This is a genomic window from Mesorhizobium album, assembly GCF_033977205.1.
GTDB lineage: Bacteria > Pseudomonadota > Alphaproteobacteria > Rhizobiales > Rhizobiaceae > Mesorhizobium > Mesorhizobium album.
This window is the reverse complement of record NZ_JAVIIW010000024.1, coordinates 57,672-99,814: the sequence shown is the minus strand read 5'-3', so window position 1 is coordinate 99,814 and position 42,143 is coordinate 57,672. Positions and strand designations below refer to the sequence as shown.

Annotated in this window: 30 protein-coding genes and 8 pseudogenes (1 of these 38 only partly in view); 17 read left to right on the top strand and 21 right to left on the bottom strand. The window is 59.1% G+C overall.

Features of this window, described 5'->3' with window-relative positions:
- Nucleotides 1-725 precede the first annotated feature (725 nt).
- On the bottom strand, nucleotides 726-896 hold the full coding sequence (locus RFN28_RS20590; RefSeq protein WP_320256487.1) for a hypothetical protein: 171 nt from the start codon (nucleotides 894-896) through the stop codon (nucleotides 726-728).
- A 46-nt stretch (nucleotides 897-942) separates the two neighbouring features.
- Complete coding sequence (locus RFN28_RS20585; protein ID WP_320252958.1) at nucleotides 943-2,595, bottom strand: MFS transporter; 1,653 nt, start codon at nucleotides 2,593-2,595, stop codon at nucleotides 943-945.
- 212 nt (nucleotides 2,596-2,807) lie between these two features.
- On the opposite strand from RFN28_RS20585, the gene RFN28_RS20580 reads away from it, so the two are divergent.
- Complete coding sequence (locus tag RFN28_RS20580) at nucleotides 2,808-3,269, top strand: Ros/MucR family transcriptional regulator (RefSeq protein ID WP_320224044.1); 462 nt, start codon at nucleotides 2,808-2,810, stop codon at nucleotides 3,267-3,269.
- Nucleotides 3,270-3,454: 185 nt separating this feature from the next.
- Here RFN28_RS20580 and RFN28_RS20575 read toward each other — a convergent pair whose 3' ends face one another.
- A complete protein-coding gene (locus RFN28_RS20575) occupies nucleotides 3,455-3,667 on the bottom strand; it encodes a cold-shock protein (RefSeq protein ID WP_320224045.1) in 213 nt (70 codons plus the stop codon).
- 1,371 nt (nucleotides 3,668-5,038) lie between these two features.
- On the opposite strand from RFN28_RS20575, the gene RFN28_RS20570 reads away from it, so the two are divergent.
- On the top strand, nucleotides 5,039-6,199 hold the full coding sequence (locus RFN28_RS20570) for an MFS transporter (protein ID WP_320289115.1): 1,161 nt from the start codon (nucleotides 5,039-5,041) through the stop codon (nucleotides 6,197-6,199).
- A 17-nt stretch (nucleotides 6,200-6,216) separates the two neighbouring features.
- Here the strand turns inward: RFN28_RS20570 and RFN28_RS20565 are convergent, their stop codons facing one another.
- Nucleotides 6,217-7,332 (bottom strand): Fic family protein, encoded by a 1,116-nt coding sequence (locus RFN28_RS20565; protein ID WP_320289114.1) that lies wholly within the window; start codon nucleotides 7,330-7,332, stop codon nucleotides 6,217-6,219.
- A gap of 467 nt (nucleotides 7,333-7,799) precedes the next feature.
- On the opposite strand from RFN28_RS20565, the gene RFN28_RS20560 reads away from it, so the two are divergent.
- On the top strand, nucleotides 7,800-8,141 hold the full coding sequence (locus RFN28_RS20560) for a hypothetical protein (RefSeq protein ID WP_320223105.1): 342 nt from the start codon (nucleotides 7,800-7,802) through the stop codon (nucleotides 8,139-8,141).
- A gap of 222 nt (nucleotides 8,142-8,363) precedes the next feature.
- On the opposite strand, the pseudogene RFN28_RS20555 reads toward RFN28_RS20560, so the two are convergent.
- Together RFN28_RS20555 and RFN28_RS20550 are read right to left on the bottom strand one after the other, a co-directional pair.
- Nucleotides 8,364-8,581 (bottom strand): annotated as a pseudogene (locus tag RFN28_RS20555) (IS5/IS1182 family transposase); the annotation flags it as partial.
- Between the two features lie 300 nt (nucleotides 8,582-8,881).
- Nucleotides 8,882-9,013 (bottom strand): annotated as a pseudogene (locus tag RFN28_RS20550) (ATP-binding protein); the annotation flags it as partial.
- Nucleotides 9,014-9,015: 2 nt separating this feature from the next.
- Between RFN28_RS20550 and RFN28_RS20545 the strand changes: the two are divergent.
- Nucleotides 9,016-9,300, top strand: a pseudogene (locus tag RFN28_RS20545) (IS630 family transposase); the annotation flags it as partial.
- Nucleotides 9,301-9,325: 25 nt separating this feature from the next.
- On the opposite strand, the gene RFN28_RS20540 reads toward RFN28_RS20545, so the two are convergent.
- The 3 genes and pseudogenes from RFN28_RS20540 to RFN28_RS20530 form a co-directional block, all read right to left on the bottom strand.
- Nucleotides 9,326-11,992, bottom strand: a complete 2,667-nt coding sequence (locus tag RFN28_RS20540) for a Ulp1 family isopeptidase (protein WP_320289113.1) — start codon at nucleotides 11,990-11,992, stop codon at nucleotides 9,326-9,328.
- A 1,256-nt stretch (nucleotides 11,993-13,248) separates the two neighbouring features.
- Nucleotides 13,249-13,487 (bottom strand): annotated as a pseudogene (locus tag RFN28_RS20535) (transposase); the annotation flags it as partial.
- A gap of 70 nt (nucleotides 13,488-13,557) precedes the next feature.
- Nucleotides 13,558-14,019, bottom strand: a complete 462-nt coding sequence (locus RFN28_RS20530; RefSeq protein WP_320289112.1) for a hypothetical protein — start codon at nucleotides 14,017-14,019, stop codon at nucleotides 13,558-13,560.
- A gap of 203 nt (nucleotides 14,020-14,222) precedes the next feature.
- On the opposite strand from RFN28_RS20530, the gene RFN28_RS20525 reads away from it, so the two are divergent.
- Genes RFN28_RS20525 through RFN28_RS20510 form a run of 4 tightly spaced genes read left to right on the top strand, consistent with a single transcriptional unit; the run spans nucleotide 14,223 to nucleotide 18,201 of the window.
- Nucleotides 14,223-15,719: a GMC oxidoreductase gene (locus RFN28_RS20525; RefSeq protein WP_320289111.1), complete on the top strand. Its 1,497-nt coding sequence runs from the start codon at nucleotides 14,223-14,225 to the stop codon at nucleotides 15,717-15,719.
- Nucleotides 15,720-15,971 (top strand): hypothetical protein, encoded by a 252-nt coding sequence (locus RFN28_RS20520; RefSeq protein ID WP_320235997.1) that lies wholly within the window; start codon nucleotides 15,720-15,722, stop codon nucleotides 15,969-15,971.
- Nucleotides 15,968-16,732 (top strand): HAD-IA family hydrolase, encoded by a 765-nt coding sequence (locus tag RFN28_RS20515; RefSeq protein WP_320289110.1) that lies wholly within the window; start codon nucleotides 15,968-15,970, stop codon nucleotides 16,730-16,732. The genes RFN28_RS20520 and RFN28_RS20515 overlap by 4 nt, the downstream gene beginning before the upstream one ends.
- A 38-nt stretch (nucleotides 16,733-16,770) precedes the next feature.
- On the top strand, nucleotides 16,771-18,201 hold the full coding sequence (locus RFN28_RS20510) for a glycosyltransferase (protein ID WP_320289109.1): 1,431 nt from the start codon (nucleotides 16,771-16,773) through the stop codon (nucleotides 18,199-18,201).
- Nucleotides 18,202-18,779: 578 nt separating this feature from the next.
- On the opposite strand, the pseudogene RFN28_RS20505 reads toward RFN28_RS20510, so the two are convergent.
- Nucleotides 18,780-19,091, bottom strand: a pseudogene (locus RFN28_RS20505) (transposase); the annotation flags it as partial.
- Nucleotides 19,092-19,380: 289 nt separating this feature from the next.
- Here RFN28_RS20505 and RFN28_RS20500 point away from each other — a divergent pair.
- Genes RFN28_RS20500 through RFN28_RS20490 form a run of 3 tightly spaced genes read left to right on the top strand, consistent with a single transcriptional unit; the run spans nucleotide 19,381 to nucleotide 23,605 of the window.
- Nucleotides 19,381-19,857, top strand: a complete 477-nt coding sequence (locus tag RFN28_RS20500; protein ID WP_320252945.1) for a hypothetical protein — start codon at nucleotides 19,381-19,383, stop codon at nucleotides 19,855-19,857.
- The gene (locus RFN28_RS20495) at nucleotides 19,854-22,952 is read left to right on the top strand and encodes an HsdM family class I SAM-dependent methyltransferase (RefSeq protein WP_320252944.1); all 3,099 of its coding nucleotides are present in this window, start codon (nucleotides 19,854-19,856) and stop codon (nucleotides 22,950-22,952) included. The genes RFN28_RS20500 and RFN28_RS20495 overlap by 4 nt, the downstream gene beginning before the upstream one ends.
- A complete protein-coding gene (locus RFN28_RS20490) occupies nucleotides 22,952-23,605 on the top strand; it encodes a hypothetical protein (RefSeq protein WP_320252943.1) in 654 nt (217 codons plus the stop codon). Before RFN28_RS20495 ends, RFN28_RS20490 begins: the two co-directional genes overlap by 1 nt.
- A 43-nt stretch (nucleotides 23,606-23,648) precedes the next feature.
- Here the strand turns inward: RFN28_RS20490 and RFN28_RS20485 are convergent, their stop codons facing one another.
- From RFN28_RS20485 to RFN28_RS20475, 3 genes and pseudogenes are all read right to left on the bottom strand, one after another.
- A complete protein-coding gene (locus tag RFN28_RS20485; protein WP_320289108.1) occupies nucleotides 23,649-26,552 on the bottom strand; it encodes an SEC-C metal-binding domain-containing protein in 2,904 nt (967 codons plus the stop codon).
- A 2-nt stretch (nucleotides 26,553-26,554) separates the two neighbouring features.
- A complete protein-coding gene (locus tag RFN28_RS20480) occupies nucleotides 26,555-27,805 on the bottom strand; it encodes a YiiX/YebB-like N1pC/P60 family cysteine hydrolase (protein ID WP_320289120.1) in 1,251 nt (416 codons plus the stop codon).
- Between the two features lie 368 nt (nucleotides 27,806-28,173).
- Nucleotides 28,174-28,498, bottom strand: a pseudogene (locus RFN28_RS20475) (IS3 family transposase); the annotation flags it as partial.
- Nucleotides 28,499-28,563: 65 nt separating this feature from the next.
- Here RFN28_RS20475 and RFN28_RS20470 point away from each other — a divergent pair.
- On the top strand, nucleotides 28,564-29,616 hold the full coding sequence (locus tag RFN28_RS20470; protein WP_320252940.1) for an IS110 family RNA-guided transposase: 1,053 nt from the start codon (nucleotides 28,564-28,566) through the stop codon (nucleotides 29,614-29,616).
- 229 nt (nucleotides 29,617-29,845) lie between these two features.
- Here RFN28_RS20470 and RFN28_RS20465 read toward each other — a convergent pair.
- The 3 genes and pseudogenes from RFN28_RS20465 to RFN28_RS20455 all read right to left on the bottom strand — a co-directional run.
- Nucleotides 29,846-30,118, bottom strand: a pseudogene (locus tag RFN28_RS20465) (transposase); the annotation flags it as partial.
- Nucleotides 30,119-30,220: 102 nt separating this feature from the next.
- A pseudogene (locus RFN28_RS34900) lies at nucleotides 30,221-30,993 on the bottom strand (DUF2958 domain-containing protein).
- A gap of 78 nt (nucleotides 30,994-31,071) precedes the next feature.
- A complete protein-coding gene (locus tag RFN28_RS20455; RefSeq protein ID WP_320252939.1) occupies nucleotides 31,072-31,836 on the bottom strand; it encodes a Crp/Fnr family transcriptional regulator in 765 nt (254 codons plus the stop codon).
- A 169-nt stretch (nucleotides 31,837-32,005) separates the two neighbouring features.
- Between RFN28_RS20455 and hemN the strand changes: the two genes are divergently transcribed.
- Nucleotides 32,006-33,355, top strand: coding sequence for an oxygen-independent coproporphyrinogen III oxidase (gene hemN / locus RFN28_RS20450; protein WP_320289107.1), 1,350 nt, complete (start codon nucleotides 32,006-32,008; stop codon nucleotides 33,353-33,355).
- Nucleotides 33,356-33,854: 499 nt separating this feature from the next.
- Here hemN and queE read toward each other — a convergent pair whose 3' ends face one another.
- The 3 genes from queE to queC are packed head-to-tail and all read right to left on the bottom strand — an operon-like array spanning nucleotide 33,855 to nucleotide 35,631.
- Complete coding sequence (queE, locus tag RFN28_RS20445; protein ID WP_320223080.1) at nucleotides 33,855-34,589, bottom strand: 7-carboxy-7-deazaguanine synthase QueE; 735 nt, start codon at nucleotides 34,587-34,589, stop codon at nucleotides 33,855-33,857.
- On the bottom strand, nucleotides 34,586-34,942 hold the full coding sequence (gene queD / locus RFN28_RS20440) for a 6-carboxytetrahydropterin synthase QueD (RefSeq protein WP_041003134.1): 357 nt from the start codon (nucleotides 34,940-34,942) through the stop codon (nucleotides 34,586-34,588). The genes queE and queD overlap by 4 nt, the downstream gene beginning before the upstream one ends.
- Entirely contained in the window at nucleotides 34,942-35,631 is a 690-nt protein-coding gene (queC, locus tag RFN28_RS20435) for a 7-cyano-7-deazaguanine synthase QueC (protein ID WP_320289106.1), read from the bottom strand. The genes queD and queC overlap by 1 nt, the downstream gene beginning before the upstream one ends.
- A 497-nt stretch (nucleotides 35,632-36,128) precedes the next feature.
- On the opposite strand from queC, the gene RFN28_RS34895 reads away from it, so the two are divergent.
- Genes RFN28_RS34895 through RFN28_RS20425 form a run of 3 tightly spaced genes read left to right on the top strand, consistent with a single transcriptional unit; the run spans nucleotide 36,129 to nucleotide 38,046 of the window.
- Nucleotides 36,129-36,518 (top strand): hypothetical protein, encoded by a 390-nt coding sequence (locus RFN28_RS34895; protein ID WP_430678480.1) that lies wholly within the window; start codon nucleotides 36,129-36,131, stop codon nucleotides 36,516-36,518.
- Between the two features lie 21 nt (nucleotides 36,519-36,539).
- The gene (locus RFN28_RS35035) at nucleotides 36,540-36,851 is read left to right on the top strand and encodes a transposase (protein WP_488255778.1); all 312 of its coding nucleotides are present in this window, start codon (nucleotides 36,540-36,542) and stop codon (nucleotides 36,849-36,851) included.
- Complete coding sequence (locus RFN28_RS20425; protein WP_430678478.1) at nucleotides 36,781-38,046, top strand: IS1380 family transposase; 1,266 nt, start codon at nucleotides 36,781-36,783, stop codon at nucleotides 38,044-38,046. The genes RFN28_RS35035 and RFN28_RS20425 overlap by 71 nt, the downstream gene beginning before the upstream one ends.
- A gap of 2,003 nt (nucleotides 38,047-40,049) precedes the next feature.
- Here RFN28_RS20425 and RFN28_RS20415 read toward each other — a convergent pair.
- Nucleotides 40,050-40,298 (bottom strand): DUF6074 family protein, encoded by a 249-nt coding sequence (locus tag RFN28_RS20415; RefSeq protein ID WP_320289105.1) that lies wholly within the window; start codon nucleotides 40,296-40,298, stop codon nucleotides 40,050-40,052.
- A 442-nt stretch (nucleotides 40,299-40,740) separates the two neighbouring features.
- Here RFN28_RS20415 and RFN28_RS20410 point away from each other — a divergent pair, with 442 nt between their 5' ends.
- Nucleotides 40,741-41,040, top strand: a complete 300-nt coding sequence (locus RFN28_RS20410) for a helix-turn-helix domain-containing protein (RefSeq protein WP_320217236.1) — start codon at nucleotides 40,741-40,743, stop codon at nucleotides 41,038-41,040.
- 344 nt (nucleotides 41,041-41,384) lie between these two features.
- Here the strand turns inward: RFN28_RS20410 and RFN28_RS20405 are convergent, their stop codons facing one another.
- Nucleotides 41,385-42,143 carry the 3' portion of a hypothetical protein gene (locus RFN28_RS20405; RefSeq protein ID WP_320217240.1) on the bottom strand. It continues 216 nt past the right edge of the window, so the window shows 759 of its 975 coding nt (coding positions 217-975); the start codon falls outside the window, past its right edge; it ends in the stop codon at nucleotides 41,385-41,387.

Sequence of the window (42,143 nt, the reverse complement as noted above, 5' to 3'; positions counted from 1 at the left end):
CGACGCGGCTGGAGGAAGCTTCGCTAGCCTGCGGCTCGCGGTGCGTCCGCTCGACAATCGAGTTGAACGCGTTTCCACCTTCTGCCGCGGCGTGACCTGATGCGGCGCGGGACCTGCCGTCCGGGGCGTCACCGGCTGGAGTGCCTCCGATGCGCGATCTTCCCGTCCGGCCGATGTTGGTCATGTTTCGTCTCCGATCCAGGCAACAACGCATCGCCTAAAGTGTCTGGAGCAACGACAGGCGAGCCAACATGGTCGTCGCTCAGGAACCCCAAAGCGCGCCTAGGGCACCGAACCCGGGAGCTCTGAAGGAAGCACCTTGTCCGATCGGTAAATCGAGCAGGCCCTTGGCCGGGCCGACGCTCGAATACCATTCGCTCGCGGTCGGGAGGTCGCAATCACCTTCAACACACCTAACAACCATTGCTTCCTTGAGGCGGAACGTAGCTTGGCTGACCTGACAACAAACTGACGCGCTATGAGAGCTGAGCAGAATCTGAGAGCCGCCGGAGCAAACCGTTGCTTTTGGCCAAGGGACAATGGCCGGCTGAACTGACGTGCGAACGGTATGGCCGACGCGAGTAGGTTAGACCGGCTGCGACCGTAAGGCATACGGAATCCAGCTGCTTGGAACGCCGGCAGCCACGCCAGCTGAACATTCCCCCAGAATTGAATTGATTGGACAGCCGATTGACTGGTCTGCCCGTTGTGATTCGCTGATCTGTCTAAAACTTGAGCGACATGACGACAGCAAGGCGGAGCGCCCGGCGGCGCTTCGGCGGGACCGCAGCGTGCGCGTCGTTGGCACCACTGTTCGGCTTGTAGAGCTGTGGATAGCGATCCCCCAGCCGCGCTCTATCGCCATCGAACTTCGCGGCGGCCTTTGCCACCATCATGATGCCTGCGCTTGGAGCAGTTAGCGATTACCAAATCGAGACGAGATCACCGTCGGAAAAAGAAGCTCCCCGACTGCTCCCGCCTGCGCGGCGCTCCGGTCGGCCGCTCGATCGCAAGCCGCGTGCGAGGCGGAAGCTCTCCCGCATGCAGTTCGAGGAGAGACCGATCCAGTTCCCTGTCCTCCGCGGTCAGCCGGTGGTTGAGGCGAAGGTAGTCCATCCAAGTCGGCGTGCGGAACGTCTCCGTCCAATGCAAGGGTTCCTGGAGGTCGCGCTGGAGATTCCAGTGCCGGGCGCCGGCGCGGCTCTGCACCCGGCGGCGTTCCTGCATCTGGTCGAGGAAGGTTTCGACGTTGGCTTCCGGTATGGAGTACTCGATCTTAACCACGATCGGGCCGCTTCTCGACTTCAAGTCGAGGGCGAGCGCCGGCGTTTCGAAGCCAAGCGAATCCTGGTCGGCCTCTTTCCACTGGCGGATCGGGAGCAGCAGTCCGGTGGCGGCAACCAACAAGAGAGCGCCCGCAGAGGCCTCGAGCGCTAGCGTCAGGGAATGGTTTTCGGCCACCACGCCCCAAATCCAGCTGCCGACCGCGACACCTCCCGACGAGAGGGCCGAGTAGATCGAGAGCGTGCGGCCAACGACCCAGCGCGGGCTCGACAATTGCACGCTGACGTCAAGTCCCGTCCAGGTGACGACCCAACCCGCGCCGCCCAGCGTCAAGGCAATCGCCGCCACCACCAGCGAAGGCGTGAAGGCAAGCGCCAGGCAGCAGGCGGCGCAGGCAATACAGGCGAGCGTCGTCAGACGCTCTTGCGACAGCGACCGTCTCAGCGCGTTGTTGGAAATGCCCGCGCACAAGGCGCCGGCGCCAAATCCAGCCATCAGGACACCATAAGCGATCGGCCCTCCCCCGAGCTGGTCCCGGGCAACCAGTGGCAGCAGCGCCAGGATCGAGATGCTCGTCAGACCGAAAAGGAATCCACGCGCGATCGCCGCCTTGATCTCTCCCGACAGCGCCGTGAAGCGGGCCCCGTCATGAATGGCCGTGCTCAATGGCTCACGGGGAAGAGGCGAAGCGCGACCGCTCCATTTGTAGAGTCCTATGGCCCACAGCATCGCCAGATAGGTCAGTGTCGCTGCGGCGAAGGCGGCTAGGGGTCCGAAGGAGGCGACAACGACGCCGCCGAGCGCCGGACCGATGCTTCGCATGGCGTTGTAGCCGACCGAGATCAGCGTGACCGCGGCCGGAACTTCGCGCTTTCGCAGGATGTCTCCGACGGAAGCATGCCAGGCCGGATCAGTGAAGGCAGCGCCGCATCCAGCCAGGCAGCTGAAGGCGAGGATCATCCAAGGATTGTAAAATCCCAGCGCCACAACAGCGGTCAGCATGATCGACGACAATGCTATCACGCACCAGCCGATGGCCATGACATGGCGGCGACTGAAATTGTCGGCAATGGCTCCGGCGAAGATCGATAGAATGAACACTGGAAGCGTCGTGGAGGTCTGCACCAGGGCGACCATCACATCCGAGGTCGAGATGGTCGCCATCAGCCAGCTGACCGCAACCGTCTGAAACAGCCAGCCCAGACCGGACAGCTGTGCGGCAAGCCAGATCGCGCGAAAGGTGGGGCTCTCCAGCGGCGCGAACGTCGCCGACGAAACTGAAGCTGCGTCCGCGCGCGCCACCCTGCTCATTGGGCGAGCCCTTCTCTGTTCGTGAACACGTTTAGTTGGAGATTTCTCCCTCGGCGCACTTGCCTCTGGAGAGTGGCAGGATCAGGGCATTACAATGCCGAACCGAGTAATTTATGCGTCTAGGGCTGGAACGCAACCTTTCATTGCGTTCTGTGGCTGCCTTCATTAATCAAGCTGATTTTTGCAGAAGCCATAAAAATTAGGAGCGTTCCGTGACAGAAGAAATCGAGAGCAATAGTGATGCCCTCATCGAGCTTACCGCCGACGTCGTATCGGCCTACGTCTCGAACAATCCGGTCCCGGTGAGCGACCTTCCTGGCCTGATCGACCAGGTTCATGCCGCCTTAAAAGGCACGATCGGCGGCCCGGTCCCAAAGCCTGAGGACCTCAAGCCTGCCGTTCCCATCAAGAAATCGGTCACGCCCGACTATATCATTAGCTTGGAGGACGGAAAAAAGTTCAAGTCGCTGAAGCGCCATCTCTCAACCCACTATGGCCTTACGCCCGACGAATACCGCGCAAAGTGGGGCCTGCCGGCAGACTACCCGATGGTTGCCCCGAATTATGCCGCAGCTCGCTCTGCTTTAGCCAAGACCCTGGGCCTGGGTCGAAAGCCTGATCGGGCCGAACAGGCCGCGCCGGCAAAGAGGGCCCGCAAAAACGGCGCGGCCTGAGTGTTGTTCCGGCGTGCTGACTTGGAAAGGCGGGGAGACTCCCGCCTTTTGCACTGCGTTCCCCGGCCTGCAACAATTTGCGCGAGGCTTCCGTCGATTTCATGTTCACGCGCGATTTCATCTGCGGCGGTCGGTAGAGGCTCGCCGTCGGGCGGCTGTTGCGCCATGCGCAAGAAGCCGTCAGCTCACTTTACTTTGCTGAGATTGCTGGCCGAGGATTTCCCGGTGCGGCGGTCCTGCTCGATCTCGTAATTAACCTTTTGGCCGTCAGCGAGAGTCGAAAGACCCGATCGCTCCACAGCGGAAATGTGGACAAAAACGTCCGGGCCGCCCGCATCGGGTTGGATGAAGCCGAAGCCCTTCGTGCTGTTGAACCACTTTACCGTGCCAGTTGCCATCCATTTTTCCTTTGTATCGGTTGCAGCGTTGGTTTGCCCAAGCCAGTTAACATTCTGACTTGGGGATAGGCGCAGCAAAAACGAGAAATCGCAAGCCCCCTGGATTGCCAGGAGGAAAATCAAATGCCGGATACCGGCTGGTGAACGCTCAACCCCTGCTTTGTCCCTTGGCTGCTGCGGCCATCACTCGCCATGGCCGGATGGTTCGCGCAACTTCAAAGGGAGGTGGTCGGCTGGAAAGCGCGAACATACTGTCATCGGCAGTTTGGGTTCGAATAGAAAGCGTGGGTCAACCCTGCACAGCGGTTTTCTCACCGCGGCTCGACCCCACTGAAACCGCGGCTGACTGTCTGCGTAAAGGACATCCGGGGCTACGAAGAGATCCATCGGGAAGTCCTTTCCCGGCTACCTGGGGTAAGAAAAATTAGGGCGGATATTCGTTCCGTTTTGATGAATGGCGCGGCCCGAGCGCATCCACGAAATCTTCATTTAGGCGGAGGTAAGGCCAAGCGCGTCTAAATTGCCGAGAGGCTGGCTCACGTTGCTGGCGATTGATACGAGAAGGAAGATACGTGCTGAGAATGACGCGGGCCGAGCTCACGATCTGGTCTGGTCGAAACCGATGACCGAAATCCCAAGGCAGTATGGCATCAGAGACCGCATGTGGCGCAGACCTGCGATGCGTATGAGATCGCTCAGCCGCGTGCCGGCCATTGGCAAGAGAGCACGGCAAGTCGGTGGAAACCGCTGCGCTCGATAACAAGAACCATAGCCCTGTCGAGGCGACTCTGCGAGCAGGGCACGATGCTTTCTCGTTCAACGCCTATAGCTCGGGGAGCCTGAGACAGGGACAAGATCCCAAGGTGGCATAGCGCTTGCTTGCAGCATCAGGGGCATTGAGCTCCAGACTGGAGCGCAGCGCTGTAATGTTTAGAGTCGCCAGGTCAGCCAACCTCGTCATCCTGTGTTCACCGGGGGGTCCCCGGCGAACAGCAAGAACAGACATGATTTCCACACCGAACCGTGCTCGCGGGCGCAGGCATGTGAGGCCGTGGCGAACGGCTAGTGTCGAAAAAAAGCCGCCGGAGTTCTCGCCAAGATTTCCTCAACTTGCGCGGAGGCAATCGGCATCGGCAGCTGATCATGTTTTCGTTTCCTCCACAGTTGCCCATGAGAGAGAAACGTCAGGTCGCCCGAGCCAGAATAGTCCTGTTGACGACCGTCGCTCAGACGCCGCCCGCCTCAACAGCCCGGCCTGTGTTCGAAAAAGGCCGCCCTCCTTCTTCTGATTCCAGTGTTGCTATGGTGGAGCTCGTGCATCGCGGCCGTCCAGACAATCTCGGTCTTGGACCGTTTTAGCAGGGACGTCCCATGCCGCTGCCAATCCTAGCGCTTGCCATAGCATCCTTCTGCATCGGCACCACCGAATTCGTCATTATGGGCCTGCTGCCGGAGGTCGCGGCCGACCTTGGCGTCTCGATCCCTTCGGCTGGCCTTCTGGTCACCGGCTATGCGCTGGGCGTCGTCTTCGGCGCGCCGATCGTGGCCATGGCGACCGCCCGCCTGCCGCGCAAACCAGTGCTCATCGGCCTCGCCACCCTCTTCGTTATCGGCAACTTCTTCTGCGCCATCGCTCCGAATTATTGGCTGTTGATGGCGGCGCGGGTCTTCACCGCCTTCGGCCACGGCGCCTTCTTCGGCATCGGCTCCGTCGTTGCAGCGAGCCTCGTGCCGCGCAACAAACGGGCGAGCGCGATTGCGCTGATGTTCGCCGGCCTGACGCTGTCCAACATCCTGGGCGTTCCCGCCGGCACGGCGCTGGGCGAAGCCTTCGGCTGGCGCGACACCTTCCTCGCCGTCGTCGGCATCGGCCTCGTCTCGGTCGCGGCCATCGCCTGGCTGGTGCCGTCGGATGTCGCCGAGCCTAGCGGTGGCGGTCTGCTCGGCGAATTGCGCGTGCTCGGCAAGCTGCAGGTCTGGCTGGCGATGCTGATCGCCTCGCTCGCCTCCGCCAGCTTGTTCGCGGTCTTCACTTACATCAAGCCCTATCTCACCGACGTGTCCGGCCTGTCGACGGCGACCGTGACCTGGGTGTTGCTCTTGTTCGGCGCCGGCATGACCATCGGCAACATCATCGGCGGCAGGCTGGCGGACTGGAAGCTGATGCCGACTGTGATCACCACGCTGCTCGCCATGGCCCTGCTGTTCGCCGTCTTCACCGAGTTCGGCGCCATCGCGAGCGTGGCCGTGGCGATCGTCTTCCTGTGGGGCATGCTGATCTTCATCGTCGTGTCGCCGCTGCAGATCCGCGTCGTCGAGGCGGCCGCCGAAGGGCCAAACCTTGCCGCCACGCTCAACCAGGGCGCCTTCAATGTCGGCAATGCCGGCGGCGCCTGGATCGGCGGGCTCGCCATCTCCTGGGGCGTATCCTACGCGAACCTGCCGCTGGTGGGCACCGCGCTCGCGCTTCTGGCCGTCACGGTGGCCGTGCTGTCGCAGTCGCTCGACCGCCGCGCGGTGGTACAGACTTAGTCATCCGCTGATGGGATCTACGCACGATCGTCACGAATATTCAGCATGTAACGTGTGTGTCGGAGTTCACCGGTTCTTGTCAGCGCACCCTTGGCAACCAGATCGTGCAGGTCCCTTGTCGCCGTGGCGCGCGACGCCTGGGTGATGGCGATATAATTCTCCGCGCTGAGGCCGCCCTTGAAACTGGCGATACCTTCCCGGAACATCCGGGCGACGGCTTTTTCCTGGCGTTCGTTGAACTGCCCCCGATGGTGCTCGTAGAACTTGGCCTTGGCAACGGAGAATTCGACGCGGGCGAGCGTTACGCGCTGCGCTTCTAGGATTGTGCTGGCGAAGTAGATCAGCCAATCGGTGATCGCGTTGTTTTTGTTGCTGGCCTCCAAATGATCGTAATAGGCCTTGCGGCGACGCTCGAGCGTGTAGGCCAGCGCGATGAGGCTCGGCTCGCCCAGATTTTGCGCCAGCGCTTTTTCGCAAAGGGCACGTCCTATGCGGCCGTTGCCGTCTTCGAACGGATGGATGCTCTCGAAATAAAGGTGCGCGATACCGGCGCGCGTCAGCGCGGGAAGCGGAGTCTTGCCCTTGAGCGCGGTATCGTTGAACCAGATGGTGAACGCGTCCATCTCGGCTTTCACGCGCGATGAGGGCGGCGCCTCGAAATGCACTTTGGGTTTGTCCAGCCGGTTAGAGACGATCTGCATGGCATCGGCATGCTGGCGATAGTTGCCGATCGTCTCGATGCGCCGCTCGCCTGACATCACCATCTTGTGCCAGGCATAGAGCGTGCGATGCGAGAGCGGGTTGGCAAAATGCAGATACACGTCGGCCATCATTTCGGCGATGCCCCGCTCGGCGGGCGGGACGCGCCTATTCTCGCCTCCGAGCGCCAGCTGCTGCCGCAAGGATGATTGCAGGCTTTCCCGGTTGAGATACTCACCCTCGATCTCGGATGTCTTCAAGGCCTCTTCACTGATTAGATCGATGCGGATCTGGTCGCGGTCATCGGGGCCAACATGGCGAAACACGCCCAGGAACTCGCCCGATCGCAATAGGAACTCGCTTTCCAGCGGGTCCAATGCCATCTTGTCGTAGGTAAAATGCGGCCAGTCGGCCTGCTCCCAATTCCATACCATGAGCTATAGAGCGCCTTTCTATAACTCATGATAGCGGAAAAAGTGAGCTATAGCAATCTTATCTATGCCTCAGCCGGCGCCCACTAGATGGTCTCCGGCGGCCCCCAGAATTTCGGCACATCGACCGTGAAGAAACCATAATCCTTCGAGGTTCTCATTGGTTCGGAACCATTCATCCAGCTTGCCTGGAACATCAGTTGGGGACTCCGGCTCAAAGGCATGACAGCGGACGCTCGTGGTGAACTATCGCCACTGGTGAGCCGCGTGAAACGACTCCGATTCAGCCGTTAGACGGAGGGGGTGAAAAAATATGGGGGTTCAAGCACATTCAGGACTTGCGTCCTACCGGGCTGAAACCGGCCTAAAAAAGGCAATGCTCGCGTTTCCGCTTACAAAGCCTCCGAGGCGATAAATAGGCGCAACCGGCGGCAACGTCAATAATTAGAGGTGGCCGAGGGGGAACGCCTATGAAGACATTCACGCAATCACAGCTGCAAGCAATCGCTGACGCATTTGGCGAGGCCGCCGACGGCCTGACCGGCTTGGAAATCGGACATCTGCTGGCCACGGTCAAGATCGCCGATACCGTTTCCCCAATGACCAAGCGACACAGATCGTACAATGCCTTTGCCAACGACCAGAACAAGCGTGGTGCCCGCACCCATATCATAGCGTTCATCCGCAAGGCCATGAAACCGGAGCGTTTCGCGCGAGAGGCCGAACGAATCGAGCCGCACGGGACTTCGTTCAAGCCGAAACAGACAGCCGGATGCGAAACCGCCTCCCGGAGTAAGGAGGTCCCCGCATGAAGGTCGCGTTCTACGCCTGCTACTCATCGGACAATCAGCGAGACGCCTCGATCGAGGATCAATTGGGGTTCTGCCGCCTCCATGCCGAGACGTAAGGCTGGACGGTCGTCGACAGCTATACCGACCGCGCGATCTCCAGCGCGTTGCCGCTCAAGCTGGGCCTGGCGGCTGAATTCTATGCTGCTTGGCTTTCGACAAGCTGACGGATGAGCCTCTGCACATGGCAGGCTTCCGGTCATGTGCCTGCCAGGCAGTCAGGACGAGATCGACTGGTCGGCCTTTGGCATCGACGAGCGCGTGACCTTGGTCGTGAGCCCGCCGCAGGAACATGAAACATCGTCGTCATCCCTTTTTGCCCTGGCCGCATGTTGGCGAACGCTGACACAGGAGTCGATCATGATGATCTGGCCGTCGAAAGCCTTGGAAAAAGCGGCGAGCACCCAATGAAGTGAAATTGAGGCCCGGCAGGGGCTGGCGGTTCCCACAGCGTTTTTGTTCCCTGTGCGTTCCGGTGGCCACGCAATGATTAGCGCAATCTAATATTATGAAAGCGGTCCCTTGGCCATGCGTCGCAGAGCACCTGATAGGTGTTTTACATCTCATGGCTTGAGGTTTTCCAGACCGGAGGCCTCCTTGTGCGTATTTCGCAAAAGCCGGACTGGGATTCCGCTAAGTCGCGGACAGTGTTCACTAAGTCCCGGACAGTTTGGCGGTGGTGGTCCTCGGGTGCCTGGTTGTCGTCATGGGTGATTGATTTCGCCGTTTTCGGCGCTGGTCAAGAGGGGCGCCGCCTTTTGCTTTCGCATGCTGTCGCCTAGGAGCACGATGCGGTGGGCGTTATGAACAATCCTGTCGAGAATGGCGTCGGCGACTGCACCTTAAGGTGCGTGCCCGGCTCAACCACCATCAGCGCTTCACCTTCCACTTCACCCCCACGTCTTGCTCCTGGCTCAACGCTGTCGAGGGCTTCTTCGCCAAGCTGTCGAAGCGACGCCTCAAGCGAGGCGTCTTTCATTCTGTCATCGACCTGCAGGCGCCCATCAACCGCTTCCTCGCAGAGCACAATCGACAACCCAAACCCTTCACCTGGACCGCCGACCCCGACAAAATCATCGCCGCCGTCAAACGTGGGCACCAAGTGTTAGATTCAATCCACTAGCCTCAATCTGCCAGCAGATCCTACATCAGCCCCGTAGTCGGTTTTGCAGTGCCTGCCGATCGACGACAAGATTGTCGAGGTGCAGCATGGCTGGCCGCCGCCTTTGCGCCAATCGCCTGACCAGCGCCCGCGTGCCGTCGAGCACGAAGACCCCGCAATCATAGCCATTGCGCTGCTGGGTCATGCGGACTGTCTCCACGCGGGCTCCCAGCCGTTGTGCGAGCAGTGCTGCGGGCTGGTCGTTGTGCCGCCGGGCGGAGTCGTAATGATACGCAACCGGCCTTGCCCGCTCGCGTCGGTCAACCAGCAGTAGTGACCAGTGGGTGCCGCGGCGGTCAGGATCCGTAGCGCTGGCATCGTTGACAGGCAGGAACAGGAAGTCGGCTGTATCGTTGCCATTGTGATCATAGACGATGCGCTGGAAAGCCCTGAGCACGACGCTGTCGGAGCCCAGGCGCAGATGGTAATGAGCTACCAGGGGATCGACGAGCCGCGTTCGGACGGCGAGATCTGGATTGTCCCTCTGCAGCTCCTGCGCCAGCAGTTCGTAATCTCCCTGGATATGCACATCGCCGAGCCATTCCCTGGCGCCGAGCGCCCGTCCGCTGCGGTGAGACGAGGCTTGCGGATTGAGCGCCCCAACCTGAGCATCGGAGGCTGTACCCAGAAACGGCTCATAGTGAGCATCATCACGCAACTCGGCCGGTGTGGACGGCAAATCGACCAAGGACTCAAGACCGCGGTAGATATCTGATGACCGAGCTGACGCGGACGGCTGAGTTGGCCCCATATCCTGATCCGACTGCGACGACGGCCCTGACCAGGGGCGGTCCCAACCGGCAGGTCTCTGCCATCCGGCTTGGTCCACCTCCTGCCAAAGCTGCGACTGATCATAGCTTTCATGGGAGGCGGCGCTTTCCCCCCGCCCAGCGTGGTCCACCTCCTGCGATGACCAGGAAGAGGTCCAACCGGCAGGTCTCTGCCATCCGGCTTGGTCCACCTCCTGCCAAAGCTGCGACTGATCATAGCTTTCCTGGGAGGCGGCGCTTTCCCCCCGCCCAGCGTGGTCCACCTCCTGCGATGACCAGGAAGAGGTCCATCCTGCTGGTCCCTGGCCCGCGGCTTGGTCCACGTCGAGCCAAAGCCGCGACTGATCGTAACTTTCCACTTGCGATGCGGCGCGTTCGTCCGAATGCGACGACAGCCCCGACCGGGGACGGTCCCACCCGGCAGGCCCCTGGCCTCCTGCCTCGTCCGCATCACGCCAAAGCTGCGACTGATCGTAACTGTCGGTTTGCGAACCGGCAGGTTCCCGCCCGCTTGCCTGCTCAAGGGACAACCCCAGCGCAGCGTTCGCCTCGACGACTTGTAAGTATTGCCCGAGCCTTGTGAGACTCACGGTGCTTTGTCCTTTAGCGTTGGTGTAAGTCTTGAAATCGGCTTTCAACGATCGCTTCTGCTGATCGCTGCCGTTGATACGGTTCACTATGCTCCCCCTACCCTCCTTTTGGAGCCAATCACTAAACCCGCGTTGCGCGCTAGCAATATTTCCGATCACGTTTTTTTGTCGGGCGGTGGCGTCCGACCCGAGCCTCATCAGCTCCTCGTTGGCAAACCCTTCGATGATGCGGGCGTCGTCGGGATACGGATGATACCTGCTGATCGATTGGATCCCGGTCGTGGTCCCATCGCTTGCGTACTGCCGAAACCGTTCGAGACTTACGGCGGTTTGTGCCTTGGTCTTGTCGAACTCCTTGTGATCTGCTTTCAATGAACGTTGCTGCTGATCGCTGCCGTTGATCCGGCTCGCTATGCTCCCCCTACCCTCCTTTTGGAGCCAATCACTAAACCTGCGTAGCTCCCAAGCAATTTTCGCGACTGCTTGTCTCTGCTGGCGAGTCGAGTCGTTTCCGAGCTTGCTCACTTGCTCCTTGGCCAGGCCATCGATGACGCTGGCGTCATCTGGATACGGATGAAGCTTGGTCGATTGACTCTCAGCCCCTAGGTACTGCCGAATCTGATCCAGTCGAGCGCCTTGCTGTCCTGTGGCTTTGCTGAAGTCCTTTAAATCTGCTTTCAACGACTTTTGCTGCTGATCGGTGCCGTTGATTCGGCTCACGATGCTCTCCCTGGCCTCCCTTTGGAGCCAATCGCTAAACCTCCGTTGCTTGGAAGCCATGGCTGAGGCGGGGTTGCTCTCTTTGCGAGTTGGACGGGGCCCCAGCTTGCTTAGCTCTTGTTTGAGTAGGCCATCGATGATGAGAGCGTCGTCGGGATGAGGATTCGCTGACTGGCGCCCCATCAGGCGGGGCCCAGTGCCAGCTGATTGGATTACTTGGCCGTCAGGCGAAAGCCTCCGGAGATGAGACATTGCCGACCTGAGGCGGTCACGATGGTCCATTCCGAGTGCGATGTACTCATCGACGTCGTTGGCCAGCGACCTTGGCTCGTTAAGAAGCCGAGGAGCCATCGGCTTCTTGTTCTCTTCTCGCAGCCAACGAGCAAAACTCGCAAGAGCCGCCTTATTGTCCTTGATGGTCGGAGCGGGAACCTTTCCGGCCCCTCGGCCGATGGTGCCGTCGGGAACAACTTCGTACGCTTGCACTGTTTCCTTAAACAGTTCGATGAGGCGCTCGTCTTGGGGATACATGTCCCCGCTGGCGGAAGAGCGACTGCGTTTGGCGAAATCCATGCGAAGCTCTGTAGGGACAAATTTCGACCCCGAACCGCCCGACGACTTTTTGCTTCCGAAGGTTTTTCCGATCTCTGATTTGAAACGCGACCACAAACCGCGGCTTTTGTCATCCCTGGTGGGCGCAGCCAGCGGTTCAAACGAGGCAGTGTAGCGCGTGCTACTGAACAACCTGTCATGTAACCCAGACTGCGACACCTCTGCAGGGGAGCTGTCAAAGTCAGCGCGAGGCTGGTCTAGGCTGTGGCGCGCGTTGCCTAACCGATCATCCCGCAGGTTCCGTGTCATAGCGCGATTGTCAGTGTGGAGACTCCTTCTATGGACCTCTGCGGCTGGGCTGTCTGGCGAACTGGCCTCAGCGGAGCTCGTATCAGAGGAACCGAGTTGCAATTGGCTTAGGTGCTGCTCGAAACCACTGTGATCCTCAGACGTGCCGTGTGGCTGTTCCGTCCGCTGCCGCTCTTGCAGGGCAGCGTATTCGCGCATCCAACCCTCGGTATTGAACCATCCGCTATTGTGGGATTCCATGTATGCTCCTGTTTCCGAGTTCGCAGATTATTCGAACATTTCCAGAATTTCTGACCGGCTTGTTAAGTCTGTCGCGAGGCCGTCTGAGAATAGCGTTGAAGTAGCGCTTCTTCTGTTCATCGATACCAGCCAGGTATTCATTGCAAGCGTTCGATCGACTCAAGCGCCGCTTCGACGACTTGCCCGTTCAACAAATCTTGCCCGTTCAACAAATCGGTTTGTTAACAGGGTTAGCTGTCGAGAGACTTACGGGTCCTGCCGCAAAAAATTCAGGGCGAGCCAGAGCGGAGGGCCGCATTTGTTTCCCAGCCGCTTCGCGACTGAAGCAGCCGTCGCAGACTTTGATAACGTTCGTTATTGGTGCGCGAGATCGCCCCTTCTGGCCAGCGGGCGCGCCTCACGTGGAAGCCGGCCCGACTAGTCTCGGCCACACGCTTTGGGATGCTGAGTCACTGCAGACAGCTGCCGATTTGGCAGAACTGCGCACGTGGTAGCCCAAAGTCTTGCAGCTATATCGGACAATGCGCAGACCTCGTGCTCTGGTCAGCAGTTAGCTCTTTTGATGCACGGCGGTGAGCTTTCGACGGCCTGAGGCGGCGCTCTGGTCGCCGTTGCGGTACGTTTTGACAGGCCTCGTCGGGCGCCGGGGTTGATCCGTCGGTGATGGCAGGCGGGGGTTTGCGGGTTGCGGTCAGCGGGTTCGTTTCGGGGCGTCTGCGCGCCATCGTTTATGTCGCGAGTTGCGGGATGCGACTGAGGACGATGCGCAGGATGCGCTGGTCCGGGCAGGATGTCGGCAGGTGCAGGCGGATTTGCGTCTTCATCTCGACCACGCGCGCGGCGATCTCGATGAGGCGCAATCGCAACGTGTCGAATTGGGCGACGGCAAAGCTCGTTTCGGCATCGCGGCGCGCAGGCCCCACATAAGCCAGTAGGGGCCGGCATGCAGGAACAGCCGGAACTGGTTAACCACCTAATTCCGGGACCGCCCACTTGACTCGTCTATGCCGCCCGGTGCGCGATCTGCGACCGGTTGCCTAAACATCGCTGTGAGTGTGAGGATCGTGACGCCGCTCTTTGCCCGGCCCCGCTGATGAGCCAAACCGGGCTGTCGGCGAGCTGTCGCGGCAAGCTTCGTTGACCCGAGACGAGATAGCGCCGAGGCGATGCTGCAGGGCCTGCCGGTCGGCGACGAGGGTGTCAAGGTGCAGCGGCTGGGTCCGGGCTTTTCGCCCTCGGCCAGGCGTGCGGGCCAGCGCCCGGGTGGCCTCGAGCACGAAGACGTTCGAAACGAAGGCTGAGACTGCCGCGTCCATGATTCTTGACGGCGGATCGAGCCCGCAAGCGCTTGGCGTTTGACACTGTCCAATGTCCGACAATGTTGGAAATGCGACTACCAGAGTACAAGCATCGAATTGAGTTAAAACGGTTTCTCGTTGGCACAGTAAATGCGGTGTCATCCGCACCACGTCATCATTGAAAAGGAGAAGACGTTTCATGGTCACCCCACCAATGCCGCCGCCGCTACTCTTCCGGATGCATCCAAGTACGACGGCCTCTTCGTCAACTGCCGCCACCCAGCCAATGGCCCGGCAGGCATCGCCGCCCGCCACTACGCGGCCCGTGTAAAGCACCTCCTGATGTCAATCGCGAACACCGCCCGCTGGCCCGCTACCACAAACCTCACAGGAGACTAATGCCCGTGACGGACATCAGACACATTGCAGCGCACGCGTGTAATTACACAAACTTCGATGCGGTTGTTATCGGCTCCGGGCCATCTGGATCGATCGTCGCCCGAACACTTGCGGAAAAGGGGTGCCATGTGGCCGTCCTGGAATATGGAGGCCCGGCTTGTCCTGGCGCCATGCTCGGGCCTCATCAAGCGGCCTACAGCAAGGCACTCACTTCAAATGGCTACGCCGATGGCAACCCCTGGACAGCGTGCTGCGTCGGCGGGGGGATGGGGTTCTACAACGCGATAACGTTCAGATACCGACAAGCAGATCTGTCAGCTTCCCAATATCTTACGACTGACATGGCGATTGACTGGCCGATTACCCTTGAGGAGCTCGAACCCTACTATTTGGAGATCGAGCATCTCTTGGAGATCAGTGGCGCGAATGGGTTTCCGTCGTATCCAGCCAGTCCACGTGGGCTGATCTTATCCAATGCAATGCAGGAACTCGGCATAAGATCAAAAAACATCCCACTGGCAATCAGGCCGCCAGGGACCAACAAGGGATGCATCAATTGTTCGGCTTGCGATGAACTGGCGTGCCCTACGGATGCGAGAGCATCAGTGCTTGCAAGAAACATTTTGGATGACTCCGCCCTGCCAGGGACAATCTCGGTTCTATACGGCTGTTTCGTCAACCGGATCCAAATGCAGAACGACGGTCGGGCTGGAGCCCTTGAGTGCTATGTGCCGCTCTCATCGGAACTGATCCGGATCCCAATTGAAAGGGTCATCGTCTGCGCAAACGCGATACAAACAGCGGCATTGATGCTCCGGTCGAAGGGTGACCATGCACCGAAGGGAATAGGAAACGAATCCGGCCTCGTTGGACGCGGCCTCTCGTTCAAGATTGGCGGCTACTCCGTCGGCTACATGGAGCGAGCCGATCGGGGCTCCGATGCATTTGCTCCGCACTGGGGACCGCATTCGACCGTTTATACCGATGAGTTCTACGAACATAACAGCGCGCCATGCAAATTTGGCGGGCTCATTTATGAAGCGAATTTCCCTTCGCCGAATGAGAACGTGGGCGTTGTGCGCCTGCACTACATAGCCGGAGAAGAGCCATGGTCGCATAACCGCGTCGCGCTTGACGAGGCCGCTGACCAGTACGGTACCCCTTATATCCGTTTCGAATACCGAAGCTCGGAAAATGACCGTGCACGAAGGAATTTTCTCGCCGACCGCGCGGATGACATTCTGCGCCACCTTCGCGCATTCCGCATCGAGCGAGAGCCATATTTCCCGGGAAAAGGCAGCTCCCACCTGCACGGCACGATGCGCGCCGGTAGCGATCCGAGGAACTCGGTCGTGGACAGCTGCGGCAGGGTCCATGGGTTGACCAACATCCATGTGATGGATGGTTCCGTTATGAACTTTGCCGGGAACAGCAATCCGACCCACACAATCATGGCCAACGCCAGGCGAATGGCGATGTCACTCAGTAAAGGCGCAATTTAGATGCTCGGTCCTGGCGCTATCGGCCATTTGGCTGAACGGGAGCGGGACACCGGGTCATCCATCATGTTCCGCCTCGGCAATGGCGCTATAGCGCAGGAGATCAACGGCAAGATCTATCTGGATATGACCTACTGCCGCGGGGCTTCGCCTCTGCCATCGCCGGTGAATGAGCAACGCCAGATACTCGCCGGGAAAATCTTGGAAGATTTTTTGCCGCTTTGCAGCCGGCACACCGTTGGGACGAAGACATGACTGCACAGTTCACTGACACAGCCATGATCGAATACTGCGCGGAGGCATTTCACACCACAAAGAGAGCCTGCCTTTCCAAAAGCATCATTGGGCCTGATATTGGGTGGAAAGCATTGAAAAATCGCACGAAAACCGCAACCGTTAATGTTCACCTCGACGACTATGATCACGTAGCCTTCGATCTGGACGGAACCCTTGTAGATTCGGAGGCTGTGGTCGAAAGCGCACTCCGTCGATGGGCACGGGAGGAACGGATCTGTCCGGATAACGCGGTGCGGATGTCGGCCGCCCGCCGCGACATCGATTTGGTGGCGGCGATCGCGCCCGGTCTCTCGCCAGAACGCGAGGCAAATCGCATTGCGGGTTACGAGGTTCAAGCGATGAGACTGTTGCAACCTATAGAGGGCGCCGTAGAGTTCTATAGCTCTATCCCAGCAGAAAGGCGATCTATTGTCACCTCTTCGGCACGGGTTTCGGCCCTTGCCCGCCTTGAGGCGGCTGGATTCTCCTGGCCGCGGATCATGATTGCAGCCGAGGACGTCAGTCAGGGAAAGCCGTATCCGCAACCCTATCAAACGCTGTTGCGAATGCTGCGCATCGCCGGCAAAAGATGCTTGGTTTTTGAGGATTCCCCCACCGGAATTGAAGCGGCGATCGCGGCAGGCTGCGACTGCGTCGGCGTCGGCCCCAACGCCAGAGGTCATCCTGACACAAGGGACTGGATAGAGAACTTTGGCCAGGCTTCCTTTCAAACCGGCTGAGTTGAACCTGCTCCACAGACTTAAGGGAGGGGCCACGAATGAAAGTATCAACGAAACCCCGCACCTCACTTTTTGATGAGGTGCTGGTAGAAGGCTCGGTACTTGCCCATTACGTGGCGGAGCGAAACCATTATGACGAACTCCTCGATGAACTATTTCGTTCGTCAGGAGAAGCTCGTAACATGATCGGCAGCCGTTGTATTTGGCACATAAATTCCACCGCATTCGGCGGTGGGGTGGCCGAAATGCTTCCACACCACATTTGCCTGCTTCGGGAGCTCGGTTTTGATGTGCGTTGGCTCATCTTTAAACCGAAGGAAGAACAATTTTTTCAATTCACCAAAGCGCTTCATAATTCTCTTCACGACGTCAAGGTGGCAGGCTTGAATGATCTGCTCCCGCATTATCTTGAGGCATCGAAGAAAGGCGCTGCGGAGCTGGAAAGGATCATCAGGCCTGATGACTTTGTGCTAATTCATGATCCGCAGCCTCTTGTTGCAGCTGCGAAGTTCCTTGAATCTCACCCGCACCCGGCTATCTGGCGATGCCACATCGGATATCCGAAGCGCACCCCGACAGTCGACAAAATCTGGGAATTCTTGGGCGAATACCTCCATCAATTCCAACGCATTGTCCTAAGCGCCAAGGAATATGCCTTTGATACTGATGTGCCCATAGATATCATCCCGCCATCGATCAGCCCATTTTCAAGTAAGAACCGTAATTATGAAGGGCCAGCGGGCCAGACGCTAGACCATTCGGTTTCGTTCAACAGCCAAGAATTCGAGCCCACCCCCTCCCTTCAGGACATTCTCGGCTCACGGTATTTCCTTCATGTATCCAGATGGGATGGACTGAAAGGTATTGACCGGATTATCGCCGCTTACGATCGCTTTGTGAAATCGGCGCTCGCGGAAGCCTACGACACACGCCTGGTGATCGCGGGACCGGATCCTTTGGATGTTGCCGACGATCCTGAAGGACGGGAGTATTTCGAGAAATGCGTCCTATTATGCACTCAATTATCGAAGGAAGTGCGGCGGCGCGTGTATCTGGTCTGTATCTCGATGAAGGACCACGACGCAAATGCGGAAATCGTCGGCCGGCTGCAACAGAACGCCCATGGAGTATTTGCGCTATCTCGCGAAGAGGGCTTCGGCCTTACAGCAACAGAGGCTCTGTTCCGAGGCAAACCCGTCGTAGTGTCGTCCGCCTTTGGTCTGAAGAGGCAGGTCGTAAATGGGCTTAATGGCGTTGTCCTCGACGAGCCGGACATCGAGGACAAAGCTGCAGAAATGATGCATCACCTTGCGGTCGGTTACAGTGATTTCGAGGAGATGGCCAGAACCGCACGCGAACACTGTCTGCGCTCGAGCACGCAAATCTCGCAAATCCCAAAGTGGTATCACTCGATCCAATCAGCTCTCTCCAGTTTTGAGGCGCGTTATCAGGATTCAATCCAAGAGTGATCTGAGCCAGACGCCGGACGTCTCCGCACCGGAGGACGCGTAAGGTGTGAACCGGCTGCGAAAAATTGGACGCCGATCGGGTCAGTTCTGTAAGCCGTTTGACAGCAAAGCAGGCGCGCAGAACCCCTCCGGCTCCTTGTACATCATCAGAGAAAGGTGCGCGCTGCCCCGGTCGGTTGTCTCTTGCCCTCCTCCCCCTTCTTCTACCTTCTTCTAGCCGGATCTGCGGGTTGGCAGCCAAAAAGTCCATCAGTTCCGTCCGGTCATCTTCGCTGAACAGATCAGCCGGCTGGTTTATGAACAACGGTGTCTCGGCGACTGTTTGCATGCTCCTGCTGATAATTTTCCGGACCATGTCGCCCCGAGGGTCACTCGCGTCTCTTCGCGGTCGACGTTAGGCCGTCGCATAATGGGTCAGCAGAGCGAGGCGTCTCAATCTGTTGAACGACCTTAGGAGAGTTCGTCCCAGGATCGTGCCTGCTAACGAGATCGCCTTGCCCATCGTCCCGACGGGAAGATCCGGATCACGCCCTTTCGGGCGGAATCAACTCCTCCTTCGTTGGTCTGTTGTCCGTATTTCATGCCGATACGGGGCCGGGTGCCTTGCCGAAGCGGAATTCTGTCCCGTCGCTCCACATGCGATGCAGGATGACAGCCAGCTTGCGCGCAACAGCAACTCGGGCTCGGGCCGTACCGCGCCGCTTGGCGACGTTCATACCCCGCACTCTGAGGCACGACCACTTCTTGCTGAGCACAAGCGAATGAGCCGCTTCATAGAGAGCCGTGCGGGCGAGCTCGTCACCGCATCGGCTTCCCTGAATGTCCGTCTCGCCTGATTGATAGCGTGCCGGGGTCAGACCCAGATGCGCTCCGACATCCCTCGATCGGCGCGGCTTTGAAGACCAAATAGCCTTTTCACAACTCATTGCTTACAAAGCGCTATTTGGCACTTTTCGGAATGATGTGCAAGGATTTGTGTAAGGCAATCGCCGCCGCTCCTGGCTCGCTGAGTGGCATTTTTCGATGTTCTGTCGACGGCGGCCCGGCCATGCACCTGACGCCACTGCTGCCCGCCTATTGGGTTGCAAATCGAACAAAAATGGCGCAAGAACGTACAGGGAACGCACCGGGGGTTCATCCCGCGTTGATCCGGTACATTTTCCATACTAACATGATCAAATGCGTTACACTCAAAGCCAGATTCGCGAGCTGCTATCCATTTCGGTGGATGCTTTCCGCACGTGGCGGGATGCTGTTCCCGCGCTGGCAATGCATAAGGGGCATGCGCCCACCTTCACCCCTGGGGACGTTGTTGCGATGGCAATTGTCGCCGAACTCGTCAGGGATTTCGGTGTCCGCGTTGGCACCGTCGGGGACCGTTTCGATCGACTGTTCACTGAGTGTCGGGGAAGGTCATGGCTGTCGCTTGAAAACTGCGTTGCTCTGATCGAAGCCGACAATCTTCGTCTTGTGGACGTGAATGCGCCTCATCGTCCATCGCTGGACACCGCCACCCTGCGCGTTCCTTGCGCGCCGATCATATCTCGCTTGCGCTCCGCACTCACGGCGACTGAAACCGATGACGTGCAAGGCCACCTGCAGTTTCCCCCGACTTCCGTGGCCAGTCAGCCTGAGCAACGGGGAAAACGAGCATGACCGCCGTAACCGCTTCAGCACTGGCGACAGAGTGGAAGGACCGCTTAGGACTCACGCATCGGCGCTCACCCGAACTCTACGAGTCGGCCGAGGCCGTTAGTGACGTGCCGCATGCCCCAGCTATCCGCGCGGCACTGAGTGAAATGGGCGTTTCAGCGATCTTCTGCGTCCAAGGAATTCCCACCGTCGCCATTCTCGAAACCGATCAATATGATCGTGCTAAGATTATCGATCTTCACGGCGCGCTCTGGAACCAGGGCTTGGCAAGCCTATTGCTAGTTATCGCCGATGACACGCTCAGAGCGTTCTCGCTTGCGCGCACTCCGTTTAGCGATCCTGGTGACGCATTCGAGACTCGCTGCCTCATTGACAGCCTAAGCCTGACGACCGAAGCGCTAAGATTTCAGAATCTCATCTTTGGCGCGGAGTCCGGACGCCTTTGGAAGGACTACGGCGACTACTTCCCGCCTAAGGAACGTATCGACCAAGTCCTTCTCGACAATCTGAATGCGTCCCACGAACTCCTGCAGGCTGCTGCGCTTGCCCCTGATGCGGCGCAAGCCTTGCTGATCCAGGCGATGTTTATCGCCTATCTTGAAGATCGTGAGATCGTAACGCCTGCCTATTTTGCGGCCGTTACCGAGAAGAGCGCTGAGAGTTTCTCCGCGTTGCTGGAAACCGGCGACGTCGATCTCTTTCGATCGCTCTTTCGAACTCTCCATAAAGATTTCAATGGTGACCTGTTCGTTGCGCCCTGCTCTTTCGAACCGAAAGGCGAGACGCCGGAAGTCACGGCCGCCCATCTTACCATCTTGGCCCGCTTTCGATCAGGGCGGGAAGAGATGGCGGATTCAGGCCAGCAACGTTTCTGGGGTTATGACTTCCGCTATATCCCGATCGAGCTCGTCAGCGCCGTCTATGATCGGTTTCTGGGGGAACGCGAGGCCGAGCGCCGTGCAAACGGCGCCTATTACACGCCCATGTTCCTTGCCGACACCGTCGTTTCCCAAGCTTGGGAGATGTTACCGGACGCGACACGGACGAGTGGAAACTTTCTCGACCCCGCCTGCGGTTCGGGCGTTTTTCTTGTCCGGTCGTTCCAGTGGCTATGCGAGCATTGGCGAGCTAAGCACAAAACGCAAACGATTTCCTGGAAGACTCTTTTATCGCTGCTGAGCCAAATCAATGGCTGGGATCTAAATGGCGGCGCCGTCCGCGTCGCGGTGTTCTCGCTTTATGTCGCCCTCCTTGAAGAGGTCTCACCACGCGACATCCGAAAACTCATTACCCGGGGAAAACTTCTCCCCGAGCTTTGGGGCAAGACCCTGGTCTGCCGAGACTTTTTCGAGGTGTCGCCACACGGCGTCCGGTACGACGTCATCATCGGTAATCCGCCATGGACCAGCCGCCGGGGCCCGGCGCGCTCGTCCGTTCAGTGGAGCAAGAAGACCGGCCATCCTATGCCTGGAGGCGAAGACGCCTGGGCATTCAGTTGGAAAGCCCTCTCACACCTCGCCGATGACGGACTGATCGCGTTCCTGTTGCCAGCGATGGGATTTTTGCACAACCACGCCCAAAACACGGTTGAGGCACGGGACGCGTTCTTCCGGAAATCTCAGGTCCGTCGCATTATCAACTTCGCGGACCTTCGATTTCAGCTTTTCGAGAAAGCCCATCGCCCCGCCGCTCTAATCATCTTCGGCAGCGCGAAAGCGGACGGCTTCCCATATCGTTTCGACTATTGGGCGCCGAAGGCCGATCTTAATCTCCGCATCAAGCGTGTCATTACGCTGAGCAGCGCCGACAAGGCCGTACTTGGGATCGGCGCGGTTCTGGATAACCCGCTCATCTTCAAGCAACGGCTTTGGATGCGGGACCCAGACGCCAAGCTATTTGGTTACCTCGCCAGGCTTCCCAAGCTGGAGGCCTTCGTCAACGACTTCGGCAGCCTGAGCCGTCGCCGTGAAGAGCCGGGCGATCGCTGGGTGATCGGGCAAGGCTATCAGCCTTTCAATGAGGACAGCGAAAGCGACGCGCCTCCGCTCGCCAGCGAGTACGTCGGTCGGTTGCCAGACCTACCAATTACAGCCTACTCACGTTTGGCTCAGGCTGCTGAAGGCTTGCATCCGGCCGCTTCGCAGACGGTTCGTCGTCGCGGATTCGAGGCCGGGTTCGACGGCACTCGCATTCTTATCCCGCGCGGGGTGGAGACATCGCAAAATCGCCTGCGGGCCGCCTACTGCGACGAGCCGCTGACCTTCCAGCATATCTTCCAGGCGATCGTGGTTCCGGATGGCCAAGGCGACCGTGCGAAGGTCCTCACCGCGATCCTCAATAGTCGCGTCGCGGTCTGGTACGCCTTTCATGGCACCGCGTCGTTCGGTTCGGATCGACCGGAGGTCCAGCAGGCCGACCTGCTGCGCTTGCCATTTCCGTCGCCTGCCGATCTTCCCGATGAACATTCAGCCGCTCAAGCAGCTCGTGAGCTGATTTCCATTGTTGACGACGCACGCGGGCGGTCGAACAAGCTATTTTCGATGCAGGTCGAAGAGAGCGAAATCCTTCGAACCATCGATCGGCTGGCGTACCAATATTTTTGCTTGTCGCCCGATGAAATCGCGCTGATCGACGATACCGTCGAAGCGATCCTGCCAGCGCTTCAACCCCATGAAGGCCACTTCCCGAAACTGTGGGGCTCACCGGACAAACCGCAACGGGCACAATACGCGCGCACATTGGCGGCCAGCCTGGCGGGCTGGTTCAAAGGCAAAAAAATTGATGCTCGCCTGGTCGCGCGCGGAACGGACCTAGCGATACTTCGCCTGCACCTCGGCGGCCATGAAGACTATGCCGAGGATGCCGGCGGCGAGCTAAGTGACGTTCTTGAGCAACTCGCCGCTCACATCAACAGGCCCCTCAATGGCAATTTCCAGCTGATGCCGGACCTCCGGGTTTTCGTCGGTGACTACCTTTACCTCATCAAGCCGATGCAGATGCGCTTTTGGCTACGCTCCACCGCGCTCGCCGATGCGGATGGAATAGCGCTCGATCTCCAGCAGGCCGCAGCCGTACCGCAACGGCGGAGTGCTAATTGATGCTCATCGGTGACATGCAGGAGTGGGTCGACAGCTTCGTTTCGTTTGATGATCGCTTTCTAGAGAGGATCGCAGCGGCGTGGCCAGCCTGCTTGGCCGTTCTTCCTGAACAGCCCGAGGAAGATGACATCACCATTAACCTCGTCGATCATCTCACCAAGGACGTCGTCGTGCGTCGACTGTGCCATTGGGTCGAGTATCAGTTCGAGCCATTTGGCCTCGCGACGGACGGCTCGAAATACAGCAAGGGTATCATCGACATTGCCGTGCTCTTTGATTGGGAACGGGAACGATATCTGGCCTATGAGTGCAAGCGGCTCAACGTAATCAACGGCGGAAGCCGCAGTTCCCTGGCCACCTTATACGTCACCCAAGGCATGATGCGTTTTCTCACTGAACAGTATGCGGAGCAACTGCCTGTCGGCTGCATGCTAGGCTATGTGCTGGACGGGGATGTGCCCTTTGCCAAGGCGCGGCTCGCGAGCGTCATACGAAGCCATCCTCCTCTTGCTGTCATCGATGGGCCAACGCCACTTGCCTCAATCGATACCGTCGAACGATTTCAAACGCGGCACACCCGTCCAGCTGGATTAGAAATTGAGCTTCGACACGCGCTATTTTCTTACCCATCAATGACTGCGACGATTGGCTGACGAACGGAGCCGAATCGACCATTCTGAGTTCGACATCGATCTATCAACGGAGCCGCCCGTGGCACCGTTTGTACTTTTCGCCTGATCCGCACGGGCATCGTTCGTTGCGCCCAATCTTCTGAGCCATTGCAGGGGCTCGTTCCAACAGGGGGCGCCCGTTCTGCTTCAGTGCTGCTGCAATCTGCTGGAGCAAACCTGGCGCAGGGACCCATTTGGGTGGCGGTCCGACTGCACGAAGGTGCCGGATCAACTCACGTTGAGCGGCCAGTTCGTTTTGTACTAACAGCTTAAGGCCAGGCTCGTAGGGCTTGAGCCGCGCCATTTCCGCCTCTGCGTCATCAAATCGGCTGCAATAGGCCAAGACCACGGCGTAGTGCGAGCGAACAGTGATGAGGTAATCCGCCAACTTCCATTGCCGAAGTTGCGGCAAAATCATCGTCTCCATCACGTTCAGGGCGCCATCGAAATCACGGCGGCGGATAAACTGGTCGACGAGATCCTGTCCGACACGGAACAGAGAATCCGGCGCATGTGCCAGATCGTAGAACTTCAGGGCATGAACACGCGCGAGAGGCGTCGGTTTGCCTTGCGCATCCCTTGCCTTGGCGAAAACGTCGAGGGAATCTGCAAGATGCTTGATGTCGTCAACGTCGGCCCCTTTCTTCATCATTTTGGCGAGGTCCGGCGCATTGTTGCCCATGACCAACGCGGACGTTAGCCCGATGAGCCCATAGTATTCGCCAATCAAAGGCTCGACCCGCTCTGCGGCGGCCGTCGGCTCTCCAAGTTCGAGTTCCGCACAGGCGATATTATATGAAAAGATCCGTCGATGTGCGGCGGGCAGTTCTTGGACGATTGGTGTTAGGTCTGCTATTAGGCGCACTGCTCCCCGGCGATCGCCATCCTTCGCCAAGAGGTTCATGCGCTTCATGCCCACACGAAGCCGCTCTTCGGCACCGAGGTCATGCTTCGTGATGAGAGCGTCCATCTGGTCCAGCCAAGCGGCCGCTCGATCTGAGCCGGCCTTTATGTCCGCGAAGGCCAGCGCATCAAGAGCCTTGATGCGCTGGTCCGGAGGAACAGTTTCATCCTCTGCGCCTTGCTCAAGATAGGGCTCGACCTCGGGCCAGACGCCCATCTCATGAAATAGCTCTTCCGTCGCCATCTCGACCAGCAGATCGAGCCGACCAACCTCACCCGTAAGCCGTAAGAACAGGGAGAGCTTCGCGGGACTCCAACTCGTTTGAAGGCTTTCCTGAACCACTGTTCTCAGGGCCTCCTGTCGCGTCCTCAGTGCGTCCGTACCGTGAAGGGCGAGCCGCCCCGTGCCGACGACTCGGGCCGCGTCATGCAGCTTGATCCTGTCGCGGGCGAAGACCTGCAACAGACCTTGGCTCATGAGATGGCGAAGAGCCTGCAAAAAGATCGGCCGCTCCAGCCCTCCAGCGGCGGCGACATATGAGCCAGCTTCCTCACGCGTGATCGGCACATCACAAAGACTGAGGAGATCCGCCACCTCGGCCACTACGGCCGGCAACCGAGCAAAGACGCGCCCAAGAATATGATCTTGCGCCATCTCCCTGGTGTGGGCCGAGCGCGCCAAGTCCGCATAGAGGCGCTTCACTGAACCGTCGTAGTCGGATCCTGCCACAGAGAGCGCATTCAGGACGAAAAGCGGGAGACCACCCGTCAAGTCGATCAAGTGCTGACAATCCGCGGCATCGCCATGACATCCAGCGTCATGCGCGGCAGCAGCAACCGTATCAGGTGCCCACCCAGATAGGTTTTCGCGCGCAACACCGATAATGGCTTCGATCGCGGCGACTTCACCCTCCGGCCGACCGAGAAGCACGAAGCGGATATCCTTAGCCGCCTGAACTACACCGATCAGATCGTCAGCGCCCAGTTTGTGGACGTTGTCCAAGGCGACCGTCACGACCTCTCCGCGTTCATCCATGCGGCGAGAGAGAAGCTGCAGGATTTCGCGTCCAGAGGCGCCAGGAAGAAAGATCTCCCCAAGGCCCTGCCCGCCTTTGAGCAAGCGACCAGCGATCTCCCTCGCGACGGCATTGGCCAAAGCAGCGCCTGGCAGATCAGCGACGTCGAGATAGACTAAAGGGTTCGGAGCATGCTGGGCGGATTGTGCCAACCATGACGTCTTGCCTGCACCCGAATAGCCAACGATCAGGCGGACGCGCTCGCCCGTTGAGAGAGAGGGCTCGTCCAGTTGTACCCGATAGGGGACCGGAGGCACGGGCAGATCCTGTAACTGCAGCACCAGTTGCTCAAACAGGGCCGGAAGGTCCCGTGCAGCAAACACATGGTCGAGGGTCGCCTTTTCTCCAGTCGCCGCCAGCGTGACGAGGCCTGCCAGCTTCCAGACAAGTGTCTCGGGCGCCAGCGTTGCAAACGGCAAGGTTTCTGCCAGTCCACAAGTTGCTTGTACTGCTTCCATCAAAGTGGGTTGCGGGACAGGAAGAATCCGCTTGGCCGGTTCGGCCGCCGGCCAGTCGATGGTTACGTCCGGAGGCAAATCGCATCCAGCAAGCCTTTCCAACAAAGGCCCGTTCGGCCCCGCATTGCAGACGATCACGAAGCGCGCGGTGCCTTCACGCACTCCTCTGGCATGGGCGGCACGCAACTCCGCAAATCGCGCCAAGGCGCTCTCGATATCATCCCAGGCGAGGGCTTCCTTACGGTGCTTCACCTGGACATAGATGTGGGTGCCATCGAGCTGCACCTCGACGTCTTCGTCGCCCTCGACGGAAACAGTCTGCATCTTCAACGTTGCGGCCGACAACAGGCATTGAACGGCGTAAAGGTGCTGGAAAAGAAAGCCACGATGGACAGATTCAATTCGACCCAGTTGCGCGGGGTCGAGAACGCTCGGTCGGGCTCGGATCGATTGCATCAAGGGCGGCGAGCCCTCCCCGCTTGCAGCGTCCATCTTCATTCCGCGACCAGGAACGAGGCCAGCACGTTGCCCATGCCCCGTCGAATATCGATGCAATCATCACAGAGGCGCAAAGACGGCACTCCCGGCATAGTCTCGACGCCATTGATCAAACGATAGTCCAGGGCTGGCTGATCTCCACATGATGAACAGACGTCCGGCCTGCCTTCGCGTTCCACGTTACGACGGGACAGTGCCGCCAGGGTCGGCTCGACGCGGTCAACAATTGAATACCAATAGGGACTATGGGGCTCGATCTGTTCCATGTGGTGTTTTAGGTCATCCGGATAGTGCTCGGACAGCCATGCATAGGCGACTTCCCTGCGCCGCTGGTCGTTATGAACGAGGATCTTATAAAGCTCTATCTGCAGGCGTAGGGATTCACGAGGGTAGTCGCGACTGAGGGCCTGCAACTGAATGAGGTTCACGGAGAACCGAACGCCACCGCTGTAAGCTTCTTTGATCGTACCAATGCAATATTCCCGCAGGTCCTCGTGAGACTCGGTCATCTGGTCAATGAGGCCCAGGTCATAGCGCCATGGATACAAAGCAACCTCCATCCGCCACAAGTCGAGATAACCGCTGTCGCGAAGTGCCGTTGCCATCACTTGATCCGCGTCAGGCCGATTTACGAGCAGGGAATAGAGGTCGTTGAAGTTCTCCACATTCGGATCAACAGTGCGCGCTGCAGCGAGAACGGCGTTCTGGGCTATATGCATAGCGTTGATCGAATTGCCGCGGTCTTTCGACCATTCCACCTCTTCTGGAGATACAATTTCTGTCTCGACCGGCACCTCCACCAGCAAGGGACTACGCCGTAGATCTTCCGGTGAGCAATAGTCAGTGTTGGGGACAAGATCGATCCGGGCTCTTTTATAAACCGTCGCGACCAAACGCGAACAGAATTGGCATTTCGACCCCGGTTTGTGCGCTCCCCGCACTGATCGGATGGCTTCGGAGAGGGAATAACGCGCGCCGATCTCGGCGCGGGCATAGTCGATGACATTCGACAGAACCTCAGGAGCGACGGGCTCCTTAAGGCGAAAGTGAAACGCCTTTTCGTCATCTTCAAACAGCTCGCGCTGCAGATTCCGAGCCTGTACGCCATCCATCGTAGAATCGATGAAAGAGCCATGCTGTACGCAAATCATGGCGTGGGACACGATGCCATGCGTCGCGATGCGGATCGCTTTGCTAGTGCCAGGTCGAGCCGTGAACAAAATGTCTCCCGGCCGAACACTGTCGATCTTGAACGTTTCATATCCCCCAAAATTAGACCGCCCAATATCCGCTACACTAAATTCGCAAAAAAGGAGCTATCTCTCATTTAGACCATCTGCTAAATCCTCCACGGCCTTGTCCGTAATTTTTAGCTCTGCCAACTTTTCCGCGATACCGCGTATATAGTCGGTGCAATTGCCCGCGACACCTTTTGCGCACGTGCCATCGTAACGAGTTCCGCCGATGATTTGCCGGTGATCAGGTTTTTGCCTTGCAAACGGGCGTATAAGCAAGAACGCCTTTGACGTTGCCCCCAGTTTCTATCCAGTTTTGAGTTCGTTTCCGGCGTGGGTTGTGCCCTGCTGGGCGGGTGAAGCGACGGGCGCGGCCGGCCGAGGATGGCGTTCGAGGTGAACTCGCTGCCATTGTCGCTGACGATCATCCTCGGCCGGCCGCGCTCGGTGATGAGCCGGAACAGCTTCTTGTGGTTCACGACCAAGCTTTCCCGCCTCAGCATCACGAGCAGACGCCGGTAGCCGAACCGGCGACGCTCCTGCGCGATCGCCTTCATCCAGAAGCTCGCGGTCGTCGGGCCTGCTGGTCTCGTAGCGAACCGTCATGCGGCAACAGCCGATGGCTTTACACGCCCGCCGTTCGCTCATCCCGAAGCCTTCCTTCAGGCGGGCGACAGCTTTCCGATTGGCCGCGGGCGTCACCATTAATGGGATGGTCCGCCCCGTCCTCCCGCAGCATCATCTGGGCAGTCACAACAAAGGAGGTTGCAATGTCCCTACGCAATGCGCCGCGCCTCGCGGCCGTCTATGGTGTCGATATCGGCAAGAACATCTTCCACGTCGTCGGCTTGGACAGCGACGGCGAGCCCGTCCAGCGAGTTCGCTTCCGACGCGATACGTTGATGAAGTTCTTTGAGCGGGCAGCGCCAGCAATCGTCGGGATGGAATCGTGCGCTGGATCGCAATGGATCGCCAGGAGACTTCTGGCACTGGGGCACAAGGTTCGCCTGATCCCAGCGCAGTTCGTGAAGCCCTACGTCAAGTCGAACAAGAGCGACATCATCGATGCCGAAGCTATCGCCGAAGCAGCCACGCGGCCGACTATGCGATTTGCCGCGATCAAGAGGGAGGAGCAAGCCGACCTCCAAGCCTTGCATCGGGTGCGCGACCAGATGATCGGCACGCGAACCCGTCTGATCAACCAGATGCGAGCATTCTGCCTGGAATACGGCATCGCATTGAGACAGGGCGCCGGACTGTTCAAGCTCGACTTGCCACTGGTTCTCGATGACCTGTCGAATGACCTCTCGCCGGCAATGCGCAAACTGCTTGTGGACCTGTTCGCCGATCTGCGCCAGTTGGAGCAGCGCATCAACGACGTGACGAGGGAGATCGCAGCGATTGCAGACCGAGAAGATGTTGCCCGCCGGCTCATGACGATCCCCGGAATCGGAGCATTGGGAGCCACCGCGCTACTGGCGGCCGTCGGCACCGGATGCCAGTTCCAGAAGGCTCGCGACCTGGCCGCATGGCTGGGGCTTGTCCCTCGAGAATACTCGACCGGGGGCAAGCAGAAGCTACTCGGTATCAGCAAGCGCGGGAACCGCTACGTTCGCAAGCTGCTCGTTCATGGCGCGCGATCATGCTTTCGCCACCTGGATCGAACCCGGGATCGCCTGGGAAGCTGGCTTGATGGGTTGCAGAGCCGTATGCACCCGAACAAAGCCGTTGTCGCACTTGCCGCCAAGATGGCGCGCATTGTCTGGGTTGTCCTGACCAAGCCGGGAGCGCTCTACGAACGCAGGGACCCTGCTTTCGCCTGACGCTCCGGCTCGATTGCAAGGCTCGGGAATAGTGATGACGAAACAGTGGATCAGCATGCCGTAAGCCCTGTGCAAAAAAGCGGGCTTCGTGCCCGAACCATTTATTGGGAACGGCGTGCGCGGATCTCATCATGGCCTGGCTGCAACAGCAGCTCACTCGCGAGAGGCCGGATACATTTATGCAACTGGAATCGTCGTCGGCGATGTCGCGAACCCTTGCACGGACGGGGAGGACCATACATTTTCTTTCCCATGAGATCCTTCAACGCGGCATTGTCGAGCATGGCGTCGGCCAGAAGCCGCTTCAACCGCGTCTTCCCGTCCTCCAGCGCCTTCAGTCGCCGAGCCTCGGAAACATCCATCCCGCCGAAGCGGGCCTTCCAGTTGTAGATTGAAGCATCGCTGACGTCGTGCTTCCGACACAGATCGGCGACCGAAACCCGGCCTCATGCTCCTTCAGAATTCCGATGATCTGCTCTTCAGAAAAGCGGCTGCGCTTCATGTCCTGGTCCTCTCGATGAGCCAGAACGAACTTCAAACCGGATTAGATCACAGGGCAAGGTCACCTCGACCCAAGCCTTGTCGGTGTTTTGATATTCATCGATCAGGATGATGGGAAATCGGTCCGCCATGATTTCCGAAACTTCGGATTCTGCATCAATGAGATCGTCAGCGGGGTAATCCGTTGATGGTTGGGTTTACACGGGCCATCGAGAGTTGGGATTGCCGCTTTTTCAAGCTCATCACACGGAAGCATCCCTCTGTCGAGATATGGGCTTGGGCGCTGGAGTGGAACCACAACCGCCGCTTGATTGGTTTTTTTGGTGAACGCGAGCCAGCGCAAGCCATCTACGACAGCCTTCCAAAGTTGAAAGCTCGAACCGTCTACCAAGCTCCCAACGAGTTCCTCGCTTATGGTACCGAAGTCCCTCCTGAAAGAGGACGAAGATACCCTCTTCTGGGTCAACGATGGCGCATAGCTGATGCACGACAGTGGGGACGGCGGCGAAAGAAGCGCCACCTCTGGGGTGGCGCTCCGCTGACCAGAGGGGTATGTCCTAATGCGCCCGACCCGGCGTGCCTCTTCCGCATACGCCGACAGCGGCTTCTTGGCTTTGAAATACAGGTCGCACTCGATCGGCAGCCCGAGCTGGCCACGAAGCGAGGGAAGCTCGGCGAGGCTGACGTTGCCGATCTCGGGGTAACCAAGCCCAGGTCACAGAGGCCGAATGCGATGTCCGGCTCGTCCGGATCGATTTCCGTGAGGAGCCAAGTCGCGCCGGCGTCCCACGTAAACAGCTTGACGACGGGAACGTGTCGATTTCGCGTGATGTGCCTCTGAGCGGCTGCTGCTGGCGGCCATTTTGTCCCCAACACGGGAGCATAGCGAATGGAGCGGGCGGGAACGGGACAAGGCGGTCACGCCGGCCACGAACGAGCCGGCAGGAGCGCCACTCAGATCTCGTTCAAGGGGCGGTTGCGCCCCGGCCGCCGCCCACCGCAACGCTGTTCCAGCCGGCTCATGTCGTCTACCGTGACACGGCGGTTGTTCTCGATCCGGATTACCCCGTCCATTCTCAGTCTGGTCAACTGACGGCTCACCGTCTCGTTCGTAATTCCAAGGAAATCAGAGATGCCGGCGCGCGTCAGCGGCAGATCGAAGCACGCCGATCTGGCCGCCGGGCCAACACTGGAATCGATGTTGCGGGCGACCATGAGAAGAAAGCTCGCTACCTTCTCAGGCGCGGTCTTGCAGCCCAGAGTCACCATCCATTCGCGTGCTTCGTCGAGTTCGTTCAGCGTTTGCTTGAGCAGGCGATGCTCGAGCTCCGGTGATTGCTTCATCATCTTTTCGATTTCCGCTTTCGGAAACGAGCAGATCGAGACAGTCGTTGCCGCTTCGGCATGGATCGCGCTTTTCGCCTTGAAAGGCTGTCCCAGAAAATCCGGCGCGAACCGGAGACCGACGATTTGCTGGCGGCCGTCCGAGAGGCTCTTCGTCAGCTTCACCACGCCCGAAAGCACGTTCGAATAGCTGTTGAGGGTCTCGGCATCGCCAATCAGTTCGACGCCCCGTTCGACCCTGTGCCGCGACGAAGTCTTGGCGAGCTTGGCCAAACGATCTGGATCGAGCGCGCTGCAGAGGCCACGGTGCCGTGCCAGGCAAGACAGGCAATATACGGGGATGCCGGAACTGTGAAGACCGTGCCGTAGTGTCATTGATCGCTCTCCCGATCTGATCGCCCTCCCGGTCCCAAGCGCCGGTACGATAACAATCGACGGTAGAAAAATCCTTGCGGCAGTTTGTCATGCTGGAGGCTGACCGAAATCAGTGCTTTGGCTCATCTGTGCGTCCACAGTCCCGGCGACTCAAACAGGTGACCACGACATGCGATCTGAACTGGCTGCCAGACTTGGTGAGAATGTCCCGCGCTATACCAGTTACCCCAGCACACCGCATTTCCATCGAGGTATCGATGCAGTTGTTTATCGCGGCTGGCTGGAGGCGCTCGAAGGCGGCGGGGAGATATCGCTTTACCTGCATATTCCCTATTGCGACAGGCTCTGCTGGTTTTGCGCGTGCCATACCAAGCATACGCGTCACTATGCGCCGGTCGCCGCCTATTTGCAGTCATTGCATGCAGAGATCGCGACGGTTGGCAGCCTTGTCAGCGGCAAGGGCCGAGTTCGCGCGGTTCATTTCGGGGGCGGTTCGCCGACCATGCTGAAGCCGCAGCATCTGGTGACATTGGGGACGGCGCTGCGAGACAATTTTGATTTTCTCGACGATGCCAAGATCAGTGTCGAGATCGATCCGAACGATATGGACGGAGCCCGCCTCGACGCGCTTGCCGAAATCGGCATGACGCGGGCGAGCCTCGGCGTGCAGGACTTCGATCCGAAAGTGCAAAGGGCGATCAACCGCGAGCAAAGTTTTTTGCAGACCAAGGCAGTCGTCGATGGCGTTCGTTCCCGGGGAGTAGATTCCGTGAACCTTGATCTGCTCTATGGCCTGCCGCATCAAACGAGCGAGAGCGTGCGTTCCACCGTGGCGCAGGCGCTCACCGTGGAACCGGACAGGATCGCCCTGTTCGGCTATGCTCACGTGCCCTGGTTCAAGAAACATCAGACGATGATCGACGAGGCATGGCTCCCCGGTCCCACGGAGCGGTTCGCGCAATCGCAACTTGCTGCGCGAGCGATCGAGGACAAGGGATACGAATCAATCGGGCTCGACCATTTCGCAAGGCCAGGCGATGCGTTGGCGATAGCTGCCCGCACGGGAGCGTTGCATCGCAATTTTCAGGGCTATACCGACGATCGCTGCGAGACGTTGATTGGACTTGGCCCTTCGTCCATCGGCCGGTTTCCCGAGGGCTACGTGCAGAACATGCCTTCGACCGGCGAATATCGGCGCATGGTGGAAGAGGGTAAGCTGGCCGCCGTCCGCGGCATAGCATTTTCCGACGACGATCGCGTCCGGGGCTGGATCATTGAGCGACTGATGTGCGATTTCGCCTTCTCGGCGATCGACCTGGTGGAGAGCTTCGGTAAAGCCGGCCAAAGGCTCCTTCGTCTGGCAAGCTCCCTCGCGCTTAAGGATCCTGCTCGACTGCTCGAACTCCAAGGCGACAGATTCGTCGTGCCGGCGGAAAATCGCCCGTTCGTAAGGAGCATTGCGGTGAAGTTCGACAAATATTTCGAGGGTGGAACGGCCAGGCACTCAGCTGCAGTTTGAGCATTTTGATCGCAAAACTCGCGTCAATCGCGTTTGATCGATTGGTAGCCATTTCCGCAGCACTGGAAATTGGCGAGGGCTAATGGCTATCGGTTGCAGATAGCAGCTGGCCTCTTTGACGGCTTTCGCCCTGCCCCAATTGCTGCGCGGCGTTCACGCGAGCTGGCCGGCGGCGAGCGCCGTTCACCGGACCTTGCCAGTCGAACTTTATCCGGCTCGCCCTGCGAGCGGGCGACGGCGAGCGACGCCACCGCGTTGGCAATGACATTCGTCAGCAATCCTTCATATCGTGCTTATGCGGATTTCTGCACTGGCCGCTGGCGCGTGCCTATTCGACAGAAGGCCGACGGTCAGGGTGGAGTGTCGCTCTGGGCGCTACATGCTGCCTGGCAGCCACCGGAAGCCGTCGACGCAAGCTCTTTACGAGGCCGCGATCGGCATCTTGATTGTCGATTTCTTGCTATGGGATGCCGAAGGCTGTCGCCCCGGCGAGTGCTGGCTAGACGCCTCGTTTGTTACCCCAGAGCATAACGTGCAGCTGTGGTAACACGCGGGCTTCGAACCACCTGTCTCGGGTTACGCTATCAACCAGCCACTCCATGCGTTTCATTATTCCATCAACGTCGACAGGCGCGCATTCATTTCCGGGGTGTGGCGGCGTGTGATTGCCGGGTTGCAGATAGACTGGAAGTCGCGGAAATCTCGCGGCGGCCTCTTTCGCAAAGGCGTAGTCATTTTCGTCGAAAACAACGAGCTTCAGCACGACTTGCGGCTTGTCCTGCGCCGCCTGCAAGCATGCCTCGACGGTGGCCCAATCGGTCCTCATTTCACTTGACGGCGGCTTTGGGCTGAGGACCAGCACGTCAAGTTCGGCGAACCATTCCCGGACCACGGAACCTTGGGTTTCCAGCGCGAATCGGTAGCCCTCATCATGGCCTCGCTTGATGAGAGCACCGAAAGGCTGGATAGCCGGATTGCCGCCTGACAGCGAAACCATCAACGGGCGGCCGCCGGAAAGCGCGACCACATTTTGCCACACCGCGTCGGAGGACATCATCTCCCATTCGTGCCGGAATTGCCTGTCCACCGCATGCAGACTGTCGCACCAGGAACAGCGATAATCACACCCGCCGGTTCTGACGAAGACCGTCGGCAGACCGATGAGCACGCCCTCGCCCTGGATCGTCGGCCCGAAAATCTCACTCACGCGGATTGCGGGATGCGTATTAGTCATGGCCGGCATTCGGCCCATGTTTTCGGCGTCTCGCTAACCCGCACGGCCGTGGTTTCGGGCAAGCGTGCCTTGCACCATTCATAAAAGTGTCTGGCCAGACATTCCGCGGTAACCTTTTCATGTCCCAGCACGTCATTGAGATGTCGGTGGTCGAATTTATCGTCGATATAACGTTTGAGCGGTGCCAAATCGTGATAGTCGCGGACAAAGCCGTGCTCGTTCAGTTCCTTGCCCGATAGCTCTACTTCGACGATGTAGTTATGTCCGTGCAGGCGCGCGCACTGGTGGTCAGGCGGCAAGGACGTGAGTTGATGAGAGGCTGAAAAGTGGAATTCCTTGGTGATGCGGAACATTACACGCTCCTCCTGCGCAACGCGTCGAGCCAGTCCTCGTAGTCGGTGGGATCTGGGTGGCCACAGAGATGAAACGCCTCGCGGCGCTCGACGCACGTCCCGCACCGTCCACAGTGACGCTTGCCGCCCTTGTAGCAGGACCAGGTCTCCGCAAATGGCGTGCCGTGTCGGGCTCCATCTTCAACTATGTCCGCCTTCGTGAGGTTCACATAAGGCGTATAGAGGCGAATATTCGCGTAGCCTTCGAGCGCGCGGTCTTGCATCATCTGGAAGGCGTCGATGAAGGGTGGCCGGCAGTCCGGATAGATGAAGTGATCGCCACCATGCACGGCCGTCGCCACCGCTTCGGACTTGCGCGCGGCAGCGAAGCCGAAGGCGATGGCCAACATGATGGCGTTCCGGTTGGGCACCACCGTGACCTTCATCATGTCTTCGGCGTAGTGCCCATCGGGTACCTCCACATTGTCGGTCAGCGCGGAGCCGGAAAGGCCGCGGCCGATTTCGCGGATGTCGATGATGCGGTGCGGGACGTTCAGACGCTCCGCGCAAAGGCCGGCGAAGGCCAATTCCTTGCTGTGCCTTTGGCCGTAATCGAAGGATAGGAGGCCGGCGAGTTCGTGCTCCGCTGCCACCTTGTGAGCAAGGGAGATGGAGTCCAATCCGCCGGAGCAGACGACGAGAGTCTTCATCGTTGGGGTTTCCTGTTTTGACCGGGTAGGCTGCGACCGGAGATTTCTCTGCTCTCCCAGTACCCCAGGGAGCGTCGTTTGTGAACTGAGAACGAGTTTGATGCGCTGACGTGCCGCTGTGCTGAAGCGGGCTGAGCCTGCAAGAAACACGAACCTGATAGACGGCCCACTTCACTGCATGTCCAAGATCCAGGCATAACAAAATAGGCTCTGAAAGAGGCCCGGACCTTCAGAAACAAGGTTCTCGACGCTTCGATCAAGCGCCAAGTGGCCGAGCTTCGAGGACTAAAGGAACCGGCTTTGTTAATGCGCATCGAGCGGAAGCCCAACGTCATTAACAGCCCGCGCCTTCAGCTTCAGGATTGGCTCGAATCGGAGCACGCCGTCAGTCAGTGGCCGACCGGCAACCCAAACCAAACGATCGGTCTTGGGCCGACATCTGTGAACAAGCCGTGTGCGTCGTTGCAATCACCCTGTGTTGCGCGCAATTACCCGCCATGGCTGCGGATGAACTGGATTCGCTGGTTTTCCAGATGGCGGTCGAAAGCGTGCGCTCGCTCTCCTTGTGCTTCACTGAAAAAGCCGCGGCGATAGCCGCCAGGAGCCGCGGTATCCTGCTTTTCGACGTGCGGATCGACGGTGACGCGGCGGTCCAGCGGATCGCGGCCATCCGATATCCAAGTGACCGGACGGGCGTACTGGCTTTGGACATACAAGGCGTTGTTATCCGCCATTGCATTGTCGGTGGAATTTTCTCGGGTTTGACCGCGCCACTGGAGAATTGGACCAGCATGCCCCTGTCGATGCAGGCCAAGATTAATGTCGACGACCATGCCACTCTCTTCCTAGGCGCCTTGCGGAAGGCCGGACATATGCTGGTCAGCTAGCCTGAAAAATGGGGTTGGCGGATGTGGTGCAAGCCGTTGAATGACGTAGGATTTGGTTGCTTACGCCGATCCGCGCCATTCCCGGAGACCACACCCGCCATGAACGATCCTACGCTGCCGCTTAGCGGTTTGTCATCTGTCGGAGGCAAGTCCGTCGTCGCCCGTTTCGACGGCGGCATGCTGTCGTCCAACAGTGGCGTTCTGGCTCTGGCCGAGGTGGAGAAGCGGCCGCGGGTGGCGGAGCGTCTGGCACGCTGCATCGATGATCCGCCAGCCGGACCAGGTCGTCTATATGATCGGCTTGCGCATGAAGATGATTGCCGCCGGTTATGAGGATGGCAATGATGCCAACCGGCTGCGTCCGATCCGATCTTCAAGATGGCCCAGGATGCACCCCCTTCGGGTCGGGATCTGGCGTCGCAATCGACAATGTGCCGGCTGGAGAACCTGCCCGGCGTGCGGGGACTGGTCGCGATGGGCCGGGCGATGGTCGATCTACTGCGCCTCCTTCCGGCAGATTCCGAAGCGGATCGTGCTTGACGTCGACGACACCTTGGATGCCGTGCACGGCGGCCAGCAGCTTCGTCTGTTCAATGCCCATCACGACGAGTACGGCTTCCAGCCGATCGTGGTGTTCGATGGCGATGGCCGCTTCGTCGCGGCGAGGCGGCCGAGTGGGGCAGAAATCCGCCCTCACCTGCGCCGCCTAGTGCGGGCGATCCGGAGCAACTGGCCGAACACCCGGATCCTGATCCGGGCCGACAGCCACTATTGCAGCCCACAGGTCATCGACTGGTGCCGCGCCAACGATGTTGACTTCATCCTCGGCGTGGCGCCCGCCACGACCTTGCGCAAGCATGTCGCGGAGCCGGAGACTCGCACGATGGCGCGCTTTGAAGCGTCGGCGAAGACGGGCAAGGTCCGCCGCTTCATGGAGTTCCTGGATGGGGCCGCCAGTTGGAGCCGCGTCGAGCACATCATCGCGCGGGTCGAGGTCGGCGCCCAAGGTGCCGATACCCGCTTCATCGTCACCAGCCTTGCCGATGGCAAGGCCAAGGCGCTCTACGAGGATGTCTACTCCCGGCGCGGCGCGGCCGAGAACCACATCAAGTCCTGGAAGACGCATCTCGCTGCCGACCGCACATCCTGCACCAGAGCGACGGCCAACCCCAGTTCCGGCTGTTCCTGCATGCCGGCGCCTATTGGCTTATGTGGGGCCTGCGCACCGCGATGCCGAAACGAGCTTTGCCGTCGCCCAATTCGACACGTTGTGATTGCGCCTCATCAAGATCGCCGCGCGCGTGGTCGAGATGAAGACCCAAATGCGCCTGCACCTGCCGACATCCTGCCCGGACCAGCGCATCCTGCGCATCGTCCTCAGTCGCATCCCGCAACTCGCGACATAAACGATGGGGCGCAGACGCCCCGAAACGAATCCGCTGACCGCAACCCGCAAAACCCCGCCTGCCATCACCGACGGATCAACCCGGCGCCCGACGAGGCTTGTCAAAACGTACCGCAATGGTGACCAGAGCGCCGCCTCAGGCCGCCGAAAGCTCACCGCCGTGCATCAAGCGGGCGAGGTGACGGCAGATCTTCGAGGACCTCTGGATCGCCAATGCACAATGCCCCAAGTATACAACTTATCCAGTCTTCACCAACCAAGCTTTGTTCGGAGTAGTGCTTGTCAGCGTCTTGGGTGACGGCTGGAGCTGGAGCGGTCATTACAATGGCCAATGCCGTGGCAGCAAGTATCGTTCGTGGCCAGTGAGAGCGCGATTTCAGGAGCCTCGAGCGCGCCACAGCGTCTTTTTCTGAGGTATGCATTTTTCGTTTTCCTTTTGGATCATCACGGATTTGAAGAGGATCTGGTGTTATGTGCCATTGGGAGAGCCGGCGAAGCAGATATTCATGTGGTCGAGTCATAAGTTCTCCTGAATGTTTGTTTTACGAGAACCCTTATGGCAGCCCTAGCTGACAGCCTGAAAGCGATCTGCGGGATAGCGATCCTGTCTGCCGATCGCAGCGAGGTCCAACGGAGCTAGGGCGTCCCACGGGATGCGCAGCCTGTATTGCGTTCGGACGAATGTCATGTGAACTCCTGGGCTAAAGACTGCGCGACGAGCCATGTCGGAACACGTATCATGGCTATGAATATGCAATTGGCATGCCACCAAAAAGATTGTGAGCAGCGACCACAAATCGGAGGAGTCGCCCCTGGCCGGCTTGATCCTAACCCTTAGGGTGTCTGGACCTGAACACAGATTGTCGTCTATCGGACGCGGACAAAATGCTGTGACCAACTGGGCACCGGGCTGACGCCAGAGTCCTCGGTTGAGAATTGCGCGCCTGGTAGCGGATTGGGCAACAGGCGATCGCCGGGGCCGGTAGAATTGCGCAGCCGTGTGTTGCTGTCAGCGTGGCGGCAGAGGGCCGCAGGTGTGATCCGAGCGCCGAATGCTGGCGCCGTTCGCTGCATCCGGCGACCTATCTAGCGATCCCTGATCGCGCGTGATCGAGGTCACAGTGAGAGGCGCGTGGTAGAGTTGAAAACCCAAATTCGCCCGCACCTGACGACATCCTGCCCGGATCAGCGTATTTTGCGCTTTGTCCTCAGTCGCATCCCGCAACTCGCGACATAAACGATGGGGCGCAGACGTCCCGGAACAAACCCGCTGACCTCAACCCGCAAACCCTCGCCTTCATCCACGACGGATCACCGCCGGCGCCTGATGAGGTTTGGGAAAACGCAGCGCAAAGGAAACCAGATCGCCGCTTCAGGCCGCCGAAAGCTCATCGCCGTGCATCAAGCGGGCTAGCATTTGCCTAGAATGCAGCTTGTCGTTTTTGATATCCTGCATCGGTGCCGACATCGCCGGCATGAGTGTCATGCTCGAAAACGGCTCCGGCGATTTCGCAAAGCGCAAATGCACCGCGTCTTCCCCTCACGCGAATGGAGCCTACCGCGCCGAATCGGAGGCGTGACGATCGATCACGATCGCCTCTTAGCCGCCCTACCCTTTTGCAATCAGGAGGAGCTTCCACAGCTCACTCGGCGGGTCGACACGAGATCGCAGATGGCAGTTGGCCAAACACCAAAACTGGCGCACCGATGGCAATCGGCTTTCCTCGCTGGAGGTAGTGCAAGGCCTCTCGCCAGGCGGAGGCGCATGCGATGCCTACACCCTGCTGCCTGCTCGAGGATCTGATCGACGCATGGTCGGACAAGGCGTTGGGCGCGGCCTACCTCGACATTCCTAGAAGCGCGCCGGCAGCCTGGGCGGGGGCTTGGGGCGAGACTGCCGGCGCACGCCACTCACGAAGAGCGGCCCCTTTTTGCGGTTCCGACACCTATAGTCAACCCAGCAGCGTCCGGGTGCCCGCTGTGCTGTTGTAACAGCGGTGGATGTCGGCCGTGTCGGCCGATTGTGCCTGGTGGGTCGGGCCGCTCTGGCCCGGCCAATGTGAGCTCCAGCCAGTATCGCCTTGCCGAGCGCGCCGTCGGCAGTCCTTTGTCGCGAGCCGATGCTATCATGCAAGCGTCGCAGCACTCCGGATGGCTATATTGCTTAAGACTGCATGAAGAAGCGTTCCAACTTCCTGTTCGGCGAGCCTGGGTGAAATCCCTGATTCGGACAGTTGAACGAGAATTTGCTTGGCGGTGTTGCGCCAGAAGGCATTCGCGTCTTCCCCGTTCTTGGATTCCAGGATCCGGGCGATACCTTCGACCAACTTCCGCCGCCGGTGCAGCGGAAAGGCGCTTATGTTCGAATCAAACATCCATCATCTCACCCGTTGAGCCGGCGAGTTTGTATTGGCGGCTTAAAAAATCTGGTTAACAGCGCTTTTTTTGCCGGTGATCCGCAATGGAATAAAAGCGTCGGCCAGGCTCGGTGGACGGCGCTGCGATAGCACTGGAGACGGCGACAGGGGCGAGTTTCGAGTTCCTGGTCAAGAGGGCCGTCAGCCATGATGAGCCGCTGGCCATATTGCGTGATCCGGGTACAGCCGACCAGGCCAGCTGAGGGGCAGGCAGGTTCTTGGACTTGATCAGAATCGAGTGAACCGCCATATCCCGATCTGCCCGCCAATTTCAGGCGGCCCATTCATGGACGAGGCCGACCGGGCCTATTCGACGTCCGTTTTTTGAATTGCTGGAGCGCCAGGTCGGGGACAAGTCTACCGATTTATCAGGGCGCCCTTGGTCTTCTTGGAGGTGTCTATGAAGGATTCGCGCATTCCCGAGCCGGTTTTGATGGCTATGTCAGAGGGGACCCACATCATTCGCGCTTTTCGTGAACACCTTGGATATTCGATCGAGGACCTGGCGGTGACGAGCGGACTATCCGCCGAGGAAATCCAAAACATCGAGTCGGGTCTGAGGTACAACAAGGGCTATCGGGACCGCATCGTGAGGTCGCTATCCCTACCTGTGGGAATTCTTGCGGAGGCAGACCTATTGGGCGCTACGAGACCGCCTGGTTGCGCGCCTCCGATCTCGGTCTCTGGCAGCCCGATCTGAGTCGGGATCGCCGACGAGGGAGGCCAGACCGAATTGTTGCAGCTTGAGGCAGGTGCAAAGCGCAAACTCGAGCAAGATCTGTGGATAAGGGTTTTGTCAGCTCCCCAGAAAGCGGAGGAAAACCGGAGCTTCTAACAGATGATTGAGCTCCGTGACGCCGTTCCTCCTAGGTGCGTCGTCCGCGAGGGTGGACTGCGTAGACAGATGAAAATAGTTGCAATGGCACCATGTGGCGGAAAACGCCGTCCGTGGACGCCGATTGTTCCGGGATGGTGCCATTGCTTATCGGCCTACGAGGCACTGGTCTTCGGTCTGGGAAAAGGTGTTTCGGGACTTCTTGGAAATCAGCGAATAACCGGCTCGCCGTGGAAGCGTCGCCGCGAAGGTGGCGAAACGCCGAACCCGACTTCCATCATCAGCCGCGGCGTGTGCGCCGGCACGGTGCCCATGTGAAAGCCGAACGGATCCTCGACGAAGCCAAGCCCCGCCTCTCCGATAAGGGTCACGGGGCTTTGCTCGCCATAGACGTCCAGGATCTCTTCCGCGGGGTGGCCGACGAGAAGCGTCAGCTGGTGCTTGAGCGCGCGGCGCCTGTGGCTGCCGCGGACATAGACATGCGGACCGGTGCCCTCGTCGACCGGCAGCAGGTAGAAGAAGAACTTCAACATTCGCCAGTCGTCGAGGTCGAAGTGGTATTTGCCGAGCGATGCCAGGTTCCTGTCGGCGTCTGAGGCCTGGCCGGTGGGGAAGCTCCACCAAACACGCGTGGTGATCAGTTTCGCCTGGCCACCGAGATAGTGTGCAGCGATATTCATGAGCAGCGGATCGTTTTGAACGGCGAGTGCCGCCTTGCAGCCGAGAATGCGCTCGAAATAGTGGCCGCTGAGTAACGGACGGCCGAATCGAGCCTCAGCCTCCGCATGATCCGCCGGCATGAATTCGAGACGGCGATCGAAATTGCCAAAGCAAGGTGTGCACCGGACGAAAGCTGCGATTTCCTCATGGATAAATTTCGGCAAAACGAGTCCGGAAAAAAGCCCATCCGACTGCAGCGCATCGACAACGTCCTGGCGATTGACGCCGACAAACATTGTTTCCCGGCC

Excerpts from the sequence above, each read along its gene's own strand:
- RFN28_RS20530 (WP_320289112.1), bottom strand. The coding sequence starts at position 14,019 with ATGAAACGTCTTCTCCTTTTCAATGATGACGTGGTGCGGATGACACCG.
- RFN28_RS34895 (WP_430678480.1), top strand. The coding sequence starts at position 36,129 with ATGGCTGCGGATGAACTGGATTCGCTGGTTTTCCAGATGGCGGTCGAA.
- queE (WP_320223080.1), bottom strand. The coding sequence starts at position 34,589 with ATGACTAATACGCATCCCGCAATCCGCGTGAGTGAGATTTTCGGGCCG.
- RFN28_RS35035 (WP_488255778.1), top strand. The coding sequence starts at position 36,540 with ATGTGGTGCAAGCCGTTGAATGACGTAGGATTTGGTTGCTTACGCCGA.
- RFN28_RS20590 (WP_320256487.1), bottom strand. The coding sequence starts at position 896 with ATGATGGTGGCAAAGGCCGCCGCGAAGTTCGATGGCGATAGAGCGCGG.
- RFN28_RS20415 (WP_320289105.1), bottom strand. The coding sequence starts at position 40,298 with ATGTTTGATTCGAACATAAGCGCCTTTCCGCTGCACCGGCGGCGGAAG.
- hemN (WP_320289107.1), top strand. The coding sequence starts at position 32,006 with ATGCGATCTGAACTGGCTGCCAGACTTGGTGAGAATGTCCCGCGCTAT.
- RFN28_RS20575 (WP_320224045.1), bottom strand. The coding sequence starts at position 3,667 with ATGGCAACTGGCACGGTAAAGTGGTTCAACAGCACGAAGGGCTTCGGC.
- RFN28_RS20560 (WP_320223105.1), top strand. The coding sequence starts at position 7,800 with ATGAAGACATTCACGCAATCACAGCTGCAAGCAATCGCTGACGCATTT.
- RFN28_RS20485 (WP_320289108.1), bottom strand. The coding sequence starts at position 26,552 with ATGGACGCTGCAAGCGGGGAGGGCTCGCCGCCCTTGATGCAATCGATC.
- RFN28_RS20455 (WP_320252939.1), bottom strand. The coding sequence starts at position 31,836 with ATGACACTACGGCACGGTCTTCACAGTTCCGGCATCCCCGTATATTGC.
- RFN28_RS20585 (WP_320252958.1), bottom strand. The coding sequence starts at position 2,595 with ATGAGCAGGGTGGCGCGCGCGGACGCAGCTTCAGTTTCGTCGGCGACG.
- RFN28_RS20495 (WP_320252944.1), top strand. The coding sequence starts at position 19,854 with ATGACCGCCGTAACCGCTTCAGCACTGGCGACAGAGTGGAAGGACCGC.
- RFN28_RS20425 (WP_430678478.1), top strand. The coding sequence starts at position 36,781 with ATGATCCGCCAGCCGGACCAGGTCGTCTATATGATCGGCTTGCGCATG.
- RFN28_RS20520 (WP_320235997.1), top strand. The coding sequence starts at position 15,720 with ATGCTCGGTCCTGGCGCTATCGGCCATTTGGCTGAACGGGAGCGGGAC.
- RFN28_RS20490 (WP_320252943.1), top strand. The coding sequence starts at position 22,952 with ATGCTCATCGGTGACATGCAGGAGTGGGTCGACAGCTTCGTTTCGTTT.
- RFN28_RS20500 (WP_320252945.1), top strand. The coding sequence starts at position 19,381 with ATGCGTTACACTCAAAGCCAGATTCGCGAGCTGCTATCCATTTCGGTG.
- RFN28_RS20540 (WP_320289113.1), bottom strand. The coding sequence starts at position 11,992 with ATGGATTTCGCCAAACGCAGTCGCTCTTCCGCCAGCGGGGACATGTAT.
- RFN28_RS20410 (WP_320217236.1), top strand. The coding sequence starts at position 40,741 with ATGAAGGATTCGCGCATTCCCGAGCCGGTTTTGATGGCTATGTCAGAG.
- queD (WP_041003134.1), bottom strand. The coding sequence starts at position 34,942 with ATGTTCCGCATCACCAAGGAATTCCACTTTTCAGCCTCTCATCAACTC.
- RFN28_RS20515 (WP_320289110.1), top strand. The coding sequence starts at position 15,968 with ATGACTGCACAGTTCACTGACACAGCCATGATCGAATACTGCGCGGAG.
- RFN28_RS20510 (WP_320289109.1), top strand. The coding sequence starts at position 16,771 with ATGAAAGTATCAACGAAACCCCGCACCTCACTTTTTGATGAGGTGCTG.
- RFN28_RS20565 (WP_320289114.1), bottom strand. The coding sequence starts at position 7,332 with ATGGTATGGAATTGGGAGCAGGCCGACTGGCCGCATTTTACCTACGAC.
- RFN28_RS20470 (WP_320252940.1), top strand. The coding sequence starts at position 28,564 with ATGTCCCTACGCAATGCGCCGCGCCTCGCGGCCGTCTATGGTGTCGAT.
- queC (WP_320289106.1), bottom strand. The coding sequence starts at position 35,631 with ATGAAGACTCTCGTCGTCTGCTCCGGCGGATTGGACTCCATCTCCCTT.
- RFN28_RS20570 (WP_320289115.1), top strand. The coding sequence starts at position 5,039 with ATGCCGCTGCCAATCCTAGCGCTTGCCATAGCATCCTTCTGCATCGGC.